Source organism: Flavobacterium sp. H122, from assembly GCF_004959765.1.
Classification (GTDB): domain Bacteria; phylum Bacteroidota; class Bacteroidia; order Flavobacteriales; family Flavobacteriaceae; genus Flavobacterium.
In genome coordinates, this window is the sequence record NZ_SJZD01000001.1 from 461,370 (window position 1) to 519,040 (window position 57,671).

General features: G+C 32.6%; 62 protein-coding genes (2 of these 62 cut by a window edge). 42 read left to right on the plus strand and 20 right to left on the minus strand.

Annotated features, from left to right (window positions below):
• Positions 1-95, plus strand: the end of a protein-coding gene (locus EZM65_RS02230) for a shikimate dehydrogenase (RefSeq protein ID WP_136666887.1). Its footprint begins 643 nt before the window's first position; 95 of the gene's 738 nt are visible here — the last part of the coding sequence; its start codon lies off the left edge, out of view; the stop codon is at positions 93-95.
• Position 96: 1 nt separating this feature from the next.
• Here the strand turns inward: EZM65_RS02230 and EZM65_RS02235 are convergent, their stop codons facing one another.
• Positions 97-522: an SET domain-containing protein-lysine N-methyltransferase gene (locus EZM65_RS02235; RefSeq protein ID WP_136666888.1), complete on the minus strand. Its 426-nt coding sequence runs from the start codon at positions 520-522 to the stop codon at positions 97-99.
• A gap of 211 nt (positions 523-733) precedes the next feature.
• On the opposite strand from EZM65_RS02235, the gene EZM65_RS02240 reads away from it, so the two are divergent.
• Positions 734-2,596, plus strand: a complete 1,863-nt coding sequence (locus tag EZM65_RS02240; protein ID WP_136666889.1) for a DUF349 domain-containing protein — start codon at positions 734-736, stop codon at positions 2,594-2,596.
• Positions 2,597-2,678: 82 nt separating this feature from the next.
• On the opposite strand, the gene EZM65_RS02245 is transcribed toward EZM65_RS02240, so the two are convergent.
• From EZM65_RS02245 to ruvX, 8 genes are all read right to left on the minus strand, one after another.
• Positions 2,679-3,407: a hypothetical protein gene (locus tag EZM65_RS02245; RefSeq protein WP_136666890.1), complete on the minus strand. Its 729-nt coding sequence runs from the start codon at positions 3,405-3,407 to the stop codon at positions 2,679-2,681.
• Positions 3,408-3,439: 32 nt separating this feature from the next.
• A complete protein-coding gene (locus tag EZM65_RS02250; protein ID WP_136666891.1) occupies positions 3,440-3,739 on the minus strand; it encodes an antibiotic biosynthesis monooxygenase in 300 nt (99 codons plus the stop codon).
• Complete coding sequence (locus EZM65_RS02255) at positions 3,736-4,527, minus strand: alpha/beta hydrolase (protein WP_136666892.1); 792 nt, start codon at positions 4,525-4,527, stop codon at positions 3,736-3,738. The genes EZM65_RS02250 and EZM65_RS02255 overlap by 4 nt, the downstream gene beginning before the upstream one ends.
• 10 nt (positions 4,528-4,537) lie before the next feature.
• Entirely contained in the window at positions 4,538-5,311 is a 774-nt protein-coding gene (mazG, locus tag EZM65_RS02260; RefSeq protein WP_136667156.1) for a nucleoside triphosphate pyrophosphohydrolase, read from the minus strand.
• 85 nt (positions 5,312-5,396) lie between these two features.
• The gene (locus EZM65_RS02265; RefSeq protein ID WP_136666893.1) at positions 5,397-5,924 is read right to left on the minus strand and encodes a DUF5606 domain-containing protein; all 528 of its coding nucleotides are present in this window, start codon (positions 5,922-5,924) and stop codon (positions 5,397-5,399) included.
• Between the two features lie 58 nt (positions 5,925-5,982).
• A complete protein-coding gene (def, locus tag EZM65_RS02270) occupies positions 5,983-6,564 on the minus strand; it encodes a peptide deformylase (protein WP_136666894.1) in 582 nt (193 codons plus the stop codon).
• A 47-nt stretch (positions 6,565-6,611) separates the two neighbouring features.
• On the minus strand, positions 6,612-8,108 hold the full coding sequence (locus tag EZM65_RS02275; RefSeq protein ID WP_136666895.1) for a malate:quinone oxidoreductase: 1,497 nt from the start codon (positions 8,106-8,108) through the stop codon (positions 6,612-6,614).
• 94 nt (positions 8,109-8,202) lie between these two features.
• Positions 8,203-8,619 carry a Holliday junction resolvase RuvX gene (ruvX, locus tag EZM65_RS02280; RefSeq protein WP_136666896.1) on the minus strand — a complete coding sequence of 139 codons (417 nt, stop codon included), beginning with the start codon at positions 8,617-8,619 and terminating at the stop codon, positions 8,203-8,205.
• 778 nt (positions 8,620-9,397) lie between these two features.
• Between ruvX and EZM65_RS02285 the strand changes: the two genes are divergently transcribed.
• The 16 genes from EZM65_RS02285 (at position 9,398) to EZM65_RS02360 (ending at position 26,189) form a co-directional block, all read left to right on the plus strand.
• Positions 9,398-10,375 (plus strand): ABC-three component system protein, encoded by a 978-nt coding sequence (locus EZM65_RS02285; protein WP_136666897.1) that lies wholly within the window; start codon positions 9,398-9,400, stop codon positions 10,373-10,375.
• A complete protein-coding gene (locus EZM65_RS02290) occupies positions 10,366-10,854 on the plus strand; it encodes an ABC-three component system middle component 2 (RefSeq protein WP_136666898.1) in 489 nt (162 codons plus the stop codon). Before EZM65_RS02285 ends, EZM65_RS02290 begins: the two co-directional genes overlap by 10 nt.
• Positions 10,854-12,665, plus strand: coding sequence for an AAA family ATPase (locus EZM65_RS02295; RefSeq protein WP_136666899.1), 1,812 nt, complete (start codon positions 10,854-10,856; stop codon positions 12,663-12,665). The genes EZM65_RS02290 and EZM65_RS02295 overlap by 1 nt, the downstream gene beginning before the upstream one ends.
• Positions 12,666-12,855: 190 nt before the next feature.
• Positions 12,856-14,244, plus strand: a complete 1,389-nt coding sequence (locus EZM65_RS02300) for a serine hydrolase (RefSeq protein WP_136666900.1) — start codon at positions 12,856-12,858, stop codon at positions 14,242-14,244.
• Positions 14,245-14,414: 170 nt separating this feature from the next.
• Positions 14,415-15,218: a hypothetical protein gene (locus EZM65_RS02305; protein ID WP_136666901.1), complete on the plus strand. Its 804-nt coding sequence runs from the start codon at positions 14,415-14,417 to the stop codon at positions 15,216-15,218.
• Positions 15,219-15,382: 164 nt separating this feature from the next.
• Positions 15,383-16,021: a hypothetical protein gene (locus EZM65_RS02310; protein ID WP_136666902.1), complete on the plus strand. Its 639-nt coding sequence runs from the start codon at positions 15,383-15,385 to the stop codon at positions 16,019-16,021.
• 188 nt (positions 16,022-16,209) lie between these two features.
• Entirely contained in the window at positions 16,210-16,956 is a 747-nt protein-coding gene (locus tag EZM65_RS02315) for a hypothetical protein (protein WP_136666903.1), read from the plus strand.
• Positions 16,957-17,036: 80 nt separating this feature from the next.
• Positions 17,037-17,777 carry a LytTR family DNA-binding domain-containing protein gene (locus EZM65_RS02320; RefSeq protein ID WP_136666904.1) on the plus strand — a complete coding sequence of 247 codons (741 nt, stop codon included), beginning with the start codon at positions 17,037-17,039 and terminating at the stop codon, positions 17,775-17,777.
• Between the two features lie 102 nt (positions 17,778-17,879).
• A complete protein-coding gene (locus tag EZM65_RS02325; RefSeq protein ID WP_136666905.1) occupies positions 17,880-19,400 on the plus strand; it encodes an amidohydrolase family protein in 1,521 nt (506 codons plus the stop codon).
• Positions 19,401-19,562: 162 nt separating this feature from the next.
• A complete protein-coding gene (locus EZM65_RS02330) occupies positions 19,563-20,567 on the plus strand; it encodes a hypothetical protein (RefSeq protein WP_136666906.1) in 1,005 nt (334 codons plus the stop codon).
• A gap of 265 nt (positions 20,568-20,832) precedes the next feature.
• Positions 20,833-21,324: a hypothetical protein gene (locus EZM65_RS02335; protein WP_136666907.1), complete on the plus strand. Its 492-nt coding sequence runs from the start codon at positions 20,833-20,835 to the stop codon at positions 21,322-21,324.
• 359 nt (positions 21,325-21,683) lie between these two features.
• A complete protein-coding gene (locus EZM65_RS02340; protein WP_136666908.1) occupies positions 21,684-22,067 on the plus strand; it encodes a hypothetical protein in 384 nt (127 codons plus the stop codon).
• A gap of 274 nt (positions 22,068-22,341) precedes the next feature.
• Complete coding sequence (locus EZM65_RS02345; RefSeq protein WP_136666909.1) at positions 22,342-22,854, plus strand: GNAT family N-acetyltransferase; 513 nt, start codon at positions 22,342-22,344, stop codon at positions 22,852-22,854.
• A gap of 398 nt (positions 22,855-23,252) precedes the next feature.
• Positions 23,253-23,774, plus strand: a complete 522-nt coding sequence (locus EZM65_RS02350) for a MepB family protein (protein WP_136666910.1) — start codon at positions 23,253-23,255, stop codon at positions 23,772-23,774.
• 310 nt (positions 23,775-24,084) lie between these two features.
• On the plus strand, positions 24,085-24,861 hold the full coding sequence (locus EZM65_RS02355; protein WP_136666911.1) for a hypothetical protein: 777 nt from the start codon (positions 24,085-24,087) through the stop codon (positions 24,859-24,861).
• A gap of 461 nt (positions 24,862-25,322) precedes the next feature.
• Positions 25,323-26,189, plus strand: coding sequence for an NAD(P)-dependent alcohol dehydrogenase (locus EZM65_RS02360; RefSeq protein WP_136666912.1), 867 nt, complete (start codon positions 25,323-25,325; stop codon positions 26,187-26,189).
• A 256-nt stretch (positions 26,190-26,445) separates the two neighbouring features.
• On the opposite strand, the gene EZM65_RS02365 is transcribed toward EZM65_RS02360, so the two are convergent.
• Both EZM65_RS02365 and EZM65_RS02370 read right to left on the minus strand, forming a co-directional pair.
• The gene (locus EZM65_RS02365) at positions 26,446-27,483 is read right to left on the minus strand and encodes a PLP-dependent cysteine synthase family protein (protein WP_136666913.1); all 1,038 of its coding nucleotides are present in this window, start codon (positions 27,481-27,483) and stop codon (positions 26,446-26,448) included.
• 70 nt (positions 27,484-27,553) lie between these two features.
• Positions 27,554-29,614, minus strand: coding sequence for a S9 family peptidase (locus EZM65_RS02370; protein ID WP_136666914.1), 2,061 nt, complete (start codon positions 29,612-29,614; stop codon positions 27,554-27,556).
• Positions 29,615-29,759: 145 nt separating this feature from the next.
• On the opposite strand from EZM65_RS02370, the gene EZM65_RS02375 reads away from it, so the two are divergent.
• The 16 genes from EZM65_RS02375 (at position 29,760) to EZM65_RS02450 (ending at position 42,290) form a co-directional block, all read left to right on the plus strand.
• Positions 29,760-30,086, plus strand: coding sequence for a YbaB/EbfC family nucleoid-associated protein (locus tag EZM65_RS02375; protein ID WP_136666915.1), 327 nt, complete (start codon positions 29,760-29,762; stop codon positions 30,084-30,086).
• Positions 30,087-30,251: 165 nt separating this feature from the next.
• The gene (locus tag EZM65_RS02380) at positions 30,252-30,626 is read left to right on the plus strand and encodes a hypothetical protein (RefSeq protein ID WP_136666916.1); all 375 of its coding nucleotides are present in this window, start codon (positions 30,252-30,254) and stop codon (positions 30,624-30,626) included.
• A 150-nt stretch (positions 30,627-30,776) separates the two neighbouring features.
• Complete coding sequence (locus EZM65_RS02385; protein WP_136666917.1) at positions 30,777-31,499, plus strand: hypothetical protein; 723 nt, start codon at positions 30,777-30,779, stop codon at positions 31,497-31,499.
• 166 nt (positions 31,500-31,665) lie between these two features.
• Positions 31,666-32,094 carry a hypothetical protein gene (locus EZM65_RS02390; protein WP_136666918.1) on the plus strand — a complete coding sequence of 143 codons (429 nt, stop codon included), beginning with the start codon at positions 31,666-31,668 and terminating at the stop codon, positions 32,092-32,094.
• A gap of 192 nt (positions 32,095-32,286) precedes the next feature.
• Positions 32,287-32,838, plus strand: coding sequence for an alpha/beta hydrolase (locus EZM65_RS02395; RefSeq protein WP_136666919.1), 552 nt, complete (start codon positions 32,287-32,289; stop codon positions 32,836-32,838).
• Between the two features lie 157 nt (positions 32,839-32,995).
• A complete protein-coding gene (locus EZM65_RS02400) occupies positions 32,996-34,264 on the plus strand; it encodes an erythromycin esterase family protein (protein ID WP_136666920.1) in 1,269 nt (422 codons plus the stop codon).
• A gap of 501 nt (positions 34,265-34,765) precedes the next feature.
• Complete coding sequence (locus tag EZM65_RS02405; RefSeq protein WP_136666921.1) at positions 34,766-35,551, plus strand: aminoglycoside 6-adenylyltransferase; 786 nt, start codon at positions 34,766-34,768, stop codon at positions 35,549-35,551.
• A gap of 173 nt (positions 35,552-35,724) precedes the next feature.
• Complete coding sequence (locus tag EZM65_RS15610; protein ID WP_211196184.1) at positions 35,725-36,438, plus strand: hypothetical protein; 714 nt, start codon at positions 35,725-35,727, stop codon at positions 36,436-36,438.
• Positions 36,439-36,655: 217 nt separating this feature from the next.
• Positions 36,656-37,123, plus strand: a complete 468-nt coding sequence (locus tag EZM65_RS02415) for a DUF1203 domain-containing protein (protein WP_248574806.1) — start codon at positions 36,656-36,658, stop codon at positions 37,121-37,123.
• A 144-nt stretch (positions 37,124-37,267) separates the two neighbouring features.
• A complete protein-coding gene (locus tag EZM65_RS02420) occupies positions 37,268-37,768 on the plus strand; it encodes a hypothetical protein (protein ID WP_136666923.1) in 501 nt (166 codons plus the stop codon).
• The gene (locus EZM65_RS02425) at positions 37,762-38,091 is read left to right on the plus strand and encodes a hypothetical protein (RefSeq protein ID WP_136666924.1); all 330 of its coding nucleotides are present in this window, start codon (positions 37,762-37,764) and stop codon (positions 38,089-38,091) included. Before EZM65_RS02420 ends, EZM65_RS02425 begins: the two co-directional genes overlap by 7 nt.
• A gap of 67 nt (positions 38,092-38,158) precedes the next feature.
• Complete coding sequence (locus EZM65_RS02430; protein WP_136666925.1) at positions 38,159-38,443, plus strand: hypothetical protein; 285 nt, start codon at positions 38,159-38,161, stop codon at positions 38,441-38,443.
• 389 nt (positions 38,444-38,832) lie between these two features.
• Complete coding sequence (locus EZM65_RS02435) at positions 38,833-39,387, plus strand: hypothetical protein (protein WP_136666926.1); 555 nt, start codon at positions 38,833-38,835, stop codon at positions 39,385-39,387.
• Positions 39,388-39,745: 358 nt separating this feature from the next.
• Positions 39,746-40,315, plus strand: a complete 570-nt coding sequence (locus EZM65_RS02440) for a hypothetical protein (RefSeq protein WP_248574807.1) — start codon at positions 39,746-39,748, stop codon at positions 40,313-40,315.
• A gap of 342 nt (positions 40,316-40,657) precedes the next feature.
• On the plus strand, positions 40,658-41,497 hold the full coding sequence (locus EZM65_RS02445) for an amidohydrolase family protein (protein ID WP_136666927.1): 840 nt from the start codon (positions 40,658-40,660) through the stop codon (positions 41,495-41,497).
• Positions 41,498-41,753: 256 nt separating this feature from the next.
• Entirely contained in the window at positions 41,754-42,290 is a 537-nt protein-coding gene (locus EZM65_RS02450) for a GNAT family N-acetyltransferase (RefSeq protein WP_136666928.1), read from the plus strand.
• A 169-nt stretch (positions 42,291-42,459) separates the two neighbouring features.
• Here the strand turns inward: EZM65_RS02450 and EZM65_RS02460 are convergent, their stop codons facing one another.
• The 3 genes from EZM65_RS02460 to EZM65_RS02470 all read right to left on the minus strand — a co-directional run bounded on the left by EZM65_RS02460 (position 42,460) and on the right by EZM65_RS02470 (position 44,906).
• Positions 42,460-43,194: a YARHG domain-containing protein gene (locus EZM65_RS02460; protein ID WP_136666929.1), complete on the minus strand. Its 735-nt coding sequence runs from the start codon at positions 43,192-43,194 to the stop codon at positions 42,460-42,462.
• Positions 43,191-43,652, minus strand: a complete 462-nt coding sequence (locus EZM65_RS02465) for a hypothetical protein (protein ID WP_136666930.1) — start codon at positions 43,650-43,652, stop codon at positions 43,191-43,193. The genes EZM65_RS02460 and EZM65_RS02465 overlap by 4 nt, the downstream gene beginning before the upstream one ends.
• 228 nt (positions 43,653-43,880) lie before the next feature.
• Positions 43,881-44,906, minus strand: a complete 1,026-nt coding sequence (locus EZM65_RS02470) for a low specificity L-threonine aldolase (RefSeq protein ID WP_136666931.1) — start codon at positions 44,904-44,906, stop codon at positions 43,881-43,883.
• Between the two features lie 181 nt (positions 44,907-45,087).
• Between EZM65_RS02470 and prfB the strand changes: the two genes are divergently transcribed.
• Both prfB and EZM65_RS02480 read left to right on the plus strand, forming a co-directional pair.
• Positions 45,088-46,183, plus strand: a protein-coding gene (gene prfB / locus EZM65_RS02475) for a peptide chain release factor 2 (protein WP_136666932.1) whose coding sequence is annotated in 2 segments (ribosomal slippage) — positions 45,088-45,150 and positions 45,152-46,183 — 1,095 coding nt in all. Because the reading frame shifts where the segments join, the coding sequence is not laid out codon by codon here.
• Between the two features lie 17 nt (positions 46,184-46,200).
• Positions 46,201-47,001 (plus strand): HNH endonuclease, encoded by an 801-nt coding sequence (locus tag EZM65_RS02480; RefSeq protein WP_136666933.1) that lies wholly within the window; start codon positions 46,201-46,203, stop codon positions 46,999-47,001.
• Between the two features lie 53 nt (positions 47,002-47,054).
• Here EZM65_RS02480 and EZM65_RS02485 read toward each other — a convergent pair whose 3' ends face one another.
• The 3 genes from EZM65_RS02485 to EZM65_RS02495 all read right to left on the minus strand — a co-directional run bounded on the left by EZM65_RS02485 (position 47,055) and on the right by EZM65_RS02495 (position 51,018).
• Positions 47,055-47,477 (minus strand): DoxX family protein, encoded by a 423-nt coding sequence (locus EZM65_RS02485; protein ID WP_136666934.1) that lies wholly within the window; start codon positions 47,475-47,477, stop codon positions 47,055-47,057.
• Positions 47,478-47,540: 63 nt separating this feature from the next.
• Positions 47,541-49,169, minus strand: coding sequence for a M1 family metallopeptidase (locus tag EZM65_RS02490; protein ID WP_136666935.1), 1,629 nt, complete (start codon positions 49,167-49,169; stop codon positions 47,541-47,543).
• Positions 49,170-49,374: 205 nt separating this feature from the next.
• Complete coding sequence (locus tag EZM65_RS02495; protein WP_136666936.1) at positions 49,375-51,018, minus strand: acyl-CoA carboxylase subunit beta; 1,644 nt, start codon at positions 51,016-51,018, stop codon at positions 49,375-49,377.
• A 182-nt stretch (positions 51,019-51,200) separates the two neighbouring features.
• Between EZM65_RS02495 and EZM65_RS02500 the strand changes: the two genes are divergently transcribed.
• The 3 genes from EZM65_RS02500 (at position 51,201) to EZM65_RS02510 (ending at position 54,528) form a co-directional block, all read left to right on the plus strand.
• Positions 51,201-51,845 (plus strand): DUF47 domain-containing protein, encoded by a 645-nt coding sequence (locus tag EZM65_RS02500; RefSeq protein WP_136666937.1) that lies wholly within the window; start codon positions 51,201-51,203, stop codon positions 51,843-51,845.
• A gap of 22 nt (positions 51,846-51,867) precedes the next feature.
• Complete coding sequence (locus EZM65_RS02505) at positions 51,868-53,187, plus strand: inorganic phosphate transporter (RefSeq protein ID WP_136666938.1); 1,320 nt, start codon at positions 51,868-51,870, stop codon at positions 53,185-53,187.
• Between the two features lie 81 nt (positions 53,188-53,268).
• Positions 53,269-54,528 (plus strand): porin, encoded by a 1,260-nt coding sequence (locus EZM65_RS02510; protein ID WP_136666939.1) that lies wholly within the window; start codon positions 53,269-53,271, stop codon positions 54,526-54,528.
• A 44-nt stretch (positions 54,529-54,572) separates the two neighbouring features.
• Here EZM65_RS02510 and EZM65_RS02515 read toward each other — a convergent pair whose 3' ends face one another.
• The 3 genes from EZM65_RS02515 to EZM65_RS02525 are packed head-to-tail and all read right to left on the minus strand — an operon-like array spanning position 54,573 to position 56,060.
• Positions 54,573-54,887 (minus strand): rhodanese-like domain-containing protein, encoded by a 315-nt coding sequence (locus EZM65_RS02515; RefSeq protein WP_136666940.1) that lies wholly within the window; start codon positions 54,885-54,887, stop codon positions 54,573-54,575.
• A 27-nt stretch (positions 54,888-54,914) separates the two neighbouring features.
• Positions 54,915-55,529, minus strand: coding sequence for a thioredoxin family protein (locus EZM65_RS02520; RefSeq protein WP_136666941.1), 615 nt, complete (start codon positions 55,527-55,529; stop codon positions 54,915-54,917).
• A gap of 12 nt (positions 55,530-55,541) precedes the next feature.
• On the minus strand, positions 55,542-56,060 hold the full coding sequence (locus EZM65_RS02525) for a TlpA disulfide reductase family protein (protein ID WP_136666942.1): 519 nt from the start codon (positions 56,058-56,060) through the stop codon (positions 55,542-55,544).
• Between the two features lie 135 nt (positions 56,061-56,195).
• Here EZM65_RS02525 and EZM65_RS02530 point away from each other — a divergent pair, with 135 nt between their 5' ends.
• The 3 genes in view from EZM65_RS02530 to EZM65_RS02540 are tightly spaced (at most 25 nt apart) and all read left to right on the plus strand, a layout consistent with a single transcriptional unit that may run on beyond the window.
• A complete protein-coding gene (locus EZM65_RS02530) occupies positions 56,196-56,648 on the plus strand; it encodes a MarR family winged helix-turn-helix transcriptional regulator (RefSeq protein ID WP_136666943.1) in 453 nt (150 codons plus the stop codon).
• A gap of 4 nt (positions 56,649-56,652) precedes the next feature.
• Positions 56,653-57,285: an NAD(P)H-dependent oxidoreductase gene (locus EZM65_RS02535; protein ID WP_136666944.1), complete on the plus strand. Its 633-nt coding sequence runs from the start codon at positions 56,653-56,655 to the stop codon at positions 57,283-57,285.
• Positions 57,286-57,310: 25 nt separating this feature from the next.
• Positions 57,311-57,671 carry the 5' portion of a YceI family protein gene (locus tag EZM65_RS02540; protein WP_136666945.1) on the plus strand. The gene runs 206 nt beyond the window's last position, so only the first 361 of its 567 coding nucleotides appear in the window; its start codon is at positions 57,311-57,313; its stop codon lies beyond the right edge, outside the window.

A 57,671-nucleotide genomic window follows, 5' to 3' on the forward strand; every position in this document is an offset into this window, starting at 1 on the left:
TAACCAAAGCTGAAAGCAATGGAGCTACAATTAAAAATGGTTATGACATGCTGGTATTGCAGGCTGAAAAAGCTTGGGAAATCTGGAACGGCTAAATTATTTATGTTTCTTCCAATATTTTTGTCCGTAACTGCAAAAAATTTCCCCTCCTGCTTTTATTGTAGAAATCGCCTTTAGGCATACATTATCGTTGTCATCCAGCGTAATTTTAGCATTATTTTTAAACGCTGATTTACTAAACCCGGAAGCATCATTAGCATATTTAGCAAAGCATTCGGTATGCATGCAATCTAAAACAGCTCCATTCAGCAATATCATAAAATATTTATCCTCTTCTTTGGCTTCTCTTTTTTTTATTTCAGACTGACTTAAAACTTCACCTTTAAAAACAGCAATAATTTCGTCTTTGTATATTTTTACAGCAGAAAACAATCCATTTCCGGAATTTTGAATCTGTGATTCTTGAATATATAAATAGTCGGCTTCAAGTGCTTCAATTGTATTTTTGTCCAGGTTAGGCATAGTAAATCAAAATTCAATGTTACTACAATTTTTGCAATAAACCTAGCAACATCCGTATAGGCCGAATAATTCCAAAGCTTTAAAAAATCATTCAAAAAAGAAGAAACATATATTTCAACCAAAAAAATGGTATTACAGCGGTTTTTACTTCCGTTTTAATTCAGTTTTCATTAACTTCGGCATATAATATTAACTGTAAATATCCTGCACTATGCAAGAAGAATTGAATGATAACCTGCTGCAAGCAGATGGAAACGAAAACACTCAATCACAAACAGCTGTAAACGAAGCTATTGAGACTATTGAAAATCTAAACGCTCAAGTCAGCGAAGATACTACTCTGGAAGCTGAACACGATATTCCAATGCAAAACTATGAAGCAATGGATATGGATAAGCTTGTGGTTGAATTAGAGCATCTTATAGCTACTGATAAAATTATGGCAATCCGCAACCATGTTGAGGAAATTAAACATGCTTTTTTATCAAAGTACAATCATTTTATAGAAGAAAAGAAAGAAGAGTTTTTACATGACAATCCAAATTCTGATGAAGAATTTGAATATCATTCTCCTTTAAAATCTAAATTTGACTCGTTATACAACAGCTACAAAAGCAGTAAGAACACACATTTCAAATCATTAGAATCAAAATTAAAATCAAATCTTCAGTTACGTTTAAATCTAATTGAAGAATTAAAAGGTTTAATTAATTCCAATGAAAACATAAAGGACCTTTTAAAACAATTCAACGACTTACGTGAGCGTTGGAAAAATGCAGGCTCTATCCCAAAAGACAAATACAATCACGTTTGGAACAATTACCATTTCCATGTAGAAAACTTTTATGACATTCTCCATCTTGACAGAGAAGCCCGTGATTTGGATTTCAAACATAATTTAGAGAAGAAAGTAAAAATCATTGAAAGAGCTAAAGAACTTTTAAATGATGCTGATGTTTTTAAAGCATTTAGAGAGTTACAACTTTTACATAAAGTCTGGAAAGAGGAAATTGGTCCGGTTTCAAAAGAAAAACGTGATGAAATCTGGAATGCTTTCAGCGACGTTACAAAACAAATGCACGAAAAGCGTGAAGCTATGTTTGCGCAGCACCGCGAAAGAGAAACTGAAAACCTGAACAGAAAAAAAGAAATTATAGCTCAAATTGAGCAGATTGCCACTGAAAAAATTGAAGTTCACTCAGCTTGGCAAGGACAAATAAACAAAGTTGAAGCGTTACGCAAAGCTTTTTTTGAAGCTGGTAAAGTTCCTGTTGATGTAAATGAACAAACCTGGACTGAATTTAAAAATGCTGTCCGAAATTTCAATACCAATAAAAATTCTTTTTATAAAGACATCAAAAGAGAACAGCAGGCTAATCTTGACAGGAAAAATGCTTTAGTAGCTAAAGCTAAAGAACTGATGGAAAGCGACAATTTTGAAGCTACTACACCTGTAATGAAAAAAATCCAGGAAGACTGGAAACAAATAGGTCATGTTCCTAAGAAATTTTCAGATGCTGTTTGGGCTGAATTCAAAGAAGCCTGTAATCATTACTTTGACCGTTTACATGCTTTTAGAAATCAAAATGAAGCTGTAGAAGTAGAAGCTTTTGAAAAGAAAAAGGATTATATAGAAAAAGTAAAAGCATTTGAATTCACCGGCGATCATAAAACCGATTTAGATGCTATTAAAGCACATATTGAGACTTGGAAGAGTTTTGGCCGGGTTCCTTTTGCCCGCCGTCATATAGAAGGAAAATTCAACAAAGTCCTTGACGGATTATTTGAAAACTTAACTTCTAGTAAGAAAGATGCTGAAATGATGCGTTTTAACAATCGTTTGGAGCAGCTTGCCGGAGAAGGCAAACAGAAAATAGACAGTGAAAAAGTTTTCATCCAGCGCAAGGTTGAAGAAGTGCAGCATGAAATTTTCCAATTGGAAAACAACATCCAGTTCTTTGCCAATGCTAAAAAAGACAATCCTATGGTTGCTGAAGTAACCAAAAGTATTGAACGTCACAAAGAAGAATTAGCTATGTGGAAAGAGAAACTGAAACAAATCAGGACTTTATAAAAACACTGTAACTTACACAGTTATTGAGATACTTCAAAAACAAATAATCCCGGACAAATGTCCGGGATTATTTGTTTTTGTCTTATTTAGTTTTTTCTTCCTGCGTTAAAGTGTTTTTTTTCAATGTTCCTTTAGGCACCCTCCGTATATTAAATTTAGCTTTGAAACCTGTTGCCAGCCCCCACATATCGCCTGTTATTAATTTAGTCTGCTCATCATAAAATCTGAATTCACCTGTATTTGGTGTATAAAGCCCTTCATTTAAGGCTTCTATTTCAATATGATTTATTCCTTCCATTAAGCCTAAATAAATTTTTTTGGTCACTCCATCCAATTCTATAAAATCCCCAATAACTTTTCCATCAATCCAAACTCTAATCCTGTCTGCATCAACTTCACCAAAATCCCTGTAGGTAAAACTGATTGTTTCAGACTCAGTCACAAATTCTCCAAAGTATTGATGTCTTCGAAACTCTTTAGGATCCAGTGCTCCTTCTTTGATTTGAGGGGTCATGGATTTATTAAGTTTTTCGGCGTATTGTTTCCCAACATTTAAATCACTTCCTCCACCAGTCATTTGCATTTCTTTATCTTGTTGAGGCGGATCATACTTCTTAGGTGGCACTTTGAAAATTTTAGGCTCAAAAGGCTTATTTAACGAATATTGCGGGGCTGTAGTCTGATCTTCAGTCTTTTTCTTATCTGGTTCCGGAGTCTCAATACGCGGAATTTTAAGGGAAGGCAATTTCTTTCCGTCCTGGGCGAAAACTCCAAGAGAAATAAACAAGAGGAATACTATACTTTTTTGCATATTCGTTATAAATCAAAAATTATTCCAAAATACTATTTGGTAAAACTATATTCTCGCTCTACTAAGCAAATTCGGGTGGTATAGGCTTCGTACCACTTTTCTCTCCCTAATTGCTGAGCTACCAAATGATCTACATTTGCTTTCCACTTTTTTATACTTTCTAAATCTTTCCAATAGGAAACAGTAATTCCTATTTCGTTTCTAGCCGATTCCACACTTATAAAACCTTCCTGTTGTTGGGCTAGTTGTGTCATAAGTTCAGCCATCTCGGCATAGCCTTCTTCTATATGGGTTCGCTTTGAAGTGAATATCACTGCGTAATAGGGCTTCATATTTTTAATGTTTCAAATGCTTTATAAACTGCTAAGTGCAAAATATCCCCATGATTAGCATCTCCAAAATAATGGAAATGACTTTCTATCTTTTTATTTTTTGATAAAATCTGAAAAAGTTTTTTGGCATCACTTTCCATAACTCTCCCTTCTTTACCCACACCTACAAACACTTTTGTTTTTTGATTGAATTCAGGCTTTTCAAACTCGGCATTCCAAGTAAAAAGCGATTGTTTATCCCACCAAATACTTGGGCTAATTATAATGTAATTAGTAAACAACTTAGTTTTTTTATAAAGAATCTCTGTTGCCAAAAGTCCTCCTAACGATTGTCCAACAATTGTTCTTGAACTGGTTACTTTATATTTACTCTCGATAAATGGCTGTAATTCTTTTTCAATAAAATTGATAAACTTTTCTGATGATCCAGTGGTAGGAAAATCCTTTTTATCCTTTTCTATTGTTGTTGGGAATGTAAAATCTCTTTTTCTATCCACATTTTCAATCCCAATTAAAATAGATTTAGAAACCATATTAACCCACTCGTAATTCCCATATTGAAGAATTCCAACTATATGAATAAAATCCTCATTTGCAGAACCGTCTAACAAATAAATCACCGGATAATTTTGATTTGTATCATACCCTGCCGGAAGATAAACATTAATAGTTCGTTCTTCATTTAATTCTTCTGATTTTATAGTCTCAATTTTACCCAAGACAAAATCTTTTTGAGCAAGAATTAAATGACTAAAAAACAATAAAAACAATAGTATTATTTTTTTCATCGTAGCTATTTTATAATCGTTTGGCTTCTTCCCAAAACACATCCATTTCTGCCAGGGTCATATCAGCAAGGTTTTTACCTAATTCATTTGCTTTTGACTCTAAATACGTGAATCGTTTGATGAATTTCTTATTGGTTCTTTCCAAAGCGTCTTCGGGGTTGACTTTTAAAAAGCGGGCGTAATTAATCATGGAAAACATCACATCGCCAAACTCTGATTCAATTTTATCCTGATCACCTGTCTGTACTTCCACCTGTAACTCAGTGAGTTCTTCCTGGACTTTTTCCCAAACCTGATGGGGTTCTTCCCAGTCAAACCCTACTCCTTTTACTTTATCCTGAATACGACTGGCTTTCACCATTGCCGGTAAACTATTAGGAACACCCTCAAGAACTGATTTTTTCCCTTCTTTAAGCTTCAACTTTTCCCAGTTTCGTTTTACTTCCTCTTCATCTTCTACCTCAACATCGCCGTAAATGTGCGGGTGACGGTGAATCAGCTTATCACAAATATCATTGGCTACATCTGCTATATCAAAACTCTTTTCTTCACTGCCCAGTTTTGCATAGAAAACAATGTGGAGTAACAAATCGCCTAACTCCTTTTTAATCTCTTCTAAATTTTTATCTAAAATAGCATCCCCCAACTCATAGGTTTCTTCAATGGTTAAATGACGAAGCGATTCAAAAGTCTGCTTTTTATCCCAGGGACATTTTTCACGAAGATCATCTATGATGTCAAGCAATCTATTAAAGGCTTCCAGCTTTTGTGCGCGTGTGTTCATCATTTTGTTTTAGATGTTACTAAATAACAAAAAATCCTGCACTCGGTAATCAAATGCAGGACTTATATTTTTGTTAAAATTTGGATTATTCTTTAGCCTTAGCTGTTTTAGTCGCTTTCGCTTTTTTAGGCTTTTCTTCTGCCGTTTCATCAGCTGCTTCTTTTTTAGCTGCTTTAGCTTTCTTAGGTTTTTCTTCTTTTACTTCTTCTTTAGCCTCTTCTGCTGTTTCTTCTAAAGTAATCAGACCTTTTCCCTGAAGAATGTTGTACCAGTTCAATACTTTTTTAATATCCGAAGGATAAACTCTTTCCTGATCAAAATCAGGCACTATTTCAGCAAAATAAGCTGTCATAGCCACTTTATCATCTTTCAATTTAGGTGCTTCGCCTCCATTTTCTTTCTTAGCAATAGCTCTCATTACTTCTGCCAATGGTTTTTCTTCAGCGTAAGTGTACATTGAAATTTCAGACAATAAACTTACATTACTTTGCATACCTACCGTAACTTTTTTACCATCTACTAATGATTCAGCAACGAAACCGGTTCTTGTCTGCATTTTTAAAGCGTATAATCCCGGTTTACCTGAAATAGCCAATATTCTTTCTAAATTCATCTTGATATTTATTATATTTTATAACCTCTTTTTAAAACGAGGGGCAATAATATTACTTTTATTTGATTTTTGCAAAACGCATACGATAATCCGGTCTGGCTTTTCCTTCCATGATGTTTTGCAGTTTCTTTTTGATTAACGTCTTTTTTAGTGTAGATATTTTATCGGTAAACAAAACACCTTCAATGTGATCGTACTCGTGCTGGATTACACGTGCAATCAGTCCATCATACACTTCGGTTTTCTTTTCAAAGTTTTCATCAAAGTACTCAATAGTAATCTGTTCATGACGGTACACGTCCTCACGCACATCAGGAATACTTAAACAACCTTCATTAAACGCCCACTCCTCACCTTCTTCTTTAAGGATTTTGGCATTAATAAACGTTTTTTTGAAACCTTTTAATTGTGTTTCTTCTTCTTTAGACAAATCGTCGCTGTCACTAAAAGGTTCTGTATCTACTATAAAAAGGCGGATAGGCAATCCTACCTGAGGCGCAGCTAGTCCAACACCATGTGCATTGTACATCGTGTCATACATGTTTTGTATTACTTCCTTCAAATTAGGATATTCAGGAGTAATTTCAGCACCTACTTTTCTTAACACCGGATCACCGTAACCTACAATTGGGTATATCATTTTATACGTTTTCGTTCAAATTAAGACTGCAAAAGTACAAAATACTTTTACACATTTAATTTCAATACTTCATTTGTTTTTTGGCGAATTTGTTTCGTCAGTTCTGCATTATGGCTTAATGCCTGTCCAAATGAAGGTATCATTTCTTTAAATTTATTTTGCCAAGCCTCGCTTTTCATCTGCTCCGGGAAACATTTTTCCAACAGCTCAATCATAATCGAAGTTGCTGTTGAAGCTCCCGGCGAAGCTCCTAAAAGCACTGCCAACGATCCATCTGCAGCCGAAACTACTTCGGTACCAAATTCCAATACACCGTTACCGTCTTTATCCTTCTTGATTACCTGAACACGTTGTCCGGCTGTTTCCAGCACCCAGTCTTCTTTTTTAGCTGACGGAACATACTCTTTCAAAGCTTTCATTCGGTCTTTTGACGATTGAAACACTTGCTCGATAAGGTATTTTGTCAATGGAATGTTTTTCATTCCGGCGCCAAGCATTGGTCTGATATTATCTAACTCTATTGACTTAATTAAATCAAAATACGAGCCATTTTTCAGGAATTTAGTAGAAAAACCTGCGTACGGACCAAATAGCAATTCTTTTTTACCGTTGATTACACGGGTATCAATATGCGGCACCGACATAGGCGGTGCCCCAACCGATGCTTTACCGTACACTTTAACGGCATGTTTTTTAATCACTTCTTCGTTGGTACATTTTAACCATTGTCCGCTTACCGGGAAACCTCCGTAGCCTTCTCCTTCAGGGATGTTTGCTTTTTCCAACAACAATAATGAACCTCCTCCGGCTCCAATAAACACAAATGGAGTGTGGATTCTCTTCTTTTCACCTGACGTTAAATCTTTAATTTTTAAACGCCATTTATTATCTTCTTTCTTTTTCAGTTTGCTTACTTCGTGGTTAAAATGAAGCGATACCCCGTCCAAAGATTCTAAATATTTAAATATACTGCGGGTTAATGCCCCAAAGTTGACATCCGTTCCATATTTCATTGAAGTTGCCGCAATCTTATCTTTTGACTTGCGGCCTTCCATTACAAGCGGTGCCCAGTCTTTAACGACCTCAGCATCCTCTGTAAACTCCATTTCTTTGAATAACTCATACTGCTGTAAAGCCTCAAAACGTTTTTTAAGGTAATTTACATTATCATCACCCCACACAAAACTTAAGTGCGGTACCGATTTGATGAATGTTTCAGGGTTTTTCAGCAAATTCTTTTCCACCAGATATGCCCATAACTGACGTGATACTTCAAAAGCCTCCGAAATCTTCACGGCTTTTTTTACCTCTACCTCGCCATTTTCCAGTTCAGGGGTATAATTTAACTCACAAAAAGCGGCATGACCCGTACCGGCATTGTTCCATGCATCAGAACTTTCTGCTGCGGCTACGTCAAGGCGTTCGTAAATTTCAATTTTTAAATCGGGTTGTAATTCTTTTAGCAGTAAACCAAGGGTGGCACTCATGATGCCAGCGCCTATCAATACTACATCTGTTTCGTGATTTTGAGTTGCTGTTGTCATTCTAAAAAATTGTGGTGCAAAGATACAGTCTAAAAAGCAAAATTTTTGCTAAATTTTAAGGAATCACAAGATTTTACAAATATTTTAAAAAAAGTTAAATCATTTTCCGACTTAGATAATCGCGAAGCATAATTGTTGCGGAAATTTCATCAATAAGGGCTTTATTTTGCCGTTGTTTCTTTTTTAAACCACTGTCGATCATGGTTTGAAATGCCATCTTTGAGGTAAAACGTTCGTCGACCCTAATTACTTTCATATCAGGAAACTGGATTTTGAATTTTTCCACAAAAGCTTCGACTAAGGGAGCACTCTCTGACGGCTGTCCGTTCATTTGTTTTGGATCCCCAATTAAGACGCTGATTACCTCCTCTTTTTTGAAGTAATCCTGCAGAAAACTCATCAACGTTTCTGAAGGTACAGTAGTCAATCCAGAAGCGATGATTTGTAATTCATCTGTTACGGCAATCCCGGTTCTTTTGATCCCATAATCAATGGCTAAGATTCGTGGCATGTTTTTTTAGCAAAGGTAGGGAAAGTTGTGGATATGTGGCTTCGAGAACCTCAGCCACCGATGGGAGGCTAAGAAACCAGCCTCAGCCACCGATTTGATGTTTGGCTTCGAGAACCTCAGCCAACATCGACTCCGCTCAGCTAACATCGACTCCGCTCAGCCAACATCTGCTCCGCTCAGCTAACGTCGTCTTCAGTCAACCCTGACTCCGCGTTGAACCAGCGTTGAACAAACGTGTTTTTTGTTTGTTATTTTTGTATTGGGTAGTGTACGGCACTTTGACGGCACTTTGACGGCACTTTAACGGCACTTTGATGGCACTTTGATGGCACTCTAGAGAAATGGAAAAATAGTGTTTAGTGCTGGATGGTTTTTGATGAATTTTTACAAACTAAAGAGAAGAGAGAAGAGAGAATAGAGAAAAGAAAAAAGAGGAAAGAGGAAAGAGGAAAGACAAATAACAAATAACAAATGACAAATAAACGAAACCCAAAACCATCAAACCATATAACCATATAACCGAATAACCAAATCAACAAATAATCGAATAATCTGACAAACAAAAAATATAGTGGATTTGTAAAAATAATAGTACATTTGAAAATATGCTGTTTATAGCGCATATACAACCTATTTTGGGTGTATAAGCGATAAAAAGTAGCGCATATAAATAAGTTGGCGGTAAGCTTAAAAAAAACAGAACAGAATGACATTTTACAAAACATCACATCAAGTCAATTTCGGCAAGAGAATAATACCTCTAAAAATGATAGAACATATGTCATTTGACGATTGGGAGGAATTCATTGAAGAATGGATAGATATAAAAAAGACAGATTATTTAGAAGCTGAAAAATTTGGTGGTGCTGGAGATAAAGGTAGAGATGTTGTTGGTTATGTAACTGATAAAAACAAAGCAAATTATATTTGGGATTGTTTTCAATGCAAACATTATGAAAATGCATTAAGACCCTCTCAAGTTTATAAAGAATTTATTAAAATATTATATCATACTTTTAAATTAGAATATCCAATTCCAAGGAAATATTACTTTGTTTCACCCAAAGGATGTGGCACTACTCTATCAAAATTACTTCAAAATTCAATTGAATTAAAAAAAGCAATAATTGATAATTGGGATAAAAATTGTGATATCGATGCTACAAAAGGAAGAATAAAATTAGAAGGAGAGTTTCTAAAATGGGTAAACAATTTCGATTTTTCAATTTTTTCAAAAATTCACACTAAAAACATATTAAAAGAGCATATTAAACACCCAAATCATTTAATCCGATTTGGAGGAGGATTACCGGAACGTGAAAAATTAGATATTAATACAATTCCAAATGAGATTCAAAAAACTGAAACAATTTACGTAAGTCAACTATTATCGGCTTATGGTTCAGAAAGTAAAGAGAATTATAAAATTGTTAGCGATTTAGATACAAAAGAGAAGTATAAGAATCATTTTATAAGGTCACGAATTAGTTTTCATCACGCTGAACAATTAAGAAATTTTTCACGAGATAGTTTACCAATTGACACTTTTGAAGATTTTCAAAATGAAATCTTATCAGGAATAATTGATATTATAGAAGACAGTCATTCTAATAATTTTATTAAAGTAAAAGAAGTTGAAAAAGAAGCTCGTAACATTGTTATTTCTTCTAACCCTTTAAAGGAAGTAAGCATAATTAATGACCGAAGTGGAGTTTGTCATCAATTGATTAATGACGAAAAAATTAAATGGGAATAATGGAAATAAAAAATATCAACCCATTCAATAATAGTGTTGAATCTGGTCTTAGAATTTTAACTATATTAAACGAAGCATTTCCCAAATCTTTTGATTTGCAAAACCTTGTATATCTAGATTATCTTACTATACATTCTGCAGATATTGATAAAACAACACAAAGCCTTCATCCAGCAGTTCCTTATCGCTCTGGAGAAATAATGGTTAGAAGCTCTATCATTGAAAAAGGTATCAATCTTTTTATAGCGAAGAATTTAATTGAAAAATTATTTAATAGTAATGGTATAGAATATAAAGCTACAGAAAACGCTATGCCTTTTCTTGAATCTCTAGAGGAAACATATTCAATCAATCTCCAAGAAAAAGCAAGTTGGGCTATTGGAAAATTTTTAAAGTATTCTAAGCAAGATCTTAAAAAAATAATGACTCCAAAATTATCAGAAATTGATAACGAGTTTAATATTGAAATTTTACAATAATGGAAACAGGCTTTATAATAAAGGAATTAAGACTAATTGGGAAATCTGTTGAAAAAGCTAGTATAGTTTTCAAAAAAGGCGTTAATATTATTACTGGTCCTTCAAATGTTGGAAAGACATATATTTTCCAATGCATAAATTATATGTTCGGAAGTTCTAAACCACCAAAACCAATTAGTCAATCGAAACCGTATGATTTTATATATTTAGAAATAATTGATTACGATGGAAATAATTACACTTTATTAAGTGATTTAAAAGGAGGTAATTTTAAACTCTACAATTCATCTATTGATGATATTAAAGAAACTGATGAATTTAAAATTCTTGATAGAAAACATAATCCTGCTAGTGAGGATACAGTTTCAGCTTTTTTACTAAAATTAAATAATTTAATAGGTAAAAAAATCAGAACCAATCAAAAAGGTAAAACTAGACAAATTTCATATCGAGATATTGTAAAGTTTTCAATGGTTAATGAAACTCAAATAACTACTGAGGATTCCTTAATTGTTAGTCATTATACAAAAGCAACCGAAGAATCTAACGTATTAAAATTAATTGCAACTGGTATTGATGACAACACTGTAATAGAATCGCTTTCACAAAACCAAATCGCAAATAGAAAAGGTAAATTGGAAATATTAAAAGAGTTTATAACCCAAAATGAAAAAGAACTAAAAGGCTACAAAACTGAACCATCAATAATTCTGGCGGAAACAAATTTTATAATTGAAAATTTAAGTTACAAACATCATAGCCTTCAAAATCAATATAATGAAATAGAAATTAAACGTAAGGAAACCCTAGATAATCTCTATAAAAAACAATCTCGTAAAAGAGTAATAGAAGAATTATACAGAAGGTCAGACCTTTTAAAATCACATTATTTTAATGATGTAGCACGTTTAAAATCTACAATAGAAACAAGTTTATTACTAAATGAAGAAAATCATTCAGTAACTGGCAATTGTCCTCTTTGCAATGGTATAATAAAAGAAGAATGCTCAATTGCTGATATAAATAAAATAATTGATTCTTGCAGTAAGGAAATTTATAAAATAGAATCACTTATTCAAGAATTGCAGGAATCTGAAAAAATTTTAAAAGACGAATTTAATGACATATCTTCTAAAGTCTCACATTTAGAGAAGCTTATTAACGATTATTCCATTGAACTTGATAAAGGTGTAGGGCTTGAAATGGGGCAAATTATTGAAGAGATTAACAAGCAAAATGAAAAGAAAAGTATTGTTCTTGGAGCTTTACTTAAATTTGAACAACTTGATATATTCAAAAAAGAAAAAGAAAAACTAGAAAACTCTTTGCCCAATTCAAATTCTAAAGAATCATATGAAAACATTTCAACAGCTTCATTAACTCCTCTTTCAAAAGCAATTAAAAACGTGCTGAAAGGTTATAATTATCCAAATTTAACAGATGTCAGCTATAGTGAAGAAAAAAATGATTTTGTAATATCAGGTGAAGATAGAAATTTATCAGGTAAAGGTTATAGAGCAATTATTTATTCTGCATTTATCATAGCTCTGCAAGAATTAATATCCAAAAAAAAATATTCTATTGGTGTTCCGATCATAGATTCTCCGTTGGTGACTTATCGCAAACCAGAAAACGAAGGTGAGAAAACAATAAGTGACGATTTGGCTATGGATTTTTATAGATATATAGCTACTAAAAATGAACTTGAACAAATAATAATAATTGAAAACGAAGAGCCTCCAATTGATATAAAAGAGAAAATAAACCATATAATATTTAGTCGAAAAGAAGGCTTCATACCTCAGAAATAAAAAGCCTACCGCCAACACACGCTACAAGCAATTTGGGGATTAGGCTTAATTTGAAATTGGTTTTGTATTTGGATGATTTGGCAAATCCGAAGAATGGGCTTAATTTAGTCCCAAACTGCTTGTAGCGCGGGAACGTTGGTGGCAATTTTGCGAAACATCTCACCTACATTAGTTAACAAGAAATAAAAAAATGAAATTAACAATTACAATCGGACTTCTTTTAATTGGACATCTTACATTTGGACAAGACAGAATTCAAAAAATTGACAGTTTACTCAATTCTCTTTATTCAAAAGAGAAAATCAATGGAAATTTTCTAATTGCAGAAAAAGGGAAAGTTATTTATAAACATAGTTTTGGACTTGCAAACGAAACAACAAAAGAAAAATTGAACGAAAATTCGATTTTTGAATTGGCATCTTGTTCAAAGCAGTTCACAGCTATGGGGATAATGATACTTAAAGAAAAAGGGAAGTTGAATTTGGACGATGATATCAAAAAATACTTACCCGAACTTTCTTTTTATAAAGGTGTAACTGTAAGAAACTTATTGAATCATACTGGAGGTCTACCAGACTATATGCAGCTTATGGATAGTTTATTTGACAAATCTAAAATTGCCACTAACAAAGACATAATTAATATATTTAGTAATCATCAACCAAAAATATTATTTGAGCCAAATACTAAATGGGAATATAGCAATACGGGCTATGCACTATTGGCATCAATAATTGAGAAAGCATCGGGTTTGACATACGCTGACTATCTAAACAAATCTATTTTCCAACCGTTGAAAATGAAAAATACCTTTGTGTATACTCGTAGATTATCGCCAAAGAAAATTGACAATTATGCTTTTGGTTATGTTTACTCAGATAGTTTGAAAAAATATGTTTTACCAGACGAATTGAAAGAAACTAAAATGGTTATTTGGCTTGATGGTATTGTTGGAGACGGAACAGTTAATTCAAATTTAAAGGATTTATTGATTTGGGATAGAGCATTATACACCAATAAATTACTCACAAAAGAGGGAATGAAAGCAGTTTTTGAAGTAGCAACTTTGAAAGACGGAGCTAAAAGAAATTATGGTTTTGGTTGGGGAATTGAAGACAATGCTGATTTTGGAAAAATTGCAAATCATAGTGGTGGTTGGCCAGGTTATGTAGCTTTTATCGATAGACATATTACAAATGATAAAACAATAATAATACTTCAAAATCACAACAACGTTACAATTCCTTCAAAAGCAATTAGAAGTATTCTATATAATAAACCATTACCTGTGCAAAAAATCAGAAAAGAAATTATTATTACAAATGAAGAACTTCAAAAGTTTGTTGGGACTTATCAAGTTGAAAAAGATTTTGAAATCAAAATTTCATTAGATAAAGACCAACTATTTTCACAATTGACAGGACAAAATGTGTTCCCGATATTTACAGAAAGTGAAATGTTATTTTTCTATAAAGTAGTAGATGCACAAATTCAGTTTGAAAAGAACGAAAAAGGAGAAATTTCAAATTTGTTTTTATTACAGAATGGAAATAAGATAGAAGCAAAACGGACGAAATAAAAACTGCCACCAACAGTGGTTTGGCGCAATTGGGGGTTTTAGGCAAACTTTAAAAGCATTTTTATATATTTGGCTTTAGTCCTAATGGAAAGGTTCGGGAACAAAAATCCCCAACTTCATAAAGCCACGGGACGTTAGTGGTTATCGCAACGCAGAAAACGAAACATCTTATGAAATATGAAATCCTAATTGTAAATGATTCATCTGCCGGAGAAATGATGGATGAATGTTATGATTTTTCTTATAATATTCATAATTATAGAGATTACATAACTGAACATAAAAAATTCCCTTCTGAGAAGCCACCAATTTGGATTAAACTGTACAATGAAAAAGAGTTTAATTCAATAAATGATTTCGTTCATTCTTTACAAGATTTTATTGTTAATGACAAAGTCAAAACTATACTTCAAAAACACAAGCTACCAAATCACGAGTTTATTCAAGCAGAAGTTTATCGAAAGGAAAAAACTCTGTTTTCCAAAAAGCTTGTTAGATATAATTATTATTGGTTCAATTTCGACTGCAAAGACATTTCAGATTATTACGATTTCATCGATTTTTCCAAAAGTGAAATAACATATACGAAAAATGAAAAAGTTATTGATTTAAAAATCAATTCTATTTCAGATTTATACGCCGTTAAAGATTCTAATCATTTAATTTCAGCAGAGATAAATGAACTTTCTAAAAACCACCCAAATGACAAATTATTTATAAATCAAACTATCCAAGAAAAAGATTTATTTGTAGTAAGTTGGCGAGCAGAAAAAATTGTTTTAAAAGACTCTTTTGACAAAGAGTTGGATTTATTTTCTTTACCAATATTTTCTAGCAGAACATATATTTCTCCACGATTAAAAGAAGCTCTACTAATAGAAAACGTTACCGATATATTCTTTAAAGAAACGGGAAACAATCCAGACCGAAGACACATTCTAAACCCTAAGATTGAAATAAGCAACAACCACTAACAGTGGTTTGGCGCCATTGTGGGTTTTGGGCTAGTTTGGAAAGCTAATTCCTAAAATAAAATTTATTTATATTTGTTATGTTCTGTGCTAAAATACCACAACGGCAAGCCAAGCGCGGGAACGAATGAGCCACGGGACGTTGTGCGATATTTAAACAAAACTACATGAAAACAGTACTTTACTTAATATTTTTTTTATCATTAAACCTCAATGCACAAATTCAAAATGAGTTTTATGTTGACGATGTTGAAAATATCGAATATCTAACAGTTAATTTTTGTGTAAATAACGAAGGAAAAACAAGTAATGTAACTGTTATTCCGTCAAAAACAACATATAAAAATCAGGATATAATAAACCAAGTTATTGAATACAGAAAAAGCATAGAGTACTATCCAGATACTAATTTGAAAAATAATTGTTATGATTACACTTTTAACTTCGTTAATAGCAAATTGCAAAAAAGTCAATTAACAGAAAGTGATTTAAAACTAATTAACAACTTCAAAAACGGAAAATTTAAATACGCAGATATAATTTTTCCTGATGTCACAATAATTCGTACAAACGAAAATCAAATTGAGCAAAATGGTGATGAGATTTTTAAATATAAAATAGAATGGACCAGTCCCAATTCTTATTCAATAAAATATCTCGAAGTGAATAAAAAAGAATATGAGTATTTGTTGGGCGAAAAAATCAATGTGGAAATAATCAAATTAATTAGCCCAAAAAAATACATTTACAAGAGCAATTTATTAGATCGAACAATAATTACAGGGATAATTGAAAAGCCAGATTAATAATTATAAACATCGCAAAACAGCGGTTTTAAGAAATTGGGGTTTGGGTGTTTAATGGAACGAGTATTTTGTATATTTGATTTCAGTCTTAACGGAATGGTTTGGGAACAAAAATCCCCAACTTCTTAAAGCCGGCGGGACGTTAGCCGTCATTGTAGCGCAACACGTGAAAATTGAACAAATAAAAAATGATTGAAAATTTACCGACATATATTTCACTGACTTTTGGGCTGACAACAATTGCAACTTTATTGCTTTTTATTTGGACAATTAGAAACTTAAATTCTGAACTGACACGAAAAAAAGCAACGCCAATTTTTATCGGTTTAACAATTTGGTTGACAGTTCAAGCTGTTTTGACTTTAAGAAGTATTTACAACTCTGACACAAACACTTTTCCTCCAAAAATTATATTGACAGGAATTTTGCCTACAATTCTGACAATTATTTTATTGTTTGCAACCTCAAAAGGCAGACAATTTATTGACAGCTTACCACTTAAAAACTTGACTTATCTAAACATTGTGAGAATACCAGTTGAAATAATTTTATTTTGGCTTTTTCTCAACAAAGCAATCCCAGAACTTATGACTTTTGAAGGTCGAAACTTTGACATTCTTGCCGGAATTTCTGCGCCAATTATTGCGTACTTTGGACTGACAAAAACAAAACTTAGCCGAAAAACAATTTTACTGTGGAATTTTATTTGCCTTGGACTTTTAGCAAATATTGTTGTGAACGCATTATTTTCAGCACCTTCACCAATTCAAAAATTTGCTTTTGACCAACCAAATATTGCGATTTTAAATTTCCCATTTAGTTGGTTACCAACATTTATCGTTCCAATCGTATTATTTGGACATTTAACATCAATCAGACAATTATTGAAATATAAAATAGAAATTAAAACGAACGAAAAAACAACGAACGGCTAACAGCAGTTTGCAGAAATGCAACCAAAAATACGGGAAAAGAAACTAAAAATCAAACACATAAAAATAAATACTATATAAAAATGAATAAAATAAATCCTTCGATAATGCATCATTTACTAATCGGAGTTTTTATCAGTTTTTGGCTTTTTATTTTTGCTTATTTTATAAACCCTTTTGATGATGGCACAATAAGCTCAAAACAATGGCTTATCATTAGCATTGGATTTAGTAGTATTGCTTTTCTATGTTACAGTCTAATTGCTGTAATTCAAAAAAATGTTTATAAGAAAGTATTAAAATGGAACCTCTTTTTAGAGACAACAATTCTTCTACTTTTTCATTTCCTTTTTCTAGTAACTACTTTTTTATACTATAAATCTCCAATTCTGTATGGTGGATTTGATTTTTTAGAATTTTTGAAAGTAATAATCCTCAAGTCTGCTTTAATTTCAACTCCAATTATTGTTTTAGCAAGAATTTATTCTGTTAAGTTAATTCCAATTAAAGACGAGAAAATTGTTATTAGAGGAGAAAACAAACTAGACATTTTAAGAATAAGAAAAGATGACTTGGTTTGTGTATCAAATTCCCAAAACTATGTGGAAATTTTCTTTTTAGATGAAAGGCAATTAAAAACAAAATTAATTAGAAATTCACTTAAAAAACTACAAGAAGATTTCGACTTTTTAGTTCAAATACATCGTTCCCACTTAATAAATCCAACTCATTTTAAAGCTTGGAAAAATCAAGACACCATAATATTGAGTCAAATTGAGCTTCCTGTTTCTAAAAATTACAAGGAACGTTTATTGCTATTGTAATTTTCATACCTAAAACAGCCTATTTTGTACCTAAGTCCCTATTCCCAATAGAAATCAAAGTTTCATAAATATATTTTTGCATCAGAATCAAAATAAATATTTATGAAAAAAATCAGATTTAGGAAATTACTGTACGTTGTTATAGCATTATTAAGTATTACAACTTGTGTGTTTTTATGGGCAGACACTGAATTGAATAAGGTGTTAGGTAAATCGACAAAAGTTATTGATATTACTTCAATTATTAAACCATCCAAAACGGTTATAATAAAAAACACCAATGTCCTTTCAGAAGATTGTAATCACTTTATTAAAAATCAAGATGTAATTATTAAAAACGGGAAGATAATTCATTTAGGGAAAAATCAACTTGTAGAAAAAAATACTGTCATAATTGATGGAACAAATAAATATTTAATTCCAGGACTTATTGATTCTCACGTTCATCTAAAAGAAAGTAAAAACGATTTATTTTTATATTTAGCAAATGGTATAACTTCTGTTAGAGAAATGGCAGGAAGACCAATTACTATAGAATGGAAAAAATCAATTCAAAAGAATGGTTTTGGCCCAAGAATGTTTATAGCATCTCCACCAATATACAGCGAAAGTGGGTTTATGGGCTACTATTATGCTTGGACAAGACAATCTATTAATTATTCAACCGAAAATGAGGCTGAAAAAAAAATAAATAAGTTAAGAGAACAAGGTTATGATGCCGTAAAAATGTATGGCTTTGTCAATCCCGAAATATTTAAAACAACCATTAAAATCACAAAAAAACATAATATTCCTGTTATTGGACATATACCGTTAGTTAGTTTAGAAACATTTTATCAATCAGGTCAAAAAGAGATTGCCCACATTGAAGAACTGACCGTAAAAACTATAGACGATTTTGAAAAATCTATATCTAAAAACCCAAAAGAATATCTTGCCTATTTAAAAACACGTTCAGTCCAAATTGCAAAAAAATTAAAGGAAAATAATATTTGTGTAACTTCTACAATTTCACTGGTTGAAAGTTTTCCTCGACAAAGATTTGATTTAAAAAATGAACTTAAAAAAATAGAATTAAAATATGCCAATCCTAAAATTATTGAAGGAACACCGATTTACAAACTAGGCTGGTTACCTAGTAAAAATGGTTATGAATATGACGGAGAAGATACTCTAGAAGCAAGAAAATTGTCAGCCATATTTTGGGAAACTTATGTAAAAGCAATTCATATTATGACAAAAGCATTAATTGATAATAAAGTAAAGATTATGGCTGGAACTGATGCTAATGTTTCTACTATGGTTTCTGGATTTTCACTTCATAATGAATTACAATCATTGTCTAAATCGGGAATGACAAATACACAAGTAATTTACTCTGCAACTGTGCAACCTAGTGATTGGATGAAAAGAAATACTGGGAAAATTAAAATTGGACACAATTCAGATTTGGTGTTACTCTCAAAAAATCCATTAGAAGATATCAAAAATACAAAAACAATAGAATATGTTTTCTTTGACAAAAATATGATTGATAAAGTTCAAATCACAGCTATTCTGAAAGCAATAGAGAAAGCAAATAATAAAAATCGAAGTATAAAAATTGACGAATATATTGAGTAAAAAATGCACTATCTGCCAACAGGCGGTTGGCAGGATTGTGAATTTTGCAGTAAATACACGTTTATATTTCGCAAGAAATTTTAACTTTGATAGAAAATAATCGGTTCCAGAGCTTGCAACATTGTCTATCACAACACCGTTGTACAATTTTGTTTTAAAATCATGAATTTATTTAAAATATTTGATAAAAAAGAAAAATGGAGCAATTTTAGTGGAAATATTAATATTCTTTCTGACTTAACAGAATCTGACATTCCTAAAATAATTGCTGAAAAAAATATACATTCTCTTCAACTTTATCAATTTCAAAATCCTCAAAAACAAACTTGGAGAACTTTAAATGAGTTTTTTTTAAAATATCCTGATATTGGATTAAGAATTTTATGGTATGAAGCTCAAGATTTATCGTTCTTCAAGGAGATTCCCAATGTTAGAAAATTTACAATTGCTTCGTTTAATACAAGTGACTATTCACAGCTTCAATATAATACTAATTTAAAGCACTTCGGTATAGAAGAAACCAAATCTACAGCAGTTAATATATCATTTATTAAAGAATTTAAAGACTTGGAATCTTTGTACGTTGACGGAATGAAAAAAGGTCTCGACAATGTACAATTTTTAAAAAATCTTAAAAAATTAACCTTTAGAGGAATCAAAATGGATAATCTTGATTTCCTATCGGGCTTAAAAAATTTAGAAGAACTAAATTTACTTTTTGGAAGCTATAAAAATCTTGAATCTTTATCAAATCTAAAACAATTAAAATTCATTGAGTTTAGTAGGGTTCGCCAAATACCGAATTATGATTTTTTAATTTCATTAGAAAATTTAGAAAAAATTGAATTTGAAGGCATGTCTAAGATGGAGGAAATCCCTAGTTTATCAAAATTAACTAAACTCAAAAGAATACACATTAACAATAATGTGAGGCTTCGAAATATTGAATCAATCAGTCAAATTCCTAATCTAAAACTATTTCAACTTTCGTTTGCCGAAAATTCAAAAGTAGCGGAAAGAAGAAATCTAATTGAACAATCAATTAAAATATTATTAGAATCTGATACTATTGAATATAGCAATATCATGCTTTGGACAGATGAACTTACAACAAAAAAATTGCTCGAAAAGGGAATTAAAGTTTGGAAATGGGGTATGGAATTATAACATCTTACAATAGCAGTAGCCGTTGCACAACTTCTATTTCTTCAAAATAACTCAAAAAAAAAATACTATCACCTCTTTTAAAGCCATTTAAAAGAGGTGTTATTTTTAGCTTAGTTATGAAATGCTCACACTACTACTTTATCGTTTTTACCTGACTTTTTATTAACTCGTTTTGCAAATCAGTTTTTTAGCTATATTTGAAAAGGTTTGTGAGTTTTTTTTACAGACTGACGTGATATGCTACTTTAGGACGCACACAGATACAATGAATAAGACAATTACCATCTTGACTTTAGGACTACAAATCACTTTGACATTCATTGCGACTTTTTGTATTTATATAGTTTTTGCACTTTTTGATAGTGACTTTGGTATTGACGGACTTTTTGGACTTGTAATTTTCCAACCAATTATCGCCATAATACTATCGTCTTTGACAATTTTTGTTTGTTTAGTCGTTGGACTTCCCATTCGGCTCTACAGCAAACTAAATTATTGGTGGACGACAAACTTTTACATTTCATTCATTGGGACAATTATCGGGCTGACTTTTTTATTCTTGGCATTACTTCCAACTTTTAGGGAGACAGTAACATACAATCTTGACGGACAGCCGACATTAAAACAAATCCCAAACTCAATGCTTTTCATTTCAGGTTGGCTGATTACTGCATTTTCATTGCTACACATTTATCCGCCACGACAACTGACTGAAAAAATAAAAACCATTTTCAAAAGAATTACATATCCAAAATGAAAAGAATAATCCTTAGTATATTGACATTTTTTACTCTGATAATTGATGGCTATTATATTTGGTAGAATTTGCCGTTTACAATTCTTGCTAAGACTCTTATTTTTTTAAAATAACTCCAAAAAAGAATATAATAAAAAGACAGTCCTAAAAGTCCGCAATCTTATCATTTCAACGTAAGGAGAAATCACATACAATAGATTATGAGACTCCTCTTTGCTGTAGAGTGACAAACGGTGGGTTATATTTTACTTTTTGGACAGCTTCTTTGTTTTTTAGCTATATTTGGGGAGGTTTGTGAGGTTTTCATGAACTGACGTTATGAGCAAGCTAACCAAAACATTGACTTATAAACAAAGACTATGAAATATCTTATTGGAATATTATTATTTGCATTCATTTCATGTTTAAAAAAAAAGGAAAACACAACCAACAAAAATCTTATATATTTTAATTCAAAGTTCATTAGCGAATTAGGTAACAACGATTATGAAAAATTATTAGCTAAAACTAAATTAAAAATCAAAGCTCAATACTTAGACGACTTAATATTCGTAACCAACTTTGTTGGAAGCAATGCATGTGGACAATATACTGGAAACATTGAAATCAAAAATGACTCAATTATTTTAGTTTATAAATTAGTTTCTAATGAAGTTTGTACATCAACATCAGTTGAAAAGTTAACTTATATTATAAGTAATCCAAAAGAGAAAAAATACAAATTTTCAATGCGATATGAATAACATAGCTAGTTCATAACAGCCTTAGCAGTTGCCAACTACTATTTTTTCAAAATAAATTCAAAAAAGCATGTTATAAAACCTCTTTTAAATTGACTTTAAAAAGGTTTTATTTTTAGCTTAGTTGCTGAGTACCTTAGACTGAAGTTTTAATACAATATCAATACTACTGCTCTATCGTTTTAAGACTACATTCTCATTATTTACTCTTTTATACAACCAACCCCATTTTTATTACATTTACACAACAAACTTGTAAAAAATCAATATTCCACTCATGACCTATAAATTCCGAAAAGCATTTGATTTTGAAGCCCCTTTAATTTGGGAAATTATCCAACAGGCCATTGCAAGAAGGAAAAAGGATGGCAGCAACCAATGGCAAAATGGGTATCCTAATCTGGGTACGATAGAAAATGATATTGCTAAAGGGAACAGCTATGTTTTAACGGATCAGGATAAAGTTATTGCTTATAGTGCTGTATTGTTTAATGATGAACCTGCCTATTTAGCTATTGATGGAAAATGGTTAACGGAGGGTGATTTTTTAGTGGTGCATCGGGTAGCAATTGATGAGGCGTATTTAGGACAAGGATTGGTACAGAAGATGTTTGGTCTTTTTGAGGATTTGGCGCTTGAAAATGGTATTCACAGCATTAAGGTGGATACTAATTTTGACAACCCGGCTATGCTTCGCATTATGGATAAATTAGGGTATGTGTATTGTGGTGAGGTTTCTTTTGATGGCAGTCCCAGGAAGGCTTTTGAAAAGGTATTGGAATCAAAATAGTTGAATTTCAGACCTGACAGGTTTTGAAAACCTGTCAGGTCTGGAAAAAAACAGCTATTGCTCTATTGAAATTTTAAAAAAAATCAAAAAAAACATACAAAACCAATCGTTTAATTCACTTTAAGCCAAGTCTGCTCTTAATCACAACTCAAAATCCCGGGAAATACAAATTTCATATATTTGAACTTAAGAGATGCATGATTTTAATATAAGAAGGGCTAACGTTTAAACCAGGAATTTTATACTTCAAATGATTTTAGTGATGCAACCGGCTTTTTATTTTGAAATCCTGTCATCGCACAAAGTCCAAAATACGAGCTTCTTCTGAACGAAACCGTAAACATTGAAGCTTAGATAAAAAGCAGCAAAAATTATAAATTAACAAAACAGACAACGATTTGACAAATTCAAAAGCAACATATTCCGAACTCGAACTAATAGACGCATTAGTTTTTAAAACCTGCGGTCTTGAATTGACAAACGTAGAAAAAGAACTGGAAAGTCAGGAATATTTTGCGCACACTTTCCTGCTTGGAGGTCAAAAAGTAATATTTCGAAACGCAAAAATTACTCCAACAAAAAAAGGACAATTCGTAACAATCTGGAAACGCAGCAAAAAAGGAATTACTGAACCCTATGCCATTTCTGACGACTTTGACTTGTTTATAATTGCAGTACGACAAAACGAAAACTTTGGACTTTTTATATTCTCAAAAAATGTTTTGTACGAAAACAAAATTTTGTCAAGTGAAACGAGAGAAGGAAAACGCGGCATCAGAGTTTATCCAACCTGGGATTTGGCTCCAAACAAGCAGGCAGAAAGAACACAAATCTGGCAAACAAAATACTTCCTGGAAATTAAACCGAATCTGTCACTTAATGTGAAAAGTGCAAAACATCTATTTAATTTGAACAGGTAAAGGGAAGAAACAGACTAACGAAAAAAGAACGGCTTTCAAGATTAAATCCCACTCAATTGTTATTTTCTGAAAAACCATAACCACAATACTCTTTTAAATCATTTTACAGTGTTATCAAAAAAAAACAGTCTCCAGTCATTTGTAAAGAACTAAAACCGTAGCCTTGCTTCACAAATTATCATTAAAAATAACGTTCCCTTATTTAAATGATTATTTTTGGATAAAACAACTGACTAAAAAGGTTTTAAGAAGTGTGAAACTGTATATGTCTTTAAAAAACTGAGCCAATTCAACAACTTAATTTAACACTATGAAAAGAGTCCATTTATTTGAATTTGGAGATCAAAAATGGTTTCCTGTATTTCTGAGAAATTATACAACCGATTTCCTTCAATTTCTTTCAAATAAAACTAAAATGTATAAATCAATAGTTCCGCTGCTTGAAGACACATTAAAAATCAGCAAAACAGAAACAATTATTGATTTAGCATCGGGCGGTGGCGGCGGTTTACTTTGGCTTAACAGTGAAATCAAAAAAAACATTCCTGGTTTAAAAATTGTTTTAACTGATTTTTACCCCAATATCCCAGCCTTCCGGCAAACTAAAATGCAGTCGGATAATTTTGAATTTTATGAACAACCCGTTGATGCAAGAAAAGTGCCGCCTGAACTGAAAGGACTTAGGACTCAATTCTTATCCCTGCATCATTTTGAACCTGATGATGCCAAACTAATTCTTCAAAACGCAGTTGACTCAAACACACCTATTGCTGTCTTTGAAGCACAGGAAAGAAGTTTTCCAAGTATTATTGCAATGCTGCTTTCGCCAATAAGTGTTATTTTGACCACCCCTTTTATAAAGCCTTTTAAAACCGGCAGAATTATTTTCACTTATATCATACCTATTGTTCCAATTGTTGTGTTATGGGATGGTATTGTCTCATCGTTAAGAACATACTCAACAAATGAAATGCAGGAATTAGTGGATGGATTAGAAAACTCTGAAAAGTATATTTGGAAAATTGACAGAATAAAATCCGGCCCGGGAACTATTTTATATTTAATAGGTTATAACAAACTGATATAAGCTGTACAAACAAGCTGCCTGTCAAAATCTTAGAAAACAAAAAAATTAAGATATCTCACATTCCTCTAAACAAACATTTACTCCACAGGCATAGCCCAGAGTAAAACCCTGATTAAACAAAGCAAGTCACAATATGCGGATCAGTAAAGTGATGGATTGCGGCAAATGTGGAATTCTATTAAGAAAACAAAGTTATTTCATTAAATACTATAAAAAATTATACGCAAAAAAAGCAAATTGAAAGGTACCGGAAACAACTTATAATTGTTTAAAAATCAATGTGTTTTAACTATACAGCGATACAAAAATCATTATTAAAACAGCCGTGCTTTTTCTTTAAATGGTTATTTTTGATAAAAATGTCCGGTTATAAAGAATTTATGCAATCTGATGCCGGCAGTGGCTATCACTAAACACAATTCGGCAGTTATTCAGGAATCTAAAATAAACGTTTAAAAATAATGAAAGCAGTTATTTGTACTAAATATGGAAAACCTGATGTTTTACAAATTCAGGACGTTAAAAATCCTATTATAAAGGACAACGAGATTCTTGTCAGAATAATTTCTACAGCTGTAAATTCAGGAGATACAAGAGTCAGAGGAATTGCCGGGGAAGGCATTATGAAAGTAGTGATGCGCCTGGTGCTGGGAATTTTAAAACCCAGAAAACCTATATTGGGAACAGTGTACTCAGGCATTGTGGAAGATACGGGTACAAAAGTGTCAAAATACAGGAAAGGTGATAAAGTTTTTGGGATGACAGGCTTCAGTTTTGGAACCTATGCCGAATATATAGCAGTTAAAGAAACAGACAATGTTACGACAATGCCAGTCAATGCGACTTTTGATGAAGCTGTTTCACTTATTTTTGGCGGGCAGACAGCAGTATATTTTATTGAAAAAGTAAAATTATCAGAAATAAAATCGCCGGAGGTTTTAATTATTGGAGCAACAGGTTCAGTAGGCACCGCTGCGGTACAGATTGCCCAATACTACGGTGCAGAGATAACTGCTGTATGCAGCTCAAAAGGAAAAGATTTAGTAAAATTTTTGGGTGCCTCAAAAGTTATTTTCTATGATGAGGAAGATTTTACCAAACAGACAAACCAGTATGATTTTATTTTTGATGCGGTGGGTAAAACCAGCAAAAAACAATGCCGGATGCTTTTAAAAAAGAACGGAATTTATAAAACAGTTGGCGGTTTAGAATATGCTTCTGAATCAAAAAAACAATTAGACTTTCTTAAAATGTTATTTGAAAAAGGTAAACTGAAGGCAATTATCGATAAAACATATTCATTAGACGAAATAGTTCAGGCTCACTAATATGTTGATACCGGAAGAAAAAAAGGCAATGTAATAGTAAAAGTAACACAGTAACAGTCCGCAATAATAAAACCAACAGTGTTAATCCGGCCGAAAATACTTCCGCCAAAACCGGGAGAGTCTCTAAATTAAGAACTCCGTTTTCTAAAACAGTTAAAATTAAAATCCTCTTAACCTAAAAAGCTGTCAATAAAAAAACTGCATCTAAAAAGCCGTAAACTTTTTAAACGCAGTCATTTTATCTATTGTGTTTTATTTATTTTATAAATTCCACCTTTTGTTCTTCGGCATTTACACTGTCAAAAAAACCTTGTGAACTCATCCATTCATCACTGAATACTTTACTCATATAACGTGATCCGTGATCCGGCAGAATAGCAATTACTACGCTGTTCTCATCAAACTCACCTTCTTCATCATATTGTTTGATTGCCTGAATTACCGCACCGGAGGTATATCCTGCAAAGATACCTTCTGTTTTTGCCAATGTACGTGTCATGTGGGCACTGTCTTCATCGGTCACTTTCACAAACTTATCAATCAAATCAAAATCTGTAGCCGAAGGAATTAGATTTTTCCCTAATCCTTCAATTCTGTAAGGATAAATTTCATCTGGATCAAACTCACGTGTTTCGTGGTATTTTTTCAATACAGAACCATAAGCATCAACGCCTAAAATACGGATATTCGGATTTTGTTCTTTTAAGAATTTTGCTGTACCTGACAATGTTCCTCCCGTTCCTGTACATGCAACAACGTGCGTAACATGACCGTTAGTCTGTTCCCAGATTTCAGGCCCTGTGGTTTTATAATGCGCCTCGATATTCAATTCATTAAAGTACTGATTGATGTATACCGACCCTTTTGTTTCTTCATGCAAACGTTTTGCCACACTATAATATGAACGCTCATCATCGGCTGATACATGTGCAGGACAAACATATACTTTTGCCCCCATACATTTTAACATATCAATTTTATCCGGCGATGATTTTGAGCTCACAGCAAGAATACAATCATATCCTTTTATAATGCTCACCATAGCCAAACTAAAACCCGTATTACCAGAAGTAGTTTCTACAATGGTATCGCCAGGTTTTAAAATTCCCCTGCGCTCAGCTTCTTCAATAATATATAATGCGATACGATCTTTTGTGGAATGCCCGGGGTTGAAAGCTTCAACCTTTGCATAAAATTCACCTTTACAATCATTAGTAATCCGGTTAAGTCTTATAAGGGGTGTATTCCCAATTAGTTCTAAAATATTATTGTAAGCCTTAATATCTTTTCCCATATTTATTTATACCAATTAGTCGTTGGAAATCAGACTTCCAAAACTTTGCAAATCTATGAATTTTTTTTAATTATTTCTTAATTCCTTCTAAATCTAACAAGAAAGCGAATTCTTTTGCTATTTCCTTTAATGCTTCAAATCGCCCCGAAGCACCTCCGTGCCCGGTATCCATATTAGTATCTAAATATAATAAATTTTTATCAGTTTTTACAGTTCTAAGCTTAGCAACCCATTTTGCAGGCTCCCAATACTGCACCTGTGAATCGTGCAGACCAGTAGTCACCAACATATTAGGATAGTTTTTAGGCGCAACATTATCATAAGGCGAATAAGACTTCATATACTCATAGTATTCTTTTTCATTTGGATTTCCCCATTCGTCATATTCCCCTGTAGTCAATGGAATTGAATCGTCTAACATCGTCGTTACAACATCCACAAACGGAACAGATGCAATTACACCATTATACAGTTCAGGATTCATATTTATCACAGCCCCCATTAATAATCCTCCGGCCGAACCACCTTCGGCATATAAATGCTTAGAAGACGTATACTTACTTTCAATCAGGAATTTCGAGCAATCAACAAAATCTGTAAACGTATTTTTCTTTTTCAGCAATTTACCGTCATCATACCACGGACGTCCAAGGTCTTCACCACCGCGGATATGCGCAATTGCAAAAATAAAACCTCTGTCAAGTAAACTCAGTCTTGTAGTTGAAAACGTACAGTCCATTGAATAGCCGTACGAACCGTAAGCATATTGCAGTAACGGATTGCCACCGTTCAGCTCAACACCTTTACGATAAACCAATGACACAGGAACTTTTACACCATCCCCTGCCGTTGCCCAGATACGTTTTTCCTCGTAATTGTTTTTATCAAATTTACCTCCTAAAACTTCCTGTTCTTTTTTGACTTCCTTTTCTTTAGTCTTCATATTGAAATCTATGACCGAAGAAGGTGTTTTTAAGGATTGGTATCCGTAACGAAGCACATCAGTATCAAAATCAACATTTGTAGAAGTATAGGCCGTATAGGTTTCGCTTTCAAACGGCAGGTAATATTCCCCTTGCCCGCTCCAAGGCATAATACGCAGTTTTGTCAATCCATTATTACGCTCTTCCACCACCAGATAATCTCTGAAAATTTCAATATCTTCAATCAAAACATCCTTACGGTGAGCAATTACATCGGTCCAGTTGTCTTTTGAAGTTGCCGTTTCGGGTGTTTTCATCAGTTTAAAGTTGGTCGCTTTATCCTTATTGGTCACTACATAAAAACTATCCCCAAAATGAGAAATACTGTACTCAAGACCACGGGTACGCTTTTGAAAAACTTTAAATTCACTATCCGGAGTATCCGCATTCAGAATCTGAAATTCAGAAGTCATGGTACTTTGTGAGCCTATCACTAAATACTTTCTTGATTTTTCTTTATAAATGAATACACTGAATGTTTCGTCTTTTTCTTCAAATACCAAAACATCCTGAGACACATCCGTCCCTATTTTATGCTTGAAAATTTTATTGGAACGCAGCGTTACCGGATCTTTAACCGTATAGAAAATCGTTTGGTTATCATTAGCCCAAACCGAACCTCCTGTACAATTTTCAATCTTATCAGATAAAATCTCACCGGTATCCAGGTTTTTAATTTGGATTGTATAAATACGGCGGCTCACTTTATCAACACCAAAAGCGGCGAACTTATTATCAGGACTTACACTCACGCCTCCTAATTGGAAATAAGCATGACCTTTTGCCAATTCGTTACAATTGAACATGATTTCCTCCGGCGCATCCAGACTCCCTTTTTTACGGGCGTAAATAGGATAATCACCCCCTTTTTCAAAACGGCTGATGTACCAGTAACCATTATACAGATAAGGAACCGAAGAATCATCTTCTTTAATACGGCCTTTCATCTCTTCGAACAATTCCTTTTGAAACTCCTTTGTATGAGCAGTCATTTGTTCGTAATATTTATTTTCGGCATTCAGGTAATCTATTACCTCTTTGTCCTCCCTTTGATTCAGCCAATAGTAATTGTCAATACGGATATCACCATGTTTTTCAAGCTGTTTAGGTACGATTTTAGCTACCGGAGGCTGTATATTTTTAGTCATCTTTTTTTGAGCTGTTATAGTATTTATTGATGCAACAAAAATAAGGGTTGTAAATAGAAATGCAGAATAGTTTTTCACTTTTATTTAGTTGTTTATTTATTTGCCAATTTACTATTTTTGTTACACAATTTTAAATAAAAAAATCATGTTTGGCGATATTATGGGAATGATGGGTAAATTAAAAGAGACCCAGCAAAAAATTGAAGACACTAAAAAACGTCTGGACACCGTTTTAGTTGACGAAAAAAGCAACGATGGTTTACTGCAGGTAACTATCACCGCTAACCGTCACATAAGAAGCATCACTATTGATGATACTTTACTGGAAGACAAAGAACAACTGGAAGATTATCTTGTCATGACAATCAACAAAGCCATTGAAAAAGCCACGGCGGTAAACGAAGCCGAATTAGGCGCTGTGGCAAAAGACGGCATGCCTAATATTCCCGGCATGGACGGATTATTTAAATAACAAACATACCTTTTAAACAATATTAACCTCTAAGCGATTGGAGGTTATTTTATATATTTGAAAACAACATCAAATACTTATAAACGTTTGTTTTCGTTTGTAAACGAAAACCTGCGTATATTTATGAGTTGTGCGCTATTTTACCAAACACGACTTGAATAGATTATGAAAAATATTTTCTTATTATTTACATTCTTAGTACTTAGTTCTTGCCAAATAAATTCTCAGGAAAAATTTGATAAGGAAAAATGGCTCCTTAAAGAAAATAATAAGTACACATATCGCGAAAAAATGCTTGAAGATTTGGTGACGAATGTTCAATTAAAAGGTTTAACGAAAAAAGAATTAATTGATTTATTAGGAAGATCTGAAAATATGTGGGAAACTGACAAACAACTATCCTATCCAATTTTACAAAATTATGATGAACCACCACATATCATCAATCTTGTAATCGTAATAGATGAAAAAGATATTGTCGATTATTTTGAAATTATTGATAACCGCAAAATTAAAAACAGCGCACAACAGCGGTTTTAAGAAATTGGGGGTTTAGGCAAAATTTAAAGGTAATTTTATATATTTGACTTCAGTCTTAAAGGAATGGTTCGGGAACAAAAATCCCCAACTTCTTAAAGCCGACGGGACGTTGGTAGCAATTTTAACATAACATCATAGTGAATAGCTAAAATGAGCGAATTCAAAAAACCGAAAGTATTATCTTTTAAAGAATTATTAAACAATTTGAAAAATAACCTTTCAATTATTTACTTATTGTCAGTAGTTTTTAGTATCATAATTGAAGCTCACTATTATAAAAAATTCGATATAAACATATTCTCATATTTAGACTTAACAGAATATTTGATATACTTTTTTAAGAGTTTTTACCAATTTATAATTTCTGCTTTTATTACTTACTTTTCGTGCTATGTTGTGTTCCATACAATAGATTCTTTAAGATTTGCAACTAAAGCATATTCAATATCATTAACTATATTAAATATCGTTGGCTTCGCTTTTTCAATTATTTTATCGATTTTTATTCTAAATAAACTTGATATTCCATTATACTTTTGGACAGGAATTATTACTAGTCTTATAGTTTGGTTTTTATATTACACACCAAAAAATTATAGTGAAAAACAATTAGGCTTAAATGAATATAATGTCCCTTCAATAATTTTCCTTTTTTTAGTTTGTATTACTATCAGTTCTTATTATTATCATGAAGAATTACTTGAAAACAAAAAGAAAGTAAGTCTTGTGCTCTCATCAAACAAAACAATAGTGATTGGAACAAATCTGAAAATATTAGGAGAAACAAATAATTACATTTTCATACGAGATTTAACAAACAAAAAAACTAAAATTATTAAGCGGGATAAAATTGAAGAAATAATTTACGAATAGAAAAACTGCTACCAACAGTGGTTTTGCGAAATTTGGGCTTTAAGGCTTAATTTAAAGTTGGTTTTGTATTTGTAAACTTTATCTAAACTCATACATTTGGGCTAACTAATCCCCAAACTTCGCAAAGCCACGGGACGTTAGCAGCAAACCAAAAAAACCGCATAAATTGATACTAATTAAAATTTTAGTTGTAATTTTCTTATTTTTAGTGTTATTGTTTATTTATGTATATATAATAAACAAAATAAGCGAAAAAAAACATAATGACTTTAAGAAAAGACTTGAAGGAAAATCATTGTATATTTTTACAAATAATAAAGATTTTCGAAATTTAAATAATCAGATTATACAAAAACTTGATGAAGAAATAATCCTTATCGAATTAGAGAATGGCAAAGTAAAATCCATTTATGATACGGATAAAATTCATCGCTTCATTAATTATGAAAAATTAAAAAAGTTTCCAATAACAATAAAAATAGTTGATCATAATATTATCTACAAAAGTTTTTACGCTGACTTTAAACAAGCTATTAAAGATGAATCGCATGAAGAAATTCTTCCAGTAATGATAATCAATTGGTATAAAGAATAGTAACAAACTAAATTTAAGGTCAGTTGCTAACAGTGGTTTGGCGCAATAGCTAATTTACTCTTACTTCATATTTTTCTTTACGAAAATGTTTATCTTTAACAGAAAATAAAATGTTCGCAGGCATCGCTACTGCAAGCCAAGCCACAGGACGAACGTTAGCCGTCAGTTTAGCGAAACGAAAAACAGAATAAAATGAAATTTGGAAACATTAAACCTAAGCTGATTATTTTGTCTGATTTGTGGGGAAAAGAAAAATCCTATTGGGTAGACCATTATGTTACCATTTTGGAAAATAATTTCGAAATTAAGTATTATGACTGTTGCGAATTAGGTGAGTTAAATAAAACGGAATATTATGAAGAAAGCCTGCATGATCAATTTATTAATGGAGGAATAGAAAGGGCCGTTGAAAATCTAATAGAAAAAGAAAAAGATAATATTCACATTTTAGCATTCAGTATTGGAGGCTTAATAAGTTGGAAAGCTAGCTTATTGGGACTTAAATCAGAAAGTATCTTTGCTATATCATCAACGAGATTAAGAAAAGAAACAGAGAAACCAAATTGTATTATTCAACTATTTTATGGTGAAAATGATGAATATAAACCTGAAAGTAATTGGTTTTTAAAACTAAAAATAGAAAACCAAATTGTGAAAAATGAAAATCACAATTTATATCAGAACAAAGAATTTGCAGAAATGTTAACCAAAAAAATTATTAAAAAAATAAAACCGAACGGCTAACAGCTGTTTTATGACATTGCGGGGCTTGGCTTGTGTTTAGAAAATTCTCCGAATTTTCTCTGTGAAGTTTTTTACTTGTAAACTTTTGGCTAAATTTACCGCAACGTCATAAAGCTGGCGGGACATTAGCCGTAATTTTAACCTAAATCGTGTATAATTGAAAAATAAGCTTTTGAAAGGAATAAAATACTTATGTATCACTTTACTTTTATGTTTACTTTATGGCTTTACCGTCAAAAAATATGACAACTACTCAGGTAAAGAATATGTTCAATACTGGGAAGAAAATAAAAATTTATTTGAGTCAGTTAAGCAGAATGAAAATTTAACCTTTAGAAATTTGGATGAGTACATAAAAACAAACAATTTGTTTCTTTATGGAGAATTTCACGGAATAAAGGAAACAACAAAGATTGATTTTGAACTCATCAAATATTTAAATAAAAAAGCCGGAATGAAAATTCATTTGGCAGAGATTGATTTTAGTCAAGCCTATTTTCTAAATGAATATTTGAAAAATGGAGACGAAAAACTTATTGATTACGTTTTAAAAAGTTGGATAATCTATCATGGACACAATAATTTTGATTACAAAAACAAATGGATTCAAATTCGTAAACTAAACGGAATAAATTCTGAAGATTCACAAATCAGAGTTTATGGAATTGATAAGGTTCAAAATATAAATGTTACCAAAAATCACTTAAAAATACTTTTAGGTAGAATAAATCTATCAATAGACTTTCCAAAAGAAGAGAATTTATTTTTAGAATGGACAAAAGATAAATTGCCCAAACTTATTTCTACAATAAATCTAAAATCAACAAACATAAATTATGTAACAGATATTGAGCATATCAGAAAAAATCTGGTTGATTATAAAACAACTACTAGAGAAAATATTATGTTTTTAAATTTCAATGATTTGTATAAAAGATATGATTTTAAAGGGCAAAAAATTTATGGCTATTTTGGTGAAGCACATGTTCTACAAAAAGAAATGAATAACAAGAAAGATTTTGGAGCACTTGTAAAAAACCCAAATTCGCCTGTTAAAGACAAAACATATACTATTATATCCAGATATTTAGATAGCTATATGGATGCTCCTTCTAAATATTTACCTTTTTTCTTAAGAAGCAACAAAAAACACACGAAAACAGGAGTTTCTTGCGATAATACTTTTTCGCTTTATCACTTCGGAATTAGCGATTTAAAAAATATAACAAATAAAAAAACAAATACGTTTTTTGATATAAACAAGTCAACATCACCTTACAAAAATTCATTAAGGCTAATAAAAAGTACAGGTTTATTAAGTCTCATTTCCGGAATGAAAATCACAGATAAAAAAACATCAACGACTGACTATGCTCAGGGAATAATTTTAATAAGGAATTCTGATTGGGCAGAGCCGTTAAAATAAAAACTACGGCTAACAAAGAACTGTGCTTAAAAACAAATTAAAATTTGAATTTTTAGTTATTTATCTGCCGTTTGCTTCTGTGATTTTCATTATATAATACTCCCGATTCAGCAATTGCAAATGCCTGTTTTAAAAGTTTGTTGCATACCGCTATTAATGCCAGTTTCTTGCTTTTCATAACCATAAAAAACCAGTTCGCATCTAAAAAAAAAACTGTACGAAATAAAAGTAGAAAAGAGAGGGGATTATCATTGTTGACGGAATCTATAGTTCCTGCGGTTATTTAAAACCTTACTTCTCTCTTTTGTTCTTACCTTTTTTATGTAATTTTAAAAAATGTAAACTTAAGGCGGTTACGCGCAATTGCGAGTTTTGTGGTAAATTCACGTTCTCGCTTCGCAATAATTTTTATCTTTAACAGAAAAAAATCGGTTCCGAACTTCGCAACTGACGCGAAGCCACGAGACGTTATAGGCAAACTTAAAAACAGACAACAGTAAAATGATACAACGAGAATTTGCGGACAAAGCCAAGATTATTTTAGAACCAGACGACAACGTTATCGGTTTGGCTGTTGCGGGTTCGTGGCTAACAAACGAAATAGATGAGTTTTCTGACCTCGACCTAATTCTTATAACAAAGCAAAAGATTTCTACCGATAAAAATCTAATGCTTAACTACGCAAAAAGATTGGGCAACTTTCTATCAGGATTTACAGGTGAACATGTTGGAGAACCAAGAGTTTTAATTTGCCTTTATGACAAACCACTTTTACACGTTGACATAAAATTTGTAACTCTTGACGAATTTCATTCACGCATTGAAACACCTACCCTATTAATTGACAAAAATGGACAACTTGAAAAAGTAATTAGTAATTCACAAGCAAAGTTTCCATATCCCGACTATCAATGGATTGAAGAACGATTTTGGACGTGGATACATTATGCTTTACTAAAAATCGGACGTGGAGAATATTTTGAAGCATACGATTTTATGGGGTTTTTAAGAATGGTTGTTTTGGGACCTTTGCTTCACATCAAAAACGACAATTTGCCTCGTGGTGTTAGAAAAGTAGAGACAGAATTAGAAAGCGAAGATCTAGCAAAACTAAAACTCACAATTCCAACATACGAAAGACAATCATTATTAGATAGTTTAAGAAACGCTGTATCGTTATATAGAGAACTAAGGACAGAATTGTTTGACAACAATGTGAGTTTACAAAGCGACGCAGACAAAAAAGTGATGAACTATTTTGATGAAATTGAGAGCAGAAAACAATAGAAAGGCACCTATACACGGGGTTGGCAAAAGTAGCGGTTTAATGCTCCGTAGACACATTTATGGAAAATCAAAATTTGATTCTCCGCATCACATTTGTGGTGAAAATCGCCACCTTCACCAAGCTCTAAAACGTTAGTGGTAATATCAGCGCAGAAACCAAAAAATAATTAAAAATGAACATATTAAAAAGCTTTTTGAAAAGATTATTTATAGTAATTGTTCCATTTTTAGGATTATACTATTATTCAGAAATTGCATTTGAAGCGAATAGACAAAAAGAGCACCCAACAGATGCAGGCTTAGGTATTGCAGTTTTTTTATTCTTTATTTTATTTTTCTTATTTTTAGGTTTTATTATAGATACAATTTTAAGAATTGTTAAAAAAGAACACAAAACTGTATTGATTAACATAATATTTCTTTTGCCTTTTTTATTTCTAATTTTATATATCGCAACTTTATTTAGTGGTGGCTCTTTGTATGAAATTGTAAAAAATTTTAATAATCAAGAATTTGTTTATTTAGTGTTAATTTATTTGGTGTTAATTTCTTTAGGCTTTTTAATAGTATATAAAAATCCTTTGAAAAAGACAATCATTTATTTAACTATACTTTCTTGTATTGCCGGTGGATATTTTTATAATAAACATAGTATTGAAGAGTATTATGGTAAAAATAAAGATATATACTTTCAAGGAAAATCTAATGATACAATTATAGTTCTTGCAAGTGATAATATGTCAGTAATAACAGAAGGAAAAATTGAACGAAAAACTTGGAATAGAGTATATATAAAAACAGATAAAAATACAGTTGAATTAAACGATTGGATAAAACCAATTGCCAGAGAATATTCGGATAGTATTAAATGTGAATTTAGACACTAGCGCTAACAAGCGTTTGACAAGATTTCGAATTTTGTAGTAAATTCATGTTTACTTTTCGCAAGAAATTTTATCTTTAACAGAAAATAATCAGTTCCGAAGTTCGCAACTGACGCCAAGCGTGGGAACGTTGGCAGTAATGCTAAAAAACTTACTGGATATAACAAGATTCGGGATGTATATCAACTTTATTTTTTGACTTTTACTAAAAAACATGAATATGAATTTCAAATTAAAATCATTACAAGACGTAGAGTTTTCAAGCCTTTTCAAATTGGACAATTTCGAATTAGAGAAAATAGGTGCCGTAAGAATGATTGTAGACAAATTTCCCGGTTTTCCATGTAGGGTAAGTTTGCAAGACGCTGAACTTGAAGAAGAAGTAATTTTATTGCCTTACCAACATCATAAGACAAATTCGCCTTATCAAGCAAGCGGACCAATATTCGTAAGAAAGGCAGCGAAAACAGCAATTTTGGATGTTAACGAAATTCCAAAAATGTTTAATCACAGACTACTTTCATTACGTGGTTATGACAAAAATGGAATTATGAAAGACGCTTCTGTTACCGAAGGACAAAACCTCAGAGAACAAATAATTAAAGTTTTTGAAAATGAAGATATAAATTATATTCATATTCACAATGCCAGACCAGGTTGTTACAACTGTGTAGTGGAAAGAGTTTGATGTTTTTAGGGAACACTTTTTGAAACAAATAATATAAGACTCTTTTCCAATGAAATAGCACTACCACCAACAGCAGCTTCATGAAATTGGGGTTTTAAGACGGAATTTAAAGGCTTTTTTATATTTGACTTCGGTCTTAAAGGAATGGTTTGGGGACAAATTCCCCAACTTCATGAAGCCAAGGGACGTTGTGGTGTATATAATGAGACAATGATGAAATTCAATTTTTCAGGTGAAATAAAGGCTTATGAGGTGTTAGGTGCTAAATCATTTACAGTATTGACAAAACAGGGAGAACTGCATACTGAAAATTGGATGATTAATATTAAAAACGATTTTCGGTATCCAATACTAAGACGTCTTGATAGTGATTCAATTCTTATTGCTGATTCTAGGTCTGACGAAAACGAAAAAAATGCTGAAATATATAACAGTAACGGAGAGATAATTAATTCCTTTTCTATTGGAGATGCAGTCAATGACATAATTATCTTTGATAAAAAGTTTGTTGTTTCCTATTTTGATGAAGGAATAATGGCTGAGAAGAAATATTCCAAAGAAGGTCTTGCCATTTTTAATAAGAAAGGAAAAATGATTTGGGGCTTTAATTCTAATTTGGAATTTGGGACTGTTATCAAGTGGTAAAAACTAATAGAAATAAAGTACTTTTCTTTGGATACGGTAAATTTCCAATTTGTGAATTGGATATTGATTTTCTTACTATTGAAGAAGTCGAGCTACCAATTGATGTATTTGTTGATTCAATTTCGTGTTTAGACAATGAACTATTTTGGAAGAACTCTAAAGAAGTTTTTTGTTTCAATCGGGAAATTAATGAACTTAAGAAAGTGAGAACATTTACAAAGAAAGATAGAAGAGTCCTCTTAAAAGATAGTTTAATTACTGTGACCAAAGATGGGTATGAACTAGAAAAAATAAAAAATACGACACCACAACAAAGCCTATAAGCAATAGCGCCCTGCGGGACGCTACTGCTCATATCCAAACCGTTGTGCGTCACTTTAGTAGAACCCAATGAGAATAGAAAGACTAAAATATTATATTAATAAAAACAACTTCAATCTGGACTTTGAGACAAATGGTATTGGTATGACTTGGGGTGTTAGTTATGTAAGATTGACAATTGGTGCAAAAAGTAAATTTGAAAACATAGAACACTTCTTTTTTAGTACGTTGAAGTCCGAAGTAAACCAGACATCAGGAATCTATGGTCAACCAACTTGGGCAGAAAAGACAGATTTAAATAAATGGGCAGAAAATTTAAAGGTTAAAGAAATAAAAAATGAGGATCTCATTTAATTTATTGACTCTTTGGTTAATGACATCAAGGAAAATGAAAAATATTGGATAAAAGAAAACACAATTGACATCTCGTTTCTTGACACGACAAAAGCGTATGTAAAGTGTTTACTAATAAATGAGACTTTATACCCGAGACATCGCATAAATACAACAGACATATATATAACAACAGACAATTATAATTTTTTACTACTTTGAAGGACATTGGGAATCATAAAAAGCGAACGCACAACACGGTTTTGTGTTAGTGAGGTTTATAGGTATAATTTAAAGTTAGTTTTGTATATTTGACTTCGGTGTTTTTAACCGAAACTAAAGCAATAAAAACCCCCACCATCGTAAAGCCGGCGGAACGTTAACAGCAATCATATTGAAGCCCTCGTTAAATGAAGAAAAAAATTAAAGATTATAGTTTTCAATTTATTAAAGAAATCATTCCTGTAATTGCTGGAATCTTAATAGCTCTTTTTATTGACAATTGGAATTCTGAAAGAAAAGACAAAATTTTTGTCAATCAAGTTTATTCAACCATAAGCAATGAATTAAAAGAATCAAAAAATGACATAAACGCTATAATTCCTCAACAGGATTCATTAATAACTGTATTGGAATTAAATTCTAATGATAAAAAAACTACTATTTTAGATATTGTAATGAAATCTAAAGGAATTTACATTCCACAAATAAAAACTAATGCTTGGAAGTCAGTCTCCAACACTAAAATTGATTTAATTGACTTTAAAAAGATAATATCACTTTCCAATATTGATGAACTAAAAGAAACATTGAAGAACAAAACTGTATATCTAATGAACTTCCTTTACTCAAATATTCATAAAACAGACAAGGAAAATAAACAGACTTTAAAAATGTTACTTATGGATATTATGCAGACTGAAAAATCTCTTCTTCAGAATATTGAAGCGTACGAAAAACATTAATGACTGCAGCTAACAGTGATTGTTGCACAACTAAAAAATAGCCAAAAACAACAGTAAGATAAAATCACCAAACAAATTCACATTAAAATCAAGTGTTTATTAATTCAATAAGCTAACATAAACGCAAAAAAGTCTCAAAAACAAGTTGTACAACACGCACAAGGGTTTTATGCAGGAAGGTTTAGTGTTTAATGTGACAATCTTTCATTATTTGACTTCAGTCCTAACAAATTGTTTTACCCCTGCTTCTTAGCACTCAGAACATTACAGATCAGTTTTTCCAACGCATCAGACAAAATATTTTATGCGAGAATTCTTAAAAAAAAATTAAATTCGCACCATCAAATTAAATTCCAAAATGAACAAACTATATTCTTCCATTACTGTCCTTATCCTTTCCTTTTTATTTTACAATACAGCACCTGCACAAGAAAAAAAATCAGAATTTATAAACACATCTTTGGGAATAGGCATGTGTGCTCCATACGATGAAACTGATTTAACAGGAACAGGTTTTTATGCACAAGGAGAATATGTTTATAACCTGAAAAGTTGGTTCGCTTTCAGACCGTATGCCGGAATTATTATAGCTTCGGGAGAATCTGATGAACCAGGTATGGAGGAATACAAAATTAAATCCAATGCATTTTTACTTGGGACAAAAGTACGTATCAGTGCTCCTATTCCTTACGTTGCACCTTTTCTTGAGTCAGGCATTGGGTTGTCGGTTGGTTCATTTCAAACTTATACACCGTATACAAACCTGAAAAAAAACGGAGTATTGCCGCACATTCCCTTTTCGGTTGGTTTGGCATTGGGCCGTAAACACAATGTCGAGATTAAGTTCACGTACTATTATCACTCAACTGCTGAACAATTTTCCGGAGCAATGGCTGCAGGACTTTCTTTTCCGCTAAATAATAAATAAAAAGTAACTTAAAGCAGTAACTACTTATAACTCCTTAAAAAACCATAAAACAACCTCTTTAAATTGCTTTAAAAGAGGTTGTTTTTATGGTTATAACACATTTTTGAAATTTGAATGATCCGAAAGGCACAATAATTTCATGAAATGCCTGGCTTGAAATTTTATGGAATGAACTTTATATCCATTCCCGGTATTTAATTAAGCTTTTTCTTTCAATTTTTCGGTATATTTGTGTGCAGCGGTGATAATAAATGCCACTTCATAATACCGGCGGAATCTTACAGAACCAGGGATGAAACAGAAAGAATTCAACCCTATTATAAGAATATAAAATATAACATTATGAAAAAATTAATCCTACTCTCATTACTTTTTGGATTGTTTAATGTTTATTCTCAAAAAGTATTCGACACGCATATTCATGGTGAATCAGACCCAAACATGCAAATGCGCCAATTGGAAAATTCCGGTGTTTACAAGGCAGGCATCAGCACTTCCTGGGAACTGCAGGACACTTATAGGGATAAATACAAAATCGAATTACTATATGGATTAATGCTGCCATGTCCAAATGGAAAAGTCCCGTATGGCAACCGTCTTTGTTTTTCGGATGGAAAAGAATTCCCGGATATCAAATGGACAGAGCGTCAGATTATTCATGGAAAAATTGATTTCATTGGAGAAATATTAAGCCAGTATTACGGAATTTCACCATCAGATGAATTATTATACCCGTATTATGCATTAGCTGAAAAATACAATCTTCCTGTTGGTATTCATACAGGATTGGCAGGCCCCGGTCATGGTTGTCCAAATTTTAAAGTAAGTTTAGGAAGTCCCATCTTAATGGAAGATTTAATACTGAAATTTCCGAAGTTAAAAATCTGGATTATGCATGCGGGCAGTCCTTTTTTAGAAGAAACTATTGGTATTATGAGTGTCTATCGAAATGTGTACACCGACATTTCCGTTATTTCAAATCCATACATAGTTTCCCACAAAGATTTTTACGCTGTCATGAAAAGATTAATCGATGCCGGATTAGAAAACAGATTAATGTTTGGATCCGATAATGGCGATATCAAACAAGCAATCGAATCGGTAAATAAGCTTGACTTTTTATCTTCAGAACAAAAAGAAAAAATATTCTACAAAAATGCAGAAGAATTCTTTAAAAAATAAAAAGCACAACCGTTAACTGCAGTTTTTTTTTATTTCAATACATCCCTTAAACTTGAATGGTTTAAAAGGAAGAAAGATTTCATGAAATGCCTGGATTCAAATTTTCCGAAAAGAACTTTATGTCCATTTTCTGCATTTAATTAAGCTTTTTCTTTCAACTTCGGTATATTTGTGAGTAACAATAAAAAAAAGTCGGCGCTGTATAAAGCCGGCGGAGCAGTATCATAAATTTTACCGTAAAAAATCAACATAAATAATGAAAGTCGAATCCCTGAAAATTGATAAACTAACAACTGAAAGATTAATACTTATTCCATTTACAATTCCAGTTTGCAGGAATATATTGAATGAGAATTATAGTGATTTGGATAGTTGGAATTTAAAAAAAGGGAAAAGCTGGCCTGACAATGATGTGATTGAAACATTACCAAGAATAATTAACAACTTATTAAAAGTTGAATCTCCAACAGGTTTTGAATCCTGGATGATAATCAAAAAAGAGACCTCAGAAATAATAGGGGATCTAGGATTTAAAGGGTTCAATTATAAAGATCAAAGCGTTGATATTGGTTATGGAATAATTAAAGAAGAAAGAAGAAAAGGATACGCTGAAGAGGCTGTAAAAGAAATTATTAAATGGGCTTTTTCAAATGAAATTGTAAAAGAAATTACCGCTAACTGTTTAATAGAAAATACAAACTCCGTAAATCTGCTCACAAAATTTAATTTTATAGAATTAAGGACGGAAAATAATATGATTTACTGGACTTTAGAAAACAAGAATTTTAAATAGAATCAATACCAACAATGATAACTGTTACACAACCACTATTTCCTAAAAAATCAAAAACATAAACTATGAACTGGATAAAAAACGGCTGCTGATCAGACTCTATCCAAAAAAACATGTAAGCTTACAGCTCTTTTATTTTAACAACCTTACTTGCGAGAGAATTATTTTTCTATCCTGCAAATGCCAGCCTTATAAATTTCAATTTGTTGCTTTTATACTCGAACTGCCAATTGTACATAAACTCATCTTCCGAATGATAGTCGGTAAATTCATTCAAGTCCTCAATAATTTCTGAATGGTTCATGAAACTATAAAACAAATTTATCTGATCTCCTTCTATTGATAGTTTATAAACAATTTTTACAAATCCGTTATCAGCAATTACACTGTTCTGTCCTTTGTTTTTATAATAGTTTACATCGTCAAGGTTGATTCTGTTTAAAACTTCTTTCAATGATTTAGCCTCATCAGCCTGATTTTGCTTTTCGTACATAAAAGCATATTTAGATTTCAAACCATTTAATTCACCCGACAAAACAAGTTCTTTAAATGCTTTCAACTGGTTGATCAGTTCTTCCTGATTTTGTTTGAGGAGCCTGATTCTTTCCTGAAAGGCTTTTATATTTTGTTTTTCTATTTCGTTAAATGAAACATTTTTATTGTTTCCTTTTGATTTGTACCAGGATTTTTGTTCAAAATAATCCTGAAACCTCGAATTTTCAAACTGATAACCATTTCTTGCAAAAATTTCATTGGTCAGCAATCTGATTTCATCAATGCTCAAATCTTTTATTTTTTCCGGTTTTACAATTTGTGCCGAACATACTGCACAATCTTTCAACACCTGGGCATTCAGGTTTAGAGACAGTAACAAAAACAAAAATACCATTCGGGTTGTTTTCATTTCTTTTTACATTGATTAATAATTGTATCCGTTTTTATTTCCTCATCATTTTGAAAATATCTCAAAATACCTAAACAGTTAATTGTATCATTTTCGCAGAATCGGATATCAAATTCTGCAATTCTGTATTCATAATAATGCTCAAGAAGTTCACTGCTGAATCCGCCCGGGTCTTCTTCGTGGTCTATAAAATGCTGTGTTCCTGCTTCTCCAAACGGATTTGTTCCCCAGCCTTTAGAATATTCATAGAAACTCAGGCAATAATACAAATCTGTTCCTGAAGGTGATGAAGAACTGTACTCATACTTTGATTTGTATTTATTCTCATTGCCTGTAAATTCATTATTCACTTTTTGAATAACCATTTTTTTGATTGCTTCATGTAAGGAATCACGATTGTAAATTGGATTTTTCACAAGATACAGATCCGGATATACTTTTGACTGGATAAATTCCATTTTCGTAAAAAAGACAAAATCAATAATTTTTACCAAAATCAACAGTCCTATTATCGCAAATGTCCATTTGACCCTTGTTTTCTTTTTACTTATCCAGACGATTATCCGGTAAAAAAAAATAGAGCATTAAAAAAAACAATGCTCCTAATAACACTATAAATATCATTTCAACGCTCCTTTTTGGGTATAGACAGATTTTGCGAAATTTCTCCGGCTTACAACTTTAATTTACATTGCTACTTTAGGCAGAATATCCATTACATACTCGTGCATAACCTGACGGTAATCCAAATGCGTTACCATACGCATCTTACCCTGTCCCATAGAGCTGATATGAATCCCTTTGACTTTCAATTTTTCAATAATCACTTTTTCATCAAGATACGATTGAATACTAAAAATAACAATATTGGTTTCCACAGGTTCTACCCCGGCAACCCATGGTAACTGCTGCAACATATAAGCCAACTCCTTAGCTCTATGATGATCAACCGCCAATCTTTCAATATGGTTATCCAAAGCATAAATACCCGCTGCGGCCAAATAACCCGCCTGACGCATTCCTCCTCCAAAAACTTTACGGATGCGTAACGCTCTTTTTATTGTTTTTGCATCAGAAATTAAAACTGATCCCACCGGTGCTCCCAAACCTTTAGACAAACACACTGAAATGGTGTCAAACAGTTCTCCGAATTGTCGTGGAGATTGTTTCTTTGCAACTAAAGCATTCCATAAACGGGCTCCGTCAAGATGGTATTTTAAGTTATTTTGTGTGCAGACCTGCTTAATCTCTTTTAATGTTTCAATTTCATAACAGGCTCCCCCGCCTTTGTTGGTTGTATTTTCAATACTTACCACACTTGTTAAAGGAGCATGAAAAAATTCAGGGTCATTAATAGCTTTTCTTACCTGATCTGCAGTTATCATCCCTCTGTTTCCATCAATTAAACTCAATGAACAACCGCTGTTAAAAGCCGTCCCTCCTGCTTCATACAGATAAATATGCGACCATTTGTCACAAATTATTTCGTCTCCCGGCTGTGTGTTTAATTTCAATGCTGCCTGATTTGCCATAGTCCCGGAAGGAAAAAACAATGCTGCTTCCATACCAAACATTGTGGCTGCTTTTTGCTCTAAAGCATTTATTGTCGGGTCTTGTTTATATACATCATCACCTACTTTTGCACTAAACATAGCGTGCAGCATTTCCTGCGTAGGTTTGGTTACGGTATCACTTACCAAATTTATTTCCATATTCTAAAACACACCAATATTTGTAGGGTTTTTAACACATAAATATCACTAATTTTGGTGATATTTCTTTTTTTTATATTTTAGCTTTCTTTTTATACTCAGAAAAAATCTGAAATAAATATTTTTAGAAATTTCTAAAAATCAAATTCATAAATATAAACATCAAAATTATAAAAATTCTATGACAAATACCGAACAAATTAAAGGTATTGTAGAGCGCCTGGGTGCGTTGAGGAGGTATCTTTGACATTGATGCCAAATTAATCGAAATCGCTAACGAAGAAGAAAAGACTTTTGCTCCTGATTTTTGGAACAAGGCTAAGGAAGCCGAAGTTATTGTCCGTAATCTCCGCTCAAAGAAAAAATGGGTAGAAGATTATGAAAAAGCGGTAAATCTTGCTGATGAACTTCAAATTGCCTATGATTTCTTCAAAGAAGGTGATTTAAGTGAAGAGGAATTAGATGATTTATTCGAAACTACCAATACCCATATCGAAAACATTGAATTTAAAAACATGCTTTCTGACGAAGGTGACTCAATGAGTGCTGTACTGCAGATTACCGCAGGTGCCGGTGGTACCGAAAGTTGTGACTGGGCAAGTATGCTTATGCGAATGTACCTGATGTGGGGTGAGAAAAACGGCTATAAAGTTAAAGAACTGAATTTTCAGGAAGGTGATGTAGCCGGTATTAAAACCGTTACCCTGGAATTTGAGGGTGATTATTCTTTTGGTTATTTAAAAGGTGAAAACGGTGTACACCGATTGGTAAGAATTTCTCCTTTTGACAGTAACGCCAAACGCCACACATCATTCGCTTCGGTATATGTATATCCGTTGGTCGATGATACGATTGAAATTGCTATCAGTCCTGCTGACATTGAAATTACTACTGCCCGTTCAAGCGGTGCCGGAGGACAAAATGTAAATAAAGTTGAGACAAAAGTCCAGTTATTGCACAAACCAACCGGAATTCAAATTCAGTGTTCAGAAACCCGTTCGCAACATGATAACCGTGAACGCGCCATGCAAATGCTACGTTCGCAGTTATATGAAATTGAGTTGAAAAAACGACTGGAACAACGTGCCGATATTGAAGCCGGCAAAATGAAAATTGAATGGGGCTCGCAAATACGCAATTACGTTATGCATCCATACAAATTAATTAAAGATGTCAGAACACAATACGAAACCAGCGATGTGGACGGTGTTATGAATGGAAATTTAGATGAGTTTTTAAAAGCTTATTTAATGATGATGGGACAAAAAGAAAGCTAACTTTAAATATTTTTGATATGCATTTAAAGAGATATTTTGATAACGAAGAATGGAAAGAAGTGGATTTGAAATCTCCTTTTAAGGAAAAATACAAGCTCTTCATCTCTAATTATGGAAATTTGAGAAAAATCGATTTAAATACTAACGAGGAAAAAAATATTTCTCAAGCAACAACCGAAGGCTATCCTTCTTTTAATTTTTCGGTCTTTTCACCTCATACTGAAGAAGACTTGAAATATCTTACCGAGGAAAGAGCAAGAATTGCAGGTATTAAAAAAGAAATCACTTTACTTAAAAGAGATTTAAAAACCTGTGACGGAAAAGATGCCCGCTTTTATGATATTTCGAGAGCTATTGATGCAGTTGAAGTCAGACTTGAAACAGTTAGAAAAAAGTACAATTCGAGATTGCGCAAAATTGAAAACGGAAGAAGAAAAAGCTTTGGCACATTAACCCATCGTTTAGTGGCATTGCATTTTGTTGGACAGCCTTCAAAAAAACACAATTTTGTTGCTCATCTTGATTTTGATAAGTCCAACAATCATCATTCTAATCTAAAATGGATGACGATGGAAGAAAACATTAAACATCAGCAGGACAGTCCGTATGTAATTAAAGCCAAAGCGCTTGCAAACATTAACCGTCCCATTCGAATCACACGTTCCAAATTAACCATTCATCAGGTTATGGTTATTAAAAAGAGAATCAATGAGAATATTCCTTTGAGTAAATTGGCAAAACGATACAAAGTATCAGAAACACAATTACTCAGGATAAAAAGAGGAATCAATTGGGGAAATATAGCTCCTGCAAAATAAAAAAGTGCCGATTTTGATAATCGGCACTTTTTTATAATTTAAATTCACATTTTCTATTGCTGCATTTTGAAATAATAATCAGCCGAATGTTTACCGCTTCCGTAAAACAGGAAGAAAACACTAATGCACAGCAGTAAAAATGAAAGTATTAAGTTTCCAACATTCATTTCAAAAGTAAAATTTACTAAGAAAGCCCCAAGCAAAATAGGAATTTGTGCAATAATTGCCCATCGGGTCAATAATCCGAAAACAATCATTACCCCTCCCATCATGTGAGCTGCCATAACATAATGTACAATCAGCATTCCTCCTCCTAAACTTTTAATGGGCTCAATTAATTGATTATAATATTCTGTATTTGTCATAAAGGAAACTCCTTTCCAAAAAAGAAATATTCCCACAACAATACGCAATATATCCAATGGATAAGAGGTATGGGCATTTGCCCACTTGTTTAAACTTTTAACAGTTTCCATAGTTTCCTAGTTTAGAATTTTACTTCTAATTTACTAAAAAACAAATAATTAATAAGTTAAAAATCAGTATTTTATATAAAAAGCCAATTTATCAGGCTGAATATCATTTACCGATTTAATTTTAGTTCCTGCCTTTGTCCATTCGTTAGTAGCGTTAACCCTTACTTTTCTGCCTTTTATATTCAAATCAACCGGCATGGCAAAATCAGGCTCTTCTGTTTTCCATCGAATTTCGAATGAATCACCGTTTTTTCTAATTTCCAACTCAGGAATAGAAGTATATCTAAGATATTGATTAAACACAGGAGTTAAATTTATTCCTGATTCTTTGTTAAAGAAATCAACTACCTGCTGGTTTGTTACGATTTGTTTTTTGAATGTTTCCGAGTATTTTAAAATCAATTTCCACCATTTAGCATCATCATTAATAATGTGTCTGATTGTGTTGAGCATTAACGCTCCTTTTGGATACATATCGCCGCTGCCTTCTTTGTTAACTCCGTAATGACCAATAATCGGTCTGTCATTATTAACATTGTTACGAAGTCCGTATGCATATGCCATGGCTTTTTCATAACCAAACTGACACTCAACAAATACAATTTCAGAATACTGTGTAAATCCTTCATGAATCCACATATCAGCGATATCCTGACTCGTAATACTGTTTCCAAACCATTCATGCCCGCTTTCGTGAATAGTGATGTAATCAAAAAGAAGACCAATGCCCGTCCCCGACAAATCATTTCCAAGATATCCCTGCAAATAATGGTTTCCGTAAGCTACTGCGCTTTGATGTTCCATTCCCAGATAAGGGGTTTCAACCAATTTATAACCATCTTCAGAAAATGGATACTTTCCAAATTTTGACTGAAAACAGTCCATCATAGGCTTTACTTCTTCAAAATGTTTACGCGCTTTTGCTTCATTAGCTCTTAAAACATAATAATCCAGATCCAGTCCTTTATGACTATCATGGATATGGGCATAATCAGCAATATTTATCGTAATATCGTAGGTATTAATTGGGTTTTTAACCTCCCAATCCCAACGTGTATAACCATTTTTTAAATTTTCACTGCCAAGAAATCTGCCGTTGGACACATTCATCAATCCGTTGGGTACTGCTACTTTTACAGAAGCACCAAAATCAGGCTCATCACTTTGAGAGTCTTTTACAGGAAACCAGCTACTCGCACCAAATCCCTGACAAGCCACTCCTATCCAGGGTTTTCCGGCTGTATCTTTACTAAAAACAAAACCGCCGTCCCATGGCGCTCGTTTTGCAATAACCGGTTTACCCGAATAATAAAAACGGATTGTATGTCCACTGCCTTTTTGCAATACTTCAGGAAACTGAATAAAAGTTGCTATTAATTCTCTATTGAACTGCAGTTTTTTATTGTTGTAAACAATACTGTCAATCTGCATATTCTCAAATAGATCGATTTGAATTCTAGACGTATTGTCAACCACTTTAAAAGTAATGTCGTTATATCCTGTAATTGATTTTTCATCAGAATTGATTTTAATATTCAAATCATAACGCTGTACATCGAAGCTGGTACGTTCAGGACGCAAGCCACCCTGCAATGTGTCGCGGCGTGTAAAAACTTCTTTAGCAACAGTCAGCTGTGCTGTTCCAATATTAAAATTGCAGAATACGGTTAAAGCAAGTATTAATTTCTTCATAGGGATAAAATAAAAAATCTACTACCGTAAAGTTAGTAGTAGATTTTGATTTTTAGATTATTTTAAGAAAAGTTTAATTTATTGAATATACAAAATCAGTGATATTATTCTTTATTGTTAAACCTAACAGGTTTTAAAAACCTGTTAGGTTTAAAAGAGTATTAATTACTGAAATTAAATTTCATCATTATAAAAATCTTCATAATTACACTTGTATCACTCCTAAATTAAATGGCTTTTCTATTGGCGCATGATTTGCAGCTTCAATCCCCATAGAAATCCAGGTTCTGGTTTCAAGCGGATCTATAATTGCATCTGTCCACAAACGGGATGCTGCATAATAAGGTGAAACCTGTTCGTCGTAACGTGATTTTATTTTATTGAATAATTCTTCTTCTTTTTCCGGAGTGATCTCCTCCCCTTTAGCTTTTAAGGAAGCAGCCTCAATCTGCATTAACACCTTAGCAGCCTGTGCACCGCCCATAACAGCAAGTTCAGCACTTGGCCACGCAAAAATCAATCGCGGATCATACGCTTTTCCACACATGGCGTAATTTCCGGCTCCGTATGAATTTCCAACCACAACGGTAAATTTAGGCACTACAGAATTAGCCACCGCATTTACCATTTTAGCACCATCTTTAATAATTCCGCCGTGTTCCGATTTTGAACCTACCATAAAACCAGTTACATCATGAACGAACACCAATGGAATTTTCTTTTGATTACAATTCGCAATAAAACGAGTTGCTTTATCAGCCGAATCTGAATAAATAACGCCTCCAAACTGCATTTCACTTGGTTTTGTTTTAGCTCCGGTTGTTTTGGCAATCAAACGTTGATTCGCTACAATTCCTACTGCCCAACCATCAATGCGTGCATAACCTGTGATAATGGTTTGTCCATAACCAGCTTTGTATTCATCAAATTCTGAATTATCAACCATACGTTTGATAATTTCCATCATATCATATTGTTCGGCACGTGATTTAGGCAAAATTCCGTAAATATCTTCTGGATTCAGAGCTGGTTTTTCAGACTTAACTCTATTATAACCGGCTTTGTCAAAATCACCCATTTTACCTACAATACTTTTGATTCTGTCCAGAGCATCTTTGTCATCTTTAGCTTTGAAATCGGTTACACCCGAAATTTCGCAATGTGTTGTAGCTCCTCCCAATGTTTCGTTATCTATCGTTTCACCGATAGCCGCTTTAACCAAGTAACTTCCCGCCAGGAAAATACTTCCGGTTTTATCTACAATTAAAGCTTCATCACTCATTATAGGCAGATAAGCACCACCAGCAACACAACTTCCCATAACTGCAGCGATTTGAGTAATTCCCATACTGCTCATAATAGCATTGTTTCTGAAAATTCGTCCGAAATGTTCTTTATCCGGGAAAATTTCGTCCTGCATTGGTAAATAAACACCAGCAGAATCTACTAAATATATAATAGGCAATCTATTTTCGATAGCTATTTCCTGCGCTCTTAAGTTCTTTTTAGCGGTAATAGGAAACCAGGCACCTGCTTTTACTGTAGCGTCATTTGCCACCACAATACACTGTTTACCTTTTATATAACCTATTTTTACAACAACTCCACCACTTGGACACCCCCCATGTTCCTTATACATTCCATCACCAACAAAAGCACCTATTTCGATTGATTTTTCATCATTATCCAACAAATAATCAATACGTTCACGGGCTGTCATTTTGCCTTCGGCATGTAGTTTTGCTATTCTTTTTTCACCCCCGCCAAGTTTAACTTTTGCCAGGCGCTGTCTTAATTCTGAAAGTAAAAGTTTGTTATGATCTTCGTTTTTATTGAAGTTTAAGTCCATAGTTAATTTTAGTTGTGTAAATATTTTGTATTTTTGAGTGGCTAAAATACAAAAAGCAATTCAATCATTCTGCCCGAATTTTCCTTAAAAATTTCTTTACAATCTTAATATGTTTTTCATGTTATGTTAATGATTTCTTAACATTGGAAATATACTTTTGCCACATCAAAATTTATATGATTATGAACCTAAACAGTATCTTTCAATTTTTAGTACCAAAAGACACTAAATTCTTTCCTTTATTTGAACAAGCAAGCAGTACGCTTGTTGTTTTAGCAGAAACGTTACACGAAGCTGTTAATGCTCCTAAAGAAGAAAGAGACAGCTATTTTCAAAAAATTGAAGAATTAGAAAATAAAATTGAAGGAATAGCACACAAAACTCAATTAGAGTTAAGTAAAAACTTCATCACTCCGTTTGACAGAGAAGACATCAACGCATTAATCAAATCTATTGACAACGTAGCAGACAATATGCACGGTGCGGCAAGCAGAATGCGTTTATATCAGGTAGAAAAAATCACAAAGTCAATCCGTAAATTAACTGAAATTAACTTAGAAGCATGTCAATTAATTGACAAAGCAGTTAAAGAGTTAAAAGACTTAAAAAATCACCAATCCATCAAAGGAATTTGTAAACGTATAAACAAATTGGAAAGTAAAGGTGATGTAGTTTTTGATAAAGCTGTTGCTGATATTTTTGAAAACGAATCTGATGCAATTAAAGTAATTAAGTATAAAGAAGTACTTTCTGCACTTGAAATGGCATCTGACAGATGTAAAGGCGTTTCAAACGTAATCGAACAAATATCAGTAAAACACTCTTAATTACCGTACTTCGGTTTAAATTATGACTTTATTAATTATCATTATCATATTAGCCTTAATATTTGACTATATTAATGGTTTTCATGATGCAGCAAACTCCATTGCAACCATTGTTGCAACTAAAGTTTTAACTCCGTTTCAGGCGGTATTATGGGCTGCATTTTTCAACTTTCTTGCCTATTGGGTTTTTGGTTTTGGTGTTGCTGATACAGTAGCAAAAACAGCTAAAACTTCAAGTATAGATTTAGTAGTAATCCTTGCAGGAATTATTGCGGCCATCATTTGGAATTTATTCACCTGGTGGAAAGGTATACCTTCTTCGTCATCACACACGTTGATTGGTGGATTTGCAGGAGCTGCTCTGGCACACGGTTTTTCTGGAAACGTAACGGATCCTGATCATTACGGGTTTGGTATTGTTAACTGGTTTAAAGCTGCCAAAGAAGGTGAATTGCTACCTAGCGGTGTTTTAGTCGTAATTGCATTTATTGCTCTTGCTCCGCTTGTAGGGATGCTGATTTCCTATTTAGTCTCGCTTTGGTTCATGTATTCTGCAAAGAAAAGCATCTATCCTAAAATTTTTACCGTAACATTTTTAGTGTCTACAGTTTGGTTTTTAGCAACTGTAATGAAAGGATACGATAAAATTAAAAAACCACGTTTTGAATCCCATTTCTGGAGTGTGGCTGCAGAGCCTGAAAACATCAAATGGCTATTGGTAGGATTTATCATTTTTGCTTTAGGAACTATATGTTTATTATTCAGCAGTTTTTCAGCAGGTAAAGCGGAAACCATACTTAAAAAAACACAGTTATTATCATCAGCTGCTTTCAGTTTAGGTCACGGTGGTAACGATTCACAAAAAGTAATGGGTATTATTGCTGCCGCTGTAGCTGTTTATATTAATACTTCCGGTATTGATGTATTGCAAATGCCTGAATGGTTACAGGTAGTACTGCCTAATGAAGAAAAAGGAATTAAAGCTCAAATGCCAGAATGGATCCCTTTAGCATGTTATACGGTGATTGGTCTGGGTACCTTAAGCGGTGGATGGAAAATCGTTAAAACAATGGGTTCTAAAATCACTAAAGTTACAGCTTTTGAAGGTGTAGTAGCCGAATCAGCAGGTGCGTTGACATTATTTATCACTGAACACTTTAAAATTCCGGTATCAACTACACACACAATCACTGGTTCAATCATAGGTGTAGGAGTTACAAAACGTGTATCGGCTGTAAGATGGGGAGTAACAGTAAACCTATTATGGGCATGGATTTTAACCATTCCGGTATCAGCTTTATTAGCTACAATAACTTATTTTATTTTAAGAATATTTTTATAACTACATATTCTTTCAAAAAAACGAGACTACTGGTTAGTCTCTTTTTTTTAACCTTTTTAAAAAAACTTAACACAACACAACATGTTTTTTAAAATTAAATTAATCGCACTTACACTTTTTTTAAGTTGTAATTTAAGTGCACAAACGGAAACAATAAAGAATGACTCTTTAAAAAAGAATCCTGAAGTTATTTCCAGTGAAAAAATTCAGAAACCAGAAACAATCGAAAAAGTAAAAAAATGGTTTGAAAATATTGCAATCAGAGGGTACGCTCAAGTTCGTTATAATAGATTACTTGAGACAAATCCCGATTTAGGCTGTGAGCAATGTGACAGATCATGGGGTAATAACGGTGGCCTTTTTATTCGTCGTGGCCGTCTTATCTTTTCCGGAAATGTTCATGAAAGAATATTTATATACATTCAACCGGATTTTGCCTCGTCTGCGGGAACAACAAATAATATTCTTCAATTAAGAGATGCGTATTTTGATATTGCTCTTGACACAGATAAAGAATACAGGTTCAGAATCGGTCAAAGTAAAGTACCCTACGGATTTGAAAATATGCAGTCATCTCAAAACAGACTTACATTAGATCGAAATGATGCCTTAAACAGTGCTGTTTCTAACGAACGTGATTTAGGAGTTTTCTTTTATTGGGCACCAAAATCCAAAAGAGATCTGTTTAAAAAACTAGTAGATGAAAACTTAAAAGGTTCCGGTGATTATGGTGTAGTTGGTCTGGGTGTATATAACGGACAAACAGCTAACCGCAGTGAAGCCAACAATGACCAGCATTTAGTTGCCCGTGTTTCTTATCCTTTCGAATTTAAAAACGGACAGGTACTTGAAACAGGTGTACAGGCATACAAAGGAAAATATGTTGTAGGTACAAAAACAGCAGGTGTTACCACTTTATTAGGTTCAGAGTACAAAGATGAAAGAATAGCTGCATCAATTACATTATATCCAAAACCTTTTGGTTTTCAAGCAGAATACAACATTGGTAAAGGTCCTCAATACAACAAAACAAACAATACTATTGAGGAAAAAAGCTTAAAAGGCGGTTATGTCCAAATATTTTACAGTTTAAAAATAGACAAGCAGCAATTTTTTCCTTTCATAAAATATCAATCTTATCAAGGTGGTAAAAAACATGAGCTTGATGCGAGAAGCTACGATGTTAAAGATTTAGAAATCGGTATTGAATGGCAGCCGTTTAAAAACTTTGAATTAGTTGCCGACTACACTATATCCAACAGAAGATACGAAGATGCTGTACTGACCGATAATCATCAAAAAGGCAGTTTACTGAGATTACAGGCTCAGGTTAATTTTTAAAATTATAAGTATAAAAAAGAGAGAAGCAAAACTTCTCTCTTTTTTTATTTTAATTCATCTACAGGCCCATCCCATTCAGAAAAACCACCCATAAGATTGTACGTTGTACTAAAACCCATCTGACTCATAATATGGCAAGCCTGAGCGCTGCGGCCACCAGCTTTGCAATACACATAATAGTTTTTCGATTTATCCAGTTCATCAACCTGATAAACAAAACCCTGTCCTTTGTAAATATCTATATTAATAGCTCCGGGAATCACACCGTCCAAACATTCGTCAGCAGTGCGGACATCTAAAACAACAGCATTTTCATCTTCCTGAAGTTTAGCCCACCAATCTTCTTGTGTTAAGTTCATAGTATTCATAATTAGTACTCAAAAATACTATGCTTTTATGGAACATCCAATAGCCTTAGTCGTTTTAATTTCAATCTCTTTGGATTCTAAAAGTGCATTTACAGCATTTTCCACATATTTTGTTTTAACTGCAGAAGCATCGTTGTAATTATCGTCAATTGCTCCAATGTATTTTACTACATTGCCTTCAGCTGTTTTTTGCAACAGAAACACATGAGGTGTTTTAGTGGCACCGTATTGCGGGTAAATCTTCTGACCTTCATCAAATAAATACGGAAAAGTAAAGTTCTTTTCTTTTGCTCTCACTTTCATTTCATCAAAACTGTCTTTAGGCTGTACCGAAGGATTGTTTGGATTGATAGCAATTACCGGATAGCCTAGTTTTTTGCACTTCTTATCCAAAGCAATAATCCGGTCTTCATAAGCCACAGCAAAAGGGCAATGATTACAGGTAAACACGACAATAAATCCTTTGGCATCTTTATAATCTTTTAAAGACACACTTTTACCATCAATGTTTTTAAGACTAAAATCAGTTGCGGTATCGCCAACCTGATAACCGCCTGTGTTACTTTTGTTTACTGAAAAAGCACTTAATACAAGTACAATTAAAACGACTGCAAAGTTTCTGATTGATTTCATAATTAATTTTTATTATTGAATAAAGGATTGAACTTCTTTTTCTAATTCTTCATAAGTAAAGGATTGCTCATAAAATTTTCTGTTTTTAGCATTGTAGATAACCGTTGCCGGAATGGCGCCTGACCAATTTTTGTCAACTTTCTCTATCCAGGCATTAGCATCTGGATCATTTAAATGCACAACTACCGATTTAAGTTTTTTCTTTTCTATAAATGGTAATAAACCTGTTCCAATTTTTTGAGGCATATCCAAACTCACTAAAATTACTTCTACATTTTTGTCTTTAAAATTGTTGTTAAGACTTTCAAAATAAGGCAATTCTTTTACACAAGGCAAACACCAGGTTGCCCAAAAGTTTATGACATAAGTCTTTTCGTCATATCTATTCAAATATTTTTCAAAGGATTTAAAATCATACGATTTCACCTCTATTCCATTAGAACTAAACAACTTATATGAATCGGTATTTACAATTCCGTTTTGAGCTAAAGCAGAAAAACAACCGAAAAGAAATACAAAGAAGATCTTCATAATTAACCATTTAGAATCCCGAATTTACTCAATATTAAAATCAGCTCTAAAAACATTAACAAAAAATTAATATACATTTGTATATACAAATAAAATATTTATACATACATTTGTACCTACAAATTTCGATGGGAAATGAAAATTGAAGACGAAATAAAAAGTACTGTAGAGTTGACTATGGCAAAAAAGGTTTTGTTAAACTTAACGTTTACCAGAAATGTGGTGGGCGATAGTTTTTTAGAAATCGTAAAACCTTATGATATTTCAGGTGAACAGTATAACGTATTAAGAATTTTACGCGGGCAAAAAGGAAAACCGGCTAATATGGCTTGTATTCAGGAACGTATGCTTGCCAAAACCAGCAATACAACCCGATTGGTTGATAAATTATTGGTAAAGGATTTAGTTGTTCGTAAAGTCTGTCCTGAAAACCGCCGTAAAATGGAAATTACAATTACTGAAAAAGGCTTGAAAATTTTAGAGGAGCTGGATCCTATTCTTATTGAACATGAGAATAGGTTTGCAGAAAAACTTACTACAGCAGAATTGGAACAATTTAATTATTTATTAGAAAAGTACAGAAGTTAAAACAATGAGTAAATTTATAGAACAGCAGAACTGGCGTTATGCCACTAAAAAATTTGATGCCACTAAAAAAATAACAGCAGAAGATTTAGAAATTTTAAAAGAAGCAATCCGTTTGAGTACATCTTCATATGGTTTACAGCCTTATAAAGTTTTCATAATTGAAAATCCGGAAATACGCGAGCAATTAAAACCCGCATCATGGAATCAATCACAAATTGTAGAAGCTTCACATTTAATCGTTTTTGCCAATTATACTAATTTGAACGAAACTGTCGTTGACAAGTACATCAGCAGAATTAGTAAAACCAGAGAAATTGCTGAAGAAAACTTAAAAGGGTATGGCGATTTCATGAAATCAAAAATTTTAGGTTTAACATCAGAGCAGCAAGCGGTATGGACTTCAAAGCAAACGTATTTAGCATTAGGCAATTTATTGAATGCCGCAGCTGAATTAGAAATTGATGTTACACCCATGGAAGGTTTTGAACCGGAAAAATACAATGAGATCTTAAAACTTTCGGAACAAAATTTGAATGCTTCATTAGTAGCTACTGTTGGTTATCGTCATGAAGAAGATGCTAACCAGCATGTTAAAAAAGTAAGAAAATCAAAAGAAGAATTATTTATTACATTATAAACTTAATTATTTAAATCAATTAAAAATGAGAAACTTAAAATCAATCGCATTAGCATTAGTACTTGCACTAGGAACATTAACAGCTACAGCACAAACTTCAAAAAAAGTAGACGCTTCAAAAAGTAAAGTACTTTGGTTAGCTAAAAAAGTTGGAGGTCAGCACAATGGTGATATCAAATTAAAAGAAGGGGCTTTAATCTTCAAAGGGAAAGAATTAAAAGGTGGTAACTTTACTGTAGATATGACATCAATCAACACTACTGATTTACAAGGTGAATGGAAAGGTAAATTAGACGGCCACTTAAAAAATGATGACTTCTTTGCAGTAGAAAAATTCCCGACTTCAACTTTAGTATTCAAAAAAATCGGTAAAAAATCTGCTAATA

Bases quoted from the DNA above. Each gene is read 5' to 3' on its own strand.
- EZM65_RS02235 (WP_136666888.1), bottom strand. From the start codon at position 522: ATGCCTAACCTGGACAAAAATACAATTGAAGCACTTGAAGCCGACTAT.
- EZM65_RS02240 (WP_136666889.1), top strand. From the start codon at position 734: ATGCAAGAAGAATTGAATGATAACCTGCTGCAAGCAGATGGAAACGAA.
- EZM65_RS02245 (WP_136666890.1), bottom strand. From the start codon at position 3,407: ATGCAAAAAAGTATAGTATTCCTCTTGTTTATTTCTCTTGGAGTTTTC.
- EZM65_RS02250 (WP_136666891.1), bottom strand. From the start codon at position 3,739: ATGAAGCCCTATTACGCAGTGATATTCACTTCAAAGCGAACCCATATA.
- EZM65_RS02255 (WP_136666892.1), bottom strand. From the start codon at position 4,527: ATGAAAAAAATAATACTATTGTTTTTATTGTTTTTTAGTCATTTAATT.
- mazG (WP_136667156.1), bottom strand. From the start codon at position 5,311: ATGAACACACGCGCACAAAAGCTGGAAGCCTTTAATAGATTGCTTGAC.
- EZM65_RS02265 (WP_136666893.1), bottom strand. From the start codon at position 5,924: ATGAATTTAGAAAGAATATTGGCTATTTCAGGTAAACCGGGATTATAC.
- def (WP_136666894.1), bottom strand. From the start codon at position 6,564: ATGATATACCCAATTGTAGGTTACGGTGATCCGGTGTTAAGAAAAGTA.
- EZM65_RS02275 (WP_136666895.1), bottom strand. From the start codon at position 8,108: ATGACAACAGCAACTCAAAATCACGAAACAGATGTAGTATTGATAGGC.
- ruvX (WP_136666896.1), bottom strand. From the start codon at position 8,619: ATGCCACGAATCTTAGCCATTGATTATGGGATCAAAAGAACCGGGATT.
- EZM65_RS02285 (WP_136666897.1), top strand. From the start codon at position 9,398: ATGTCATTTGACGATTGGGAGGAATTCATTGAAGAATGGATAGATATA.
- EZM65_RS02290 (WP_136666898.1), top strand. From the start codon at position 10,366: ATGGGAATAATGGAAATAAAAAATATCAACCCATTCAATAATAGTGTT.
- EZM65_RS02295 (WP_136666899.1), top strand. From the start codon at position 10,854: ATGGAAACAGGCTTTATAATAAAGGAATTAAGACTAATTGGGAAATCT.
- EZM65_RS02300 (WP_136666900.1), top strand. From the start codon at position 12,856: ATGAAATTAACAATTACAATCGGACTTCTTTTAATTGGACATCTTACA.
- EZM65_RS02305 (WP_136666901.1), top strand. From the start codon at position 14,415: ATGAAATATGAAATCCTAATTGTAAATGATTCATCTGCCGGAGAAATG.
- EZM65_RS02310 (WP_136666902.1), top strand. From the start codon at position 15,383: ATGAAAACAGTACTTTACTTAATATTTTTTTTATCATTAAACCTCAAT.
- EZM65_RS02315 (WP_136666903.1), top strand. From the start codon at position 16,210: ATGATTGAAAATTTACCGACATATATTTCACTGACTTTTGGGCTGACA.
- EZM65_RS02320 (WP_136666904.1), top strand. From the start codon at position 17,037: ATGAATAAAATAAATCCTTCGATAATGCATCATTTACTAATCGGAGTT.
- EZM65_RS02325 (WP_136666905.1), top strand. From the start codon at position 17,880: ATGAAAAAAATCAGATTTAGGAAATTACTGTACGTTGTTATAGCATTA.
- EZM65_RS02330 (WP_136666906.1), top strand. From the start codon at position 19,563: ATGAATTTATTTAAAATATTTGATAAAAAAGAAAAATGGAGCAATTTT.
- EZM65_RS02335 (WP_136666907.1), top strand. From the start codon at position 20,833: ATGAATAAGACAATTACCATCTTGACTTTAGGACTACAAATCACTTTG.
- EZM65_RS02340 (WP_136666908.1), top strand. From the start codon at position 21,684: ATGAAATATCTTATTGGAATATTATTATTTGCATTCATTTCATGTTTA.
- EZM65_RS02345 (WP_136666909.1), top strand. From the start codon at position 22,342: ATGACCTATAAATTCCGAAAAGCATTTGATTTTGAAGCCCCTTTAATT.
- EZM65_RS02355 (WP_136666911.1), top strand. From the start codon at position 24,085: ATGAAAAGAGTCCATTTATTTGAATTTGGAGATCAAAAATGGTTTCCT.
- EZM65_RS02360 (WP_136666912.1), top strand. From the start codon at position 25,323: ATGAAAGCAGTTATTTGTACTAAATATGGAAAACCTGATGTTTTACAA.
- EZM65_RS02365 (WP_136666913.1), bottom strand. From the start codon at position 27,483: ATGGGAAAAGATATTAAGGCTTACAATAATATTTTAGAACTAATTGGG.
- EZM65_RS02370 (WP_136666914.1), bottom strand. From the start codon at position 29,614: ATGACTAAAAATATACAGCCTCCGGTAGCTAAAATCGTACCTAAACAG.
- EZM65_RS02375 (WP_136666915.1), top strand. From the start codon at position 29,760: ATGTTTGGCGATATTATGGGAATGATGGGTAAATTAAAAGAGACCCAG.
- EZM65_RS02380 (WP_136666916.1), top strand. From the start codon at position 30,252: ATGAAAAATATTTTCTTATTATTTACATTCTTAGTACTTAGTTCTTGC.
- EZM65_RS02385 (WP_136666917.1), top strand. From the start codon at position 30,777: ATGAGCGAATTCAAAAAACCGAAAGTATTATCTTTTAAAGAATTATTA.
- EZM65_RS02395 (WP_136666919.1), top strand. From the start codon at position 32,287: ATGAAATTTGGAAACATTAAACCTAAGCTGATTATTTTGTCTGATTTG.
- EZM65_RS02405 (WP_136666921.1), top strand. From the start codon at position 34,766: ATGATACAACGAGAATTTGCGGACAAAGCCAAGATTATTTTAGAACCA.
- EZM65_RS15610 (WP_211196184.1), top strand. From the start codon at position 35,725: ATGAACATATTAAAAAGCTTTTTGAAAAGATTATTTATAGTAATTGTT.
- EZM65_RS02415 (WP_248574806.1), top strand. From the start codon at position 36,656: ATGAATTTCAAATTAAAATCATTACAAGACGTAGAGTTTTCAAGCCTT.
- EZM65_RS02420 (WP_136666923.1), top strand. From the start codon at position 37,268: ATGGTTTGGGGACAAATTCCCCAACTTCATGAAGCCAAGGGACGTTGT.
- EZM65_RS02430 (WP_136666925.1), top strand. From the start codon at position 38,159: ATGAGAATAGAAAGACTAAAATATTATATTAATAAAAACAACTTCAAT.
- EZM65_RS02435 (WP_136666926.1), top strand. From the start codon at position 38,833: ATGAAGAAAAAAATTAAAGATTATAGTTTTCAATTTATTAAAGAAATC.
- EZM65_RS02440 (WP_248574807.1), top strand. From the start codon at position 39,746: ATGAACAAACTATATTCTTCCATTACTGTCCTTATCCTTTCCTTTTTA.
- EZM65_RS02445 (WP_136666927.1), top strand. From the start codon at position 40,658: ATGAAAAAATTAATCCTACTCTCATTACTTTTTGGATTGTTTAATGTT.
- EZM65_RS02450 (WP_136666928.1), top strand. From the start codon at position 41,754: ATGAAAGTCGAATCCCTGAAAATTGATAAACTAACAACTGAAAGATTA.
- EZM65_RS02460 (WP_136666929.1), bottom strand. From the start codon at position 43,194: ATGAAAACAACCCGAATGGTATTTTTGTTTTTGTTACTGTCTCTAAAC.
- EZM65_RS02465 (WP_136666930.1), bottom strand. From the start codon at position 43,652: ATGGAATTTATCCAGTCAAAAGTATATCCGGATCTGTATCTTGTGAAA.
- EZM65_RS02470 (WP_136666931.1), bottom strand. From the start codon at position 44,906: ATGGAAATAAATTTGGTAAGTGATACCGTAACCAAACCTACGCAGGAA.
- EZM65_RS02480 (WP_136666933.1), top strand. From the start codon at position 46,201: ATGCATTTAAAGAGATATTTTGATAACGAAGAATGGAAAGAAGTGGAT.
- EZM65_RS02485 (WP_136666934.1), bottom strand. From the start codon at position 47,477: ATGGAAACTGTTAAAAGTTTAAACAAGTGGGCAAATGCCCATACCTCT.
- EZM65_RS02490 (WP_136666935.1), bottom strand. From the start codon at position 49,169: ATGAAGAAATTAATACTTGCTTTAACCGTATTCTGCAATTTTAATATT.
- EZM65_RS02495 (WP_136666936.1), bottom strand. From the start codon at position 51,018: ATGGACTTAAACTTCAATAAAAACGAAGATCATAACAAACTTTTACTT.
- EZM65_RS02500 (WP_136666937.1), top strand. From the start codon at position 51,201: ATGAACCTAAACAGTATCTTTCAATTTTTAGTACCAAAAGACACTAAA.
- EZM65_RS02505 (WP_136666938.1), top strand. From the start codon at position 51,868: ATGACTTTATTAATTATCATTATCATATTAGCCTTAATATTTGACTAT.
- EZM65_RS02510 (WP_136666939.1), top strand. From the start codon at position 53,269: ATGTTTTTTAAAATTAAATTAATCGCACTTACACTTTTTTTAAGTTGT.
- EZM65_RS02515 (WP_136666940.1), bottom strand. From the start codon at position 54,887: ATGAACTTAACACAAGAAGATTGGTGGGCTAAACTTCAGGAAGATGAA.
- EZM65_RS02520 (WP_136666941.1), bottom strand. From the start codon at position 55,529: ATGAAATCAATCAGAAACTTTGCAGTCGTTTTAATTGTACTTGTATTA.
- EZM65_RS02525 (WP_136666942.1), bottom strand. From the start codon at position 56,060: ATGAAGATCTTCTTTGTATTTCTTTTCGGTTGTTTTTCTGCTTTAGCT.
- EZM65_RS02530 (WP_136666943.1), top strand. From the start codon at position 56,196: ATGAAAATTGAAGACGAAATAAAAAGTACTGTAGAGTTGACTATGGCA.
- EZM65_RS02535 (WP_136666944.1), top strand. From the start codon at position 56,653: ATGAGTAAATTTATAGAACAGCAGAACTGGCGTTATGCCACTAAAAAA.